This is a genomic window from Neolewinella persica DSM 23188 (assembly GCF_000373105.1).
In the GTDB taxonomy this organism is placed as follows: domain Bacteria; phylum Bacteroidota; class Bacteroidia; order Chitinophagales; family Saprospiraceae; genus Neolewinella; species Neolewinella persica.
Window position 1 is genome coordinate 1 of the sequence record NZ_KB890497.1, and the last position, 57,671, is coordinate 57,671.

At 51.6% G+C, this 57,671-nt stretch carries 45 protein-coding genes and 1 rRNA gene (1 of these 46 running past the window's edge); 25 read left to right on the forward strand and 21 right to left on the reverse strand.

Annotation, left to right across the window (positions count from 1 at the left end; genetic code table 11):
- Positions 1–189 precede the first annotated feature (189 nt).
- The 5 genes from rrf (at position 190) to B036_RS33350 (ending at position 3,767) form a co-directional block, all read left to right on the forward strand.
- Positions 190–302 (forward strand): 5S ribosomal RNA (rrf, locus tag B036_RS0126675).
- A 260-nt stretch (positions 303–562) separates the two neighbouring features.
- Complete coding sequence (locus tag B036_RS31320; RefSeq protein ID WP_020571783.1) at positions 563–2,086, forward strand: S8 family peptidase; 1,524 nt, start codon at positions 563–565, stop codon at positions 2,084–2,086.
- 73 nt (positions 2,087–2,159) lie between these two features.
- Complete coding sequence (locus B036_RS0126685; RefSeq protein WP_020571784.1) at positions 2,160–2,936, forward strand: SDR family oxidoreductase; 777 nt, start codon at positions 2,160–2,162, stop codon at positions 2,934–2,936.
- The gene (locus B036_RS0126690) at positions 2,936–3,265 is read left to right on the forward strand and encodes a cupin domain-containing protein (protein ID WP_020571785.1); all 330 of its coding nucleotides are present in this window, start codon (positions 2,936–2,938) and stop codon (positions 3,263–3,265) included. Before B036_RS0126685 ends, B036_RS0126690 begins: the two co-directional genes overlap by 1 nt.
- 1 nt (position 3,266) lies before the next feature.
- A complete protein-coding gene (locus B036_RS33350; RefSeq protein WP_020571786.1) occupies positions 3,267–3,767 on the forward strand; it encodes a hypothetical protein in 501 nt (166 codons plus the stop codon).
- A 16-nt stretch (positions 3,768–3,783) separates the two neighbouring features.
- Here the strand turns inward: B036_RS33350 and B036_RS0126700 are convergent, their stop codons facing one another.
- The 4 genes from B036_RS0126700 to B036_RS0126715 form a co-directional block, all read right to left on the reverse strand.
- Positions 3,784–5,814, reverse strand: a complete 2,031-nt coding sequence (locus B036_RS0126700) for a chitobiase/beta-hexosaminidase C-terminal domain-containing protein (RefSeq protein ID WP_026232378.1) — start codon at positions 5,812–5,814, stop codon at positions 3,784–3,786.
- Between the two features lie 213 nt (positions 5,815–6,027).
- Positions 6,028–7,509 (reverse strand): DUF1501 domain-containing protein, encoded by a 1,482-nt coding sequence (locus B036_RS0126705; protein WP_026232379.1) that lies wholly within the window; start codon positions 7,507–7,509, stop codon positions 6,028–6,030.
- A 1-nt stretch (position 7,510) separates the two neighbouring features.
- The gene (locus B036_RS0126710; RefSeq protein WP_020571789.1) at positions 7,511–9,853 is read right to left on the reverse strand and encodes a PSD1 and planctomycete cytochrome C domain-containing protein; all 2,343 of its coding nucleotides are present in this window, start codon (positions 9,851–9,853) and stop codon (positions 7,511–7,513) included.
- A gap of 294 nt (positions 9,854–10,147) precedes the next feature.
- Positions 10,148–11,599, reverse strand: coding sequence for a tetratricopeptide repeat protein (locus B036_RS0126715; RefSeq protein ID WP_020571790.1), 1,452 nt, complete (start codon positions 11,597–11,599; stop codon positions 10,148–10,150).
- Positions 11,600–11,706: 107 nt separating this feature from the next.
- Here B036_RS0126715 and serC point away from each other — a divergent pair, with 107 nt between their 5' ends.
- The 7 genes from serC (at position 11,707) to B036_RS0126750 (ending at position 18,626) form a co-directional block, all read left to right on the forward strand.
- On the forward strand, positions 11,707–12,765 hold the full coding sequence (gene serC / locus B036_RS0126720) for a 3-phosphoserine/phosphohydroxythreonine transaminase (protein WP_020571791.1): 1,059 nt from the start codon (positions 11,707–11,709) through the stop codon (positions 12,763–12,765).
- 501 nt (positions 12,766–13,266) lie between these two features.
- Positions 13,267–13,479, forward strand: coding sequence for a hypothetical protein (locus B036_RS0126725; protein ID WP_020571792.1), 213 nt, complete (start codon positions 13,267–13,269; stop codon positions 13,477–13,479).
- Between the two features lie 378 nt (positions 13,480–13,857).
- Complete coding sequence (locus B036_RS0126730; protein ID WP_020571793.1) at positions 13,858–14,499, forward strand: HAD family hydrolase; 642 nt, start codon at positions 13,858–13,860, stop codon at positions 14,497–14,499.
- A 156-nt stretch (positions 14,500–14,655) separates the two neighbouring features.
- Positions 14,656–15,132, forward strand: a complete 477-nt coding sequence (locus B036_RS0126735; protein WP_020571794.1) for a hypothetical protein — start codon at positions 14,656–14,658, stop codon at positions 15,130–15,132.
- Positions 15,133–15,261: 129 nt separating this feature from the next.
- Positions 15,262–16,395, forward strand: coding sequence for a DNA polymerase IV (gene dinB / locus B036_RS0126740; RefSeq protein ID WP_020571795.1), 1,134 nt, complete (start codon positions 15,262–15,264; stop codon positions 16,393–16,395).
- Between the two features lie 144 nt (positions 16,396–16,539).
- Entirely contained in the window at positions 16,540–17,319 is a 780-nt protein-coding gene (locus tag B036_RS0126745; RefSeq protein WP_020571796.1) for a LytTR family DNA-binding domain-containing protein, read from the forward strand.
- A 230-nt stretch (positions 17,320–17,549) separates the two neighbouring features.
- Entirely contained in the window at positions 17,550–18,626 is a 1,077-nt protein-coding gene (locus B036_RS0126750) for a serine hydrolase domain-containing protein (RefSeq protein WP_157472494.1), read from the forward strand.
- A 212-nt stretch (positions 18,627–18,838) separates the two neighbouring features.
- Here the strand turns inward: B036_RS0126750 and B036_RS0126755 are convergent, their stop codons facing one another.
- The gene (locus tag B036_RS0126755; protein ID WP_020571798.1) at positions 18,839–19,879 is read right to left on the reverse strand and encodes a zinc-dependent alcohol dehydrogenase family protein; all 1,041 of its coding nucleotides are present in this window, start codon (positions 19,877–19,879) and stop codon (positions 18,839–18,841) included.
- Between the two features lie 351 nt (positions 19,880–20,230).
- Between B036_RS0126755 and glgX the strand changes: the two genes are divergently transcribed.
- On the forward strand, positions 20,231–22,507 hold the full coding sequence (gene glgX, locus B036_RS0126760) for a glycogen debranching protein GlgX (RefSeq protein WP_020571799.1): 2,277 nt from the start codon (positions 20,231–20,233) through the stop codon (positions 22,505–22,507).
- A gap of 116 nt (positions 22,508–22,623) precedes the next feature.
- Positions 22,624–23,118, forward strand: a complete 495-nt coding sequence (locus B036_RS0126765) for a phosphoribosyltransferase family protein (RefSeq protein ID WP_020571800.1) — start codon at positions 22,624–22,626, stop codon at positions 23,116–23,118.
- A 178-nt stretch (positions 23,119–23,296) separates the two neighbouring features.
- On the opposite strand, the gene B036_RS0126770 is transcribed toward B036_RS0126765, so the two are convergent.
- The gene (locus B036_RS0126770) at positions 23,297–25,447 is read right to left on the reverse strand and encodes a S46 family peptidase (protein ID WP_020571801.1); all 2,151 of its coding nucleotides are present in this window, start codon (positions 25,445–25,447) and stop codon (positions 23,297–23,299) included.
- 259 nt (positions 25,448–25,706) lie between these two features.
- On the opposite strand from B036_RS0126770, the gene B036_RS0126775 reads away from it, so the two are divergent.
- Together B036_RS0126775 and B036_RS0126780 are read left to right on the forward strand one after the other, a co-directional pair.
- A complete protein-coding gene (locus B036_RS0126775) occupies positions 25,707–26,666 on the forward strand; it encodes a hypothetical protein (protein WP_020571802.1) in 960 nt (319 codons plus the stop codon).
- Positions 26,667–26,731: 65 nt separating this feature from the next.
- Positions 26,732–27,559 carry a methyltransferase domain-containing protein gene (locus B036_RS0126780; RefSeq protein WP_020571803.1) on the forward strand — a complete coding sequence of 276 codons (828 nt, stop codon included), beginning with the start codon at positions 26,732–26,734 and terminating at the stop codon, positions 27,557–27,559.
- A gap of 104 nt (positions 27,560–27,663) precedes the next feature.
- Here the strand turns inward: B036_RS0126780 and B036_RS0126785 are convergent, their stop codons facing one another.
- From B036_RS0126785 to B036_RS0126800, 5 genes are all read right to left on the reverse strand, one after another.
- The gene (locus B036_RS0126785; protein WP_020571804.1) at positions 27,664–28,314 is read right to left on the reverse strand and encodes a cytochrome c oxidase subunit 3; all 651 of its coding nucleotides are present in this window, start codon (positions 28,312–28,314) and stop codon (positions 27,664–27,666) included.
- 57 nt (positions 28,315–28,371) lie between these two features.
- Entirely contained in the window at positions 28,372–28,530 is a 159-nt protein-coding gene (locus B036_RS34500; RefSeq protein WP_071596815.1) for a DUF2256 domain-containing protein, read from the reverse strand.
- 67 nt (positions 28,531–28,597) lie between these two features.
- Complete coding sequence (locus B036_RS33830; RefSeq protein ID WP_020571805.1) at positions 28,598–28,768, reverse strand: DUF6435 family protein; 171 nt, start codon at positions 28,766–28,768, stop codon at positions 28,598–28,600.
- Between the two features lie 139 nt (positions 28,769–28,907).
- Positions 28,908–30,587, reverse strand: a complete 1,680-nt coding sequence (locus B036_RS0126795; protein WP_020571806.1) for a T9SS type B sorting domain-containing protein — start codon at positions 30,585–30,587, stop codon at positions 28,908–28,910.
- Between the two features lie 71 nt (positions 30,588–30,658).
- Entirely contained in the window at positions 30,659–31,087 is a 429-nt protein-coding gene (locus B036_RS0126800; protein WP_020571807.1) for a VOC family protein, read from the reverse strand.
- Between the two features lie 301 nt (positions 31,088–31,388).
- Between B036_RS0126800 and B036_RS0126805 the strand changes: the two genes are divergently transcribed.
- The 3 genes from B036_RS0126805 to B036_RS0126815 all read left to right on the forward strand — a co-directional run bounded on the left by B036_RS0126805 (position 31,389) and on the right by B036_RS0126815 (position 34,667).
- A complete protein-coding gene (locus B036_RS0126805) occupies positions 31,389–31,904 on the forward strand; it encodes a PepSY domain-containing protein (RefSeq protein ID WP_026232380.1) in 516 nt (171 codons plus the stop codon).
- A 43-nt stretch (positions 31,905–31,947) separates the two neighbouring features.
- Positions 31,948–32,661: a protein phosphatase 2C domain-containing protein gene (locus tag B036_RS0126810; RefSeq protein WP_264758383.1), complete on the forward strand. Its 714-nt coding sequence runs from the start codon at positions 31,948–31,950 to the stop codon at positions 32,659–32,661.
- Between the two features lie 278 nt (positions 32,662–32,939).
- Positions 32,940–34,667, forward strand: a complete 1,728-nt coding sequence (locus B036_RS0126815; protein WP_157472497.1) for a tetratricopeptide repeat protein — start codon at positions 32,940–32,942, stop codon at positions 34,665–34,667.
- 19 nt (positions 34,668–34,686) lie between these two features.
- Here B036_RS0126815 and B036_RS0126820 read toward each other — a convergent pair whose 3' ends face one another.
- On the reverse strand, positions 34,687–35,226 hold the full coding sequence (locus B036_RS0126820; protein ID WP_020571811.1) for an RNA methyltransferase: 540 nt from the start codon (positions 35,224–35,226) through the stop codon (positions 34,687–34,689).
- Between the two features lie 509 nt (positions 35,227–35,735).
- Between B036_RS0126820 and B036_RS0126825 the strand changes: the two genes are divergently transcribed.
- Together B036_RS0126825 and B036_RS0126830 are read left to right on the forward strand one after the other, a co-directional pair.
- Positions 35,736–36,314 (forward strand): hypothetical protein, encoded by a 579-nt coding sequence (locus B036_RS0126825; protein WP_020571813.1) that lies wholly within the window; start codon positions 35,736–35,738, stop codon positions 36,312–36,314.
- Between the two features lie 122 nt (positions 36,315–36,436).
- Positions 36,437–37,135: a hypothetical protein gene (locus B036_RS0126830; RefSeq protein WP_020571814.1), complete on the forward strand. Its 699-nt coding sequence runs from the start codon at positions 36,437–36,439 to the stop codon at positions 37,133–37,135.
- Between the two features lie 108 nt (positions 37,136–37,243).
- Here the strand turns inward: B036_RS0126830 and B036_RS0126835 are convergent, their stop codons facing one another.
- A complete protein-coding gene (locus B036_RS0126835; protein ID WP_026232381.1) occupies positions 37,244–38,113 on the reverse strand; it encodes a sigma-70 family RNA polymerase sigma factor in 870 nt (289 codons plus the stop codon).
- Between the two features lie 195 nt (positions 38,114–38,308).
- On the opposite strand from B036_RS0126835, the gene B036_RS0126840 reads away from it, so the two are divergent.
- Together B036_RS0126840 and B036_RS0126845 are read left to right on the forward strand one after the other, a co-directional pair.
- Complete coding sequence (locus B036_RS0126840; RefSeq protein ID WP_020571816.1) at positions 38,309–38,689, forward strand: START-like domain-containing protein; 381 nt, start codon at positions 38,309–38,311, stop codon at positions 38,687–38,689.
- 273 nt (positions 38,690–38,962) lie between these two features.
- The gene (locus tag B036_RS0126845; RefSeq protein WP_026232382.1) at positions 38,963–41,860 is read left to right on the forward strand and encodes a PD-(D/E)XK nuclease family protein; all 2,898 of its coding nucleotides are present in this window, start codon (positions 38,963–38,965) and stop codon (positions 41,858–41,860) included.
- Positions 41,861–41,979: 119 nt separating this feature from the next.
- Here the strand turns inward: B036_RS0126845 and B036_RS0126850 are convergent, their stop codons facing one another.
- The 5 genes from B036_RS0126850 to B036_RS0126870 form a co-directional block, all read right to left on the reverse strand.
- Positions 41,980–42,693 carry a hypothetical protein gene (locus B036_RS0126850; protein WP_020571818.1) on the reverse strand — a complete coding sequence of 238 codons (714 nt, stop codon included), beginning with the start codon at positions 42,691–42,693 and terminating at the stop codon, positions 41,980–41,982.
- Between the two features lie 60 nt (positions 42,694–42,753).
- The gene (gene dnaA, locus B036_RS0126855; RefSeq protein WP_020571819.1) at positions 42,754–44,172 is read right to left on the reverse strand and encodes a chromosomal replication initiator protein DnaA; all 1,419 of its coding nucleotides are present in this window, start codon (positions 44,170–44,172) and stop codon (positions 42,754–42,756) included.
- A gap of 335 nt (positions 44,173–44,507) precedes the next feature.
- Positions 44,508–45,434: a bifunctional metallophosphatase/5'-nucleotidase gene (locus B036_RS0126860; protein ID WP_020571820.1), complete on the reverse strand. Its 927-nt coding sequence runs from the start codon at positions 45,432–45,434 to the stop codon at positions 44,508–44,510.
- 93 nt (positions 45,435–45,527) lie between these two features.
- Positions 45,528–46,274: a 5'-nucleotidase C-terminal domain-containing protein gene (locus B036_RS0126865; RefSeq protein ID WP_020571821.1), complete on the reverse strand. Its 747-nt coding sequence runs from the start codon at positions 46,272–46,274 to the stop codon at positions 45,528–45,530.
- The gene (locus B036_RS0126870) at positions 46,267–46,668 is read right to left on the reverse strand and encodes a DUF423 domain-containing protein (protein ID WP_020571822.1); all 402 of its coding nucleotides are present in this window, start codon (positions 46,666–46,668) and stop codon (positions 46,267–46,269) included. The genes B036_RS0126865 and B036_RS0126870 overlap by 8 nt, the downstream gene beginning before the upstream one ends.
- 355 nt (positions 46,669–47,023) lie before the next feature.
- Here B036_RS0126870 and B036_RS0126875 point away from each other — a divergent pair, with 355 nt between their 5' ends.
- Complete coding sequence (locus B036_RS0126875) at positions 47,024–49,831, forward strand: hypothetical protein (protein WP_020571823.1); 2,808 nt, start codon at positions 47,024–47,026, stop codon at positions 49,829–49,831.
- Positions 49,832–49,912: 81 nt separating this feature from the next.
- On the opposite strand, the gene B036_RS0126880 is transcribed toward B036_RS0126875, so the two are convergent.
- Both B036_RS0126880 and B036_RS0126885 read right to left on the reverse strand, forming a co-directional pair.
- A complete protein-coding gene (locus tag B036_RS0126880; protein ID WP_020571824.1) occupies positions 49,913–51,214 on the reverse strand; it encodes a serine hydrolase in 1,302 nt (433 codons plus the stop codon).
- A 159-nt stretch (positions 51,215–51,373) separates the two neighbouring features.
- Positions 51,374–54,286: a PEP/pyruvate-binding domain-containing protein gene (locus B036_RS0126885; RefSeq protein WP_020571825.1), complete on the reverse strand. Its 2,913-nt coding sequence runs from the start codon at positions 54,284–54,286 to the stop codon at positions 51,374–51,376.
- 125 nt (positions 54,287–54,411) lie between these two features.
- Between B036_RS0126885 and B036_RS31330 the strand changes: the two genes are divergently transcribed.
- Positions 54,412–56,634, forward strand: a complete 2,223-nt coding sequence (locus B036_RS31330) for a DUF6851 domain-containing protein (protein ID WP_020571826.1) — start codon at positions 54,412–54,414, stop codon at positions 56,632–56,634.
- A gap of 575 nt (positions 56,635–57,209) precedes the next feature.
- Here the strand turns inward: B036_RS31330 and B036_RS0126895 are convergent.
- Positions 57,210–57,671, reverse strand: partial view of a S8 family serine peptidase gene (locus tag B036_RS0126895; protein WP_020571827.1) — the 3' end only. Its footprint extends 936 nt past the window's final position; only the last 462 of its 1,398 coding nucleotides appear in the window; the start codon falls outside the window, past its right edge — the gene reads right to left on this strand; it ends in the stop codon at positions 57,210–57,212.

Sequence of the window (57,671 nt, forward strand, 5' to 3'; positions counted from 1 at the left end):
AGAAAACGAATGATCTACGGATCATTCAAACTTTATTTAATCAGCAAACTAGGTCTTTGTATCTATACGAATGACGTTATCGGTTTAGCTGTCTCTCTTACCCAACTTGTTGATCGTTCACTAAAGAAACGAATCACGCATTAGCAGGGACATCCTTTACGGTTGTCCGCCAGCGTCGATTACAAACTCTTTGGTGGTTATTGCGGGCAGGATCACCTCTTACCATTCCGAACAGAGAAGTTAAGCTGCCCAGCGCCGATGGTACTTGGACTTGATCCCGGGAGAGTAGGTCACCGCCAATTTTTTGAAAGCCTCATCGCAACCTTGCGATGGGGCTTTCTCCATTTGGGGCAAGTTGTCCAGTTGTCCAGTTATCATGACAACCGTCAACTTGACAACCCGACAACCAAGATTAACCCACCAAAACCAGCCCCCAACACATCTAAATGGCAGATTATCACGTTTTAAGAACAGTCCCCTCGTCTAATCTCCGCCTACATCCATCGAATGATGGTTGAGATAAAAGCGAGGAAACCTTACCTTAAGACCAAATTATCATCCTATGCTGATCATTGTTGCCCTCTTACTTTCTCTTTGGTTTTGGCGCCGTAACCTCAAAGACGCCGGAATCTGGATGATCGCTACTTACGCTGGTATGGCCTTCATCGCTTGGTCGGATTACAGCAGTGTTTCCGCCGCCGGTGGTGTCCTGAATGAGGCACTGCCCAGGATTGTTCGCGACTTCTTGCTGCTTGGTATGGTCGGTTTTGTTCAAAGTCTGGCCGTTAACAAGCGGATGCCGATCTGGATGGCAATCGCACTTACGTTGGTCATTTTCGCGCTTGCACATTTTCTGGAATTCGAAAAGCCTCAGTACCCGTCTTCTGCTAACGGAGCGAACGACGCTACCTCTAGCATCAAATATGATCCGAATGGGGAATTTCTGGTGGAAGTAAACGACGCGCACCAGAGCATCACCTTCGCGGACGAGGCTCGTCAACGAGGTTGGTCTATTTCTCCTGCCTTTTACCCGGCCGCAGCCGATCGTACCCAACTTGACAATTACTACGTAGTGGATGTATCTGATGTGGCTGACGCTGCATCGGAGCTCTCCAGGATGTCTACAGTAGAATATTTTGAGCCCAACGAAATCATTGAAGTGGAACCCTTCATCAGCGGCGAAGCCGGAAGCCTGAAACGCAACCCATCTCTCAGCATCAACGACCCTAACACGGACCAGCAATGGGCCATGGAGGTGATGCAAATGGAAGCCTACTACCGCTTACTTGCCAGTCAGACGCCAGTGAAGAAGGCCAGGATTGCCATTCTCGATACGGGCGTTGATGGAAACCATGAGGACATTCAGGGTAATTACTTCTCTGTCGACAAGAAATACGACAACGACCCCATGGGCCATGGTACCCACTGTGCCGGTATCGCTGCCGGAGTAACCAACAACAACATCGGTATTGGTAGTCTCGCCGGAACAGGGAAAAAACCGTTTGTGGAGGTAACCAGTATCAAAGTACTCAGTGCCGGTGGTATGGGGACACAAAAGACCATCATTGCCGGAATCATTGAAGCCGCTGATGAAGGAGCAGATGTTATTTCCCTATCTCTGGGTGGTCCTAGCAATTCCAGTCGACAGAAGGCCTACAGCCAGGCAGTAAAGTACGCGCACGACCAGGGCGCCATTGTCGTTTCGGCCGCTGGCAACAGTAACCGTGATGCTAAAGATTACGCTCCTGCTAATGCTACGGGGATGATTACCGTCTCTGCCGTAGACCAGGACCTGAAGCGTGCGGTATTCACCAACACCGTGAACAACGTTAAGCAAGGCATCGCCGCTCCCGGTGTAGGCATCTTCAGTACTACTCCCGACAACAACTACAAGATCTTTAGCGGAACAAGCATGGCTTGTCCGTTCGTTGCCGGACTAATCGGTGTCATGCGCTCCGTAAATCCAGACCTGTCAGCAAAGGAAGCTTATAAGATCCTTAATCAAACTGGAATGGATGTGGCCGATACTAAGACGATCGGTCGGGTGGTGCAGCCGGAGGCTGCCCTGCGGGCTGCCCTGAAGTAGGTTCCTAAAAGTCAAAACGGTGACAGCAAACCAGTAGCGCCGGGGTATAGAGAGTTTTGTACCTTGTCGGCTTATGGATTTACAACTAAAGAAACGAACCTTCTGCGTTGGTGGTGCCACCAGCGGACTGGGCCGTGCCGTAGCCGAACGCCTGTTGGCTGAAGGCGCGCAGGTGATCGGAGTAGCTCGAGGCCGGGATGAACTTGATGCGATGGCCGTCGAATTCGGTAAAGCTTTTACGCCTTACGCCGCCGACCTCACCGACGGTACCGCCATCAGGATACTCAGTGAATACCTGCTTGAAAAAAAGATTGACGGCTGTGTCCTCAACGCCGGTGGCCCGCGGACGGGTAGGGTAGAGGAACTGGACATGGAAGACTGGGACCAGGCTTACCACGGTACCCTACGCTGGAAAATCCAATTAACCAATGCGCTTTTGCCAATGCTGAGAGCTAACGGCGCCGGTCGGTTACTATTCCTCGAGAGCGTATCCATCAAGCAGCCTATCGATAATCTGGTACTGAGTAATGCTATGCGCGCTGCGGTAGCGGGCTTCGTCAAAACGCTGAGCCGCGAGATCGGAGCTGATGGCCTGACCGTGAATATCCTCGCGCCGGGCTATCACGCTACCCCACGCATCACCACGGTACTGGAGAAATCTTCGGAAATACAGGGCATTAGCCTGGAGGAAACCGAAGCTGGTTTTACGGCGGAAACAGCGGTGAAAAAACTGGGTGATCCTGCAGATTTTGCGGGCATGGCGGCATTCCTGATGTCTCCGATGGCACGTTACATCACTGGGCAGACGGTCACCGTTGACGGCGGCCTGGTCAGACACATTACTGGATAATGAGCTATTTCGTAAACAAAGAACAAGACCTTCCCCTCCAGGAAGTTTTTCCCGGAATCCAGGGGAGGTTGATTCACACCAAACTGACCACCGTTGCTGATTTCAGCATCGCCGCCGGCACCGTATTACCGACGCACCACCATCCGCACGAACAGACCTCCACCATTCTTTCCGGACAGTTCCTGTTCGTGGTCGGAGCGGAAGAACGCCTGCTGCAGGCCGGAGAAGTGGCCGTTATCCCGGGCAACGTACCGCACAGCGGCACAGCCCTGACCGACTGCCGGATCATTGATGTTTTTTCACCCGTACGGGAAGATTACCGAATTTGATATGACCATTCAGGCACTGGGGGAAATACCCGAAACACTGTATTTGGCGAGGGATATGAGAATTATTCTTTGGCCCGAAGATCAAATGGGGCATCTTTCCGGTATTGATGCGGCTTTGTTTTTTTCGGGCGCGGACGCAGGTGCCAGGGAATTGTTGATTCGCAGTGGCCGACCTGCCATCGACTTTACCACCGAACCTTTTGATCCCGACCTGCTGTACACGGATTACCTGACGCGCCTGCGGGCGGCACCCCGGACCAATTACCAACCCATCGACTGCAATTTCTACGATAACTTCGAAGCTGCCATCGTGACCCGACGGGCAGTCAAACTGGTGTATCTGGACCCTTTCGGGAAAGAGATTACTGCAGCTACCAGGCTAAAGGACCTGAAAACGAAACAAACGGAAGAATACGTCCAACTGGAATCCGGCGAATGGCTGCGGTTGGACCGTATTGTTCGTGTGGATGGGGAGGCGGCGGGGGCATCCTGTCGGTTTTAGCTGTTGAGATTATCTCTCACTCCACCAGTATTTCATCCACAAACAGCCAACACGGTTCACCCGGTGCGGGGTGCCAGGCTGGGTTTACGTTTTGGCTCTTGATGTCGATTCGAATATAGCGTGCCAGGGTTGGCTCAGATCGAAGCAAGTGGTTGTGTACCCTAACGTCGGTAGGGCCATCGGCAACAGGTATCTGCTTATCCTGAAACGGCACGTAACGTCTGCCATCTTTAGAAACGGAAATTTTGATGGACCTGGGAAGGTGGATGTAGGCGTTATGATCTGCAAGCGTGCCGAGCGTTACAACACTTATCTCTTCCTCTTGCCCGAGGTCTGCGGTAAGGGTTAAATCATCACCCAGGTAGCCTAGCCAGCGACCGTCGCCAAAGCTGCTGCCGCCTTTCCTGAGGTCCTTTAAGGTAACAACGCCCTGAGCGGTATAATTTTCGTGAGGTTCGACGCTGGCGCGTAAGCGGTCGATGGAGAAGCGTGACTTGATGAAAGTACTTGAGATGGGCTCGCTGTCTTTCCATCCGGGCATTGACAAGATCGCCTTTACCTCAGTGGTGGCAAATAGGTAGAAGGGCTCAGTATATTCGGGAGAGTTTTCGTTCGGTATGATTCCATCTGTGGTGTACTTGATCGTTGCTTTACTGGCTTTAGTGTCGAGCTCAACCAGTAAGGAGTCGGTAAAGAGATCTTGCTCAGCCACGATGACTGGAGGCACTAACCGGGACTCCCCAAATTGAGCAAAGTCAACCCCGCCAATTATCTCAAATTGAGGGTAGTCAGCTCGCCATTTCTCAAGCCCGGCATTTGCCAGCGGTGTCTCCCACAGGTAGACTTTTTTCAGACCTTCCAGCTTATTTAATAGTTGTAGTACGGTGCTGTCAACCCGTGTGCCGTAAAGGTTAAGGCTTCTTAAGGAAGGTAATTCTTTCAGTCGGGCAATACCTTCACTGCTGATATGACAATTACTCAGATTTATGGTGTTTACATGCTCAAAACGACTGAAGACTTCAAGGTCCTTATCCGCTATGGAGGAATTCGAAACATCAATAGACTTGATGGTCGGAGCAATCTTGCGTAAATTTTTCAGGTGCTCAGGATTAAAACTTGCGGCATTTCGCAGACGCACCGTTACCCATGAATCGTCCAGAGATTGTAAGGAAGCGATTATTCCATATTGTTCCAGGTTCACCAATTGTTGGGCAGCAGGCCTCTCTGGTTGGGGATGCTGTGCTGCTTGCAAGGCTTCCAGATAGTCGTCTATCTCGGCAGTGGTTTTCAGGTCTTTTACCTGGTGGTCATAGTCCCTCATGTTTTCAATCCACCAGGCCAGGAAATTACGCTCTTCGTTGGTCAGCTGTAGCTTTCCACTTGGCGGCATGTGCAACTCGTCCTCTTTTGGCAAGAATACCCGGTTAATGAGCGGACTTTCGGTAAGCGAACCAGGGAGTAAGATTGCTCCGTTTTCGCCGCCTGCCTGCCAGCCTGCCAGGGTGTGCAACAGTAATTCTCCCTTCAGCTTTTGTGGGTTATGGCAACTCACGCACTTACGATCAACAATGGGTTTGACCAAATCATTAAAAAGGTGTGCTTCTTCTATGTTCTCGGGAAGTACTACGGTTTTTACCGCAGAGGGTACAGTTAGAAACCCCTCTCCGTGAGTAAGTGATCCGCCATAATGACCCGTAAGGGTGAGCAATAGAATAAACGCAGTGAAAAGTCCGCCAAATAGCTTTTGATCGGAGCCGGTACGATAGGCCCAGAGTAGAAGTACCGCGCCTACTGCGGAGCCAATGCCCAAATACTTGTGCCAATTCAGCAAGCTTTCGTCGTAACCACCATCACTGGCTAGTATCCATCCCGAAACAGCGGATGCGATGGCACTTAGTGCACCAATACTTAATGCGAAGGTGAAATCTGTCTTATCCGTTCTTTTGCTAAAAAAGTATTCGAAGCTCCAATGTGTAAAAGCATAGACTAGCACCCCAATCGGGAGGTGTAATAGCAAAGGATGGAAACGGCCTATCAACTCTATCATTATACGCTGCTGTAGTTTTATTGGTCAACTATATATACAGATCTCTATCTCATGAGGTGGTTTTGCGTTCGCGAAGCGAATGTGGCTTTCTCCCATCGCCGCCAGTAAGGGCGAACCCTTGCGGTCGCCCGTACTCCGTACTGCACGCCCTGCACACCCGTACTCCACGCCCTGCACGCCCGTATTATCTCCAGGAACCAGGTCTACCATAGCTTATGATAAAATATCATGGATTACATCTCCGCTAACGTCCGTCAGCCGGAAACGCCGGCCCTGGTATTTGTAGGTAAATTTCTCATGGTTAATACCCAGTTGGTGCAGCAGCGTTGCCTGAAAGTCATGAACATGGACGGGGTTTTCTACGATGTTGTACCCGAACTCGTCAGTTTTTCCGTAGGTAATCCCCGGCTTCACGCCTCCGCCGGCCATCCAGATGGAAAAGCAGCGCGGGTGGTGGTCACGACCATAATTGGTATCCGTCAAAAGGCCTTGGGAGTAATTGGTACGGCCAAATTCACCGCCCCAAACAACCAGCGTCTCCTCCAGCATACCTCGTTGCTTCAGGTCCATGATCAAGGCCGCTGATGCCTGATCAACGTCTTTCGCCTGATTAGCGATGGCGCCAGGCAAGTTGTCGTGCTGGTCCCACCCCATGTGATAAAGCTGGATGAAACGAACCCCTTTTTCGGCAAGTCTTCTGGCGAGTAGTGCGTTGGCCGAAAAAGTGCCGGGCTGCATCGATTCTGCTCCGTACATCCGGTAAATATGATCTGGTTCTCCGGAGGTATCCATTATTTCCGGGACGGACGACTGCATCCTGTACGCCATCTCGTATTGTGAAATACGGCTGGAGATTTCGGGGTCGCCAAACTCCTCCATGTGCTTTTGATTCAGGTCGGCGACCAAGTCAATCATCTTCCTGCGCGACTGACGGTTCATGCCCTTCGGGTCCTGCAAAAACAGAACGGGGTCTTTGGCCGAACGAAACTGAACCCCCTGATGCAGGGAGTGCAAAAAGCCATTACCCCACAACCTGCTGTACAACGGTTGGCCAAATTTTCGCCCGGTTCCTCTGGAAAGCAATACCGTAAAAGTGGGCAGGTTCTCATTCATACTGCCTAATCCGTAACTAAGCCAGGATCCAATGCAGGGCCGACCTGGTTGCTGCGACCCGGTTTGGAAAAAGGTAATGGCCGGATCGTGGTTTATCGCATCGGTGTGCATGGATTTAATGATGCAAATATCGTCTGCTACTTTTGAGGTATAGGGCAATAGTTCGCTCAATTCGGAACCACTCTGCCCGTGCTTTTTAAAGGCAAATTGAGAACCTACTAATGGGAAGGCATCCTGGCCGGAAGTCATCCCCGTAAGGCGCTGTCCTCTTCGTATGCTTTCAGGTAAGTCCTCTCCACGCAGCTTATTGAGCAAAGGCTTGTGATCAAATAGCTCAAATTGTGAAGGTCCTCCACTCTGGAATAAATAGATGACACGCTTTGCTTTGGGCGCGAAGTGTAATTTCCCTTCCGAAAGAATACCGTTCAGACTATTGGCAATTTGCTCCTCAGGCATACCACCTCCTCCAAGGCCACATCCAAGTAGACTCGTTAGTGCTGCCCCTCCAATTCCGAGGGCTGATTTGGAGAGGAATGCCCTCCGGTTCATATTGTACTGCCGGTCTTTTATCTCCTTATGCATCCTATGATCTGCTTATTGATTCATCTAAATTATAAATAGCGGTAGCCAGCATCGCATAAGCGGCTAGTTCCGGAGCTGGCAAGAGGTCCTTTTGTGCTGAGTCGCCGATCGCTAAAAAGGTGTTGGCGTTTTCCGGGAGTAATTCAAATTCCTGCTTCTCTTCTTCAAAGTAAGCCGCCAACGCTGCAATTTGCTCCGCCCCCGGCTGCCTGCTGGTCGCCGCTTTATACATGAAGTTGATCCTGTTTTCCAGACCATCCTGAGCCTCAATGGCCCGGTAGGCCAAGTTGCGGGCACCTTCGATTACCTGTGGGCTATTCATCATCACCAAAGCCTGCAACGGGGTCGAAGTCGTCTCCCGGCTTACCATGCAGAAGTCACGGGTAACTGCGTCAAAAGTCATCATGTCCGGCGGGGGCACCGTTCTTTTCCAAAAAGTGTAGAGGCTTCTGCGGTATTGTTTTTCGCCTTTGTCTATTTCATACCCAAAGGAGCTTCCACCACCACCGCCAACGACTTCTTGCCACAGCCCTGCTGGCTGATATGGCTTTACACTGGGGCCGCCAATCGTCGGCACCAGTAATCCGCTGGACGCAAGAATATGGTCCCGGATCTTTTCGGCTGATAGCCTGCTTCTGGTCCCGCGTGCGTACAGATTATTTTCCGGGTCGCTTTCAATCTGCGCTTTAGTGGAGATCGAACTTTGTTGATAGGTGGAGGATAACAGGATGTACTTCAGGATACTTTTCATATCCCAGCCATTCTCCATAAACTTATAAGCCAGGTGGTCCAACAACTCAGGGTGAGAGGGTAGGGCACCTTGGGCACCAAAGTCATCGGGTGTGCGCACCAGGCCCCTGTTAAAGCACATCATCCAGAGCCGGTTGACCATGACCCTGGAGGTCATGGGGTTGTCCTTATTAAACAACCATTCAGCCAACCCCTTACGGTTTTTCTCGTAACCATCAAAGCTGAGTACGGCCACTGGTGTGGAAGGGAATACTTCTTGTTTGGGATTATCGTAAGCTCCTCTCCCCAGTACGAAAGTTTGCCTCGGGGTTTTCATCTCCTCCATCACCATCAGCTCAATCTGCTCTACGGTATCCAGGTTCTGAATAAAGGTGGCTTTTGCTTCAATATTTTCAGTTGTCAGTGTGATGAACGGGCTAGGGGTTTCACTGTACCCTATCAATCCTTTTTCAGGAACATTATTAAAAAAGGAATACAGGCTGTAGTAGTCCTCTTGCGAAATGGGATCATATTTATGGTCATGGCATTTGGCACATTCTACGGACAGGCCTAAAAAAGCTTTGCCGAAGGTCATGGTCCGATCCGACACATATTCTACCCGGTATTCTTCGGGAATTACGCCACCCTCCTGGGTTATTTTGTGGTTGCGGTTAAAGCCCGTCGCAATTACCTGCTCCAGACTGGCATCCGGCAATAAGTCTCCGGCCAACTGCCAAATGACGAATTGGTCGTAAGGCATATTGTTTTTAAAAGCGTGAAGCACCCAATCGCGCCAGGGCCACATCACCCGTTCCAGATCATCCTGATAGCCGTGGGTATCTGCGTAGCGGGCAACGTCCATCCAGAAGGCCGTCATGTTTTCGGCGTAGGCCGGGCTATTCAAATATTGGTCAACTATCTTTTCGTAAGCGTCCTTATCGGTGTCGTTGATGAATGCATCAATCTCCTCGGGTGTTGGTGGCAAGCCCCGTACATCAAAAGAAAGCCTCCGAATCAAGAGCTCTTTTTGGGCGCTTTCCGAAGGTTGTTTTCCGGCAGCTTCAATTTTGGCTAATATGAATTTGTCGATGCCATTGCTGACAAACGCTTCCTGCTCCACCGTCGGTAACTCCGGGTTGCTAATGGGCTGAAAAGACCAATGGTCTTCATACTCAGCGCCCTGTTCTATCCATTTTTTCAGTACCGCCCGCTCATAGTCATTGAGCGTCAGGTTCGATTCCGGAGGTGGCATCATAGTTGCCTCGTCCTTTGAAGTTATTCGCTCTACCAGTGTGCTTGCTTCCGGATTACCCGGAACTATAGCATGGTGATCCAGCTTGTCTCCCAGTGCTACTAAAGCGGCAGCGGCATTACTGAGCGATAACCCTGCTTCAATTTTAGTCTTGTCCGGACCGTGACAGGCATAGCAGCGGTCGGAAAGTATGGGCTTTACGTGGTAGTTGAAGGAAATCTGATCCGGTAGCGACTTATTCGTACCGGTGCTTTGATTTGAAAAGTCTACAACGGTATTTTCTTCGGTGTTACAGCTTGTTAGTAAACCGGCTAACCAAATGGTGGCAACACAGGAGCAGAGAACTAGTATTTTTTTGGTCATGGATGGGCTTCCGTAAATATCTCATCAATATAAATCAGTACGGCTAATATACGGCAGCCTTTTGCTTTGGTTATGGTGTTAATTAACGGTTGGTCTTTTTGGGGATAGATTTTTGGGCGGGGCCGCAGGTGCGCGGGAAGGACGAAGGAGCAAAGAGGGGAAGTGGTGAATTATCGGATGCTTCATTGCTTTCCAAACCCTTTTCCTGCACCTGCGTCCGCGCCTGATTTGGTTTATTGGTATTATTAGTCTGCTGGTCCTATTGGCCCGCACTAACAGACCAATAACACCAACCTACGGCGTCCTAACCCGTGTAGTCTCCTGAATCCAACACTCCACCTTAAACGAATCGCCTTCCTTGATTCCCCGCTGGAAGATGTCGGACTTAGAGGGCATGTACTGCGTGTACCGGTTAATCAGAGTATTTGCCTTGCCGGTCAAATCCGGCTGAATCCGCTTGGCCTGCTGCCACTTATCAATGGCTGGCCAGGTGACGATCTGTGAATCAAAGCCGGTGCCTGGTCCGCAAAGCGGACCCGAGCTCGCGTAGAGCGTGCCAATAAGCATATAAGGCTCACCGGTGTTAGGATCTGCATCGGCAGCCTTGCGGGCGTAGCTGCGGGCCTGACCGAAATTACGCTTGTGACTGTAGTAGACCTTGGCGGCGTAGAGGTAGTAGCGTCCCTTTTTCTCCGCATCATCCGTTTCGTTGGCGGCGGCTTCGAATTTTTCTATGGCACAGTTGTAGTCGCTGCTTTCGAGGCAGTTGAAGGCCTCTTTGAGGGTAGAAGGACCGCTGTTGACGACTACCCGACAATTTGTTTCGTAGGCGGCCTTGAGTTCGTCAAACTCCGGTGTGCCTTCAGCACACTTGCCGTAGCGCAGTCGGCTGTAGGCGGTGCGGATGGCATCGCAGTCCGTCGGGTTCTCTTTATAATCACCGTAGTACTGGTCAATATAGTACTGGCAGTCGTAAAAGTCCTCCACCGTTTCAAAGTACCGGAGGGTTTCGGGGGCGTAGGCATTGATGGTGTTCCAGGCGGTACATTCGGAGGCTTTGCACTCCGCCAACCCTTTGGCGAGACGGGCCTTCAGCGCGTCAACGACCATTTTGGCTTCCTCAACGTCGATCTTCCCGTCCCGGTGTTGCTCTACCACCAGTTTGGACATCGGATTAATGATGAAATAATTGAGTTTTTCGGCACCGTCGATCTCGATACTTTCCTTGAAAAGGGCGTAGATCTCGTCGTCGGTAGCGGAGCCGGGGTAGGTGTAGTAACTGTCAAAACCCTGGATGGCAGCCATGTAGCCGTTGCCGGGGTAACACCGGCGAGCTTCCTGATAGAGCATTAAGATGGTATCGCCATAAGCTTCCTTTCTTTCCGGGAAATCCTTAGCTAACTGCGTGTAGAATACGACCCCGTCGGAATAGACGGTCGGTCGCTTACCATCGGCGGCCGGGCTGACGGCATAAACTTTTCGCCAGTATTTCATGGCCCCCTTCATGTCCTTACCCTTCAGCCGCTGGCGGTAGATTACGTAGCTGTCGGTCACATCGTCCGGATTAGGGGCGTCGGAGAATTTTTTACAAGGGCTCAGGTTGTCGTCAGCGGTCGGTTTGGGTGTCGTAGTCGTTGGCGGGGGAGTTGCCGTAGTCGCCGGCCCGGCAGCCTTGGGCGTACAGGCGAAAAAACAGAGGAGAATCAGGTATCCAAGTAGGTGGAAAGGGGAGATGCGTAGGTTCATATCAGTCGTAAAGTTGGTTATCGGTAGTATAAAGATGCTAAAGCCTTTTGATGTAGGCGTACCAGTGGAGCAAAATCGTATTATTTTTGCGACTCAATAGCCCCAAAATGAAAAAACATAACTTTTTCGCCGGTCCGGCGATCCTCCCCGCTTCCGTTTTGAAAGAAGCTGCTGCGGCAGTTACTGACTTCGCCGGTATGGGCTTGTCCATCCTGGAAATCAGCCACCGGTCTCCTGAATTCGTCGCAGTACTGGACGAAGCAGAAGCCCTCGTCCGTGAGTTACTGGAAGTTTCTGATGACTACGGCGTCCTCTTCCTTCCCGGTGGTGCCAGCAGCGAGTTTTACCTCACCGCCATGAACCTGCTTAACGAAGACGAAACGGCTGGTTACATCGATACCGGAGCTTGGTCGGCCAAGGCCATCAAGGAAGCCAAGAACTTCGGCCACGTCAACGTTCTGGCTAGTAGCAAAGAGGCCAACTACAACTACATACCTTCTGGGTACGATATTCCCGCTGGCCTGCGCTACGTTCACTTAACGAGTAACAATACCATTTTCGGTACACAGTTCCAGGAATTTCCGGAAACAGATGCTCCGCTGGTTGCTGACATGTCTTCTGATATCTTCAGCCGCCCGCTGCCCCTGGAACGCTTTGGCGTCATTTACGCTGGTGCGCAGAAGAATATGGGCCCGGCCGGTGTTGCCCTGGTGATCGTCCGCAAAGATCTGCTCGGCCATGTGAAGCGCGCACTTCCTTCTATGCTGGATTATCGCGTGCACATCAAAGGCCAGTCCAGCTTTAATACGCCGCCAGTTTATCCCATTTACGTCAGCATGCTGACCCTGCGTTGGGTTAAGGAGCACGGTGGGGTTGCCGCCATGCAAAAGAAAAACGAAGACAAGGCGAAGCTGCTCTACGACGAGATCGACCGTAACCCTAAGTTCCGTACCACCGTTGAAGATCCGGCCAGCCGCAGCCTGATGAACGTTTGTTTCGTGCCGACCGATGAGGCAGACACGAAGCCTTTCCTGGAGGCTGCCGAAGCCGCAGGCTGCGTCGGCATCAAAGGTCACCGCTCAGTGGGCGGTTTCCGGGCCAGTATCTACAATTCTATGCCGAAGGAAAGTGTGCAGGTATTGGTGGATGTTATGAAGGCGTTTTAATTCGCTTCGCGAATGTTGCAGGTTCGCTTCGCTCATGTTGCAGTTGTTGCAGGGGGGGCAGGTGCGCAGGTCGCAATAGGAAAGAGCCTTTTTCTCTCTCACGGTAGTTCTCTGTGCTCCCTTATTGACCGTTCTGTGCAGCTCTCTGTGGAAACCGAATTACAGTGTAGCAGTTCCGACATAAATACTGTGGGGCCGGCCTGCCCTTCTTTGCTTGCTCCTTTTAGCCCATCCTTGTACCTGCGTCCCCGCCGTCAAGACTGCCGAACATGAACTACTTGACTACCGACTATTTGACTAATAAGGCGGGATCGCAGGTGCAAAAAAAGGTAACGTGCAACCTTTTGCCCAGTTGCCTCGTCTATAATATAGAACCTGACACCACCGTCTTCGTCGATGAAATAAAGACGTTAGTCTACAATCACCCGATTGGGGTATTAAAGGTTTCTTAAATACCTGCGTAAACCTTAACTTGTTAACAAATTGAAAACCCAACATAAAATGTCTTTCCGTAAAGCAAAATGGTCTTCCTTAATCTTCGTATTCCTACTCACGCTAAGTGGCTTGAGTTTCGGGTTTTTGGTAGGTCGTAGCCAGCAGGCACGCGCTGACCAGGCAACGGAGCAATTTCAGCTAATGGGCGAGCAGGTTAAAGCCGGCGGAGCCGTATTGACTAAAAGTGCGGATGTGTTCCGTCGCATGCTCGTTCGGTAAGCTGACTTAAACAAAAGCTTTTCACCATCAAGCATATAGGGCTTGTCAGGAATCAGATTTCCTGACAAGCCCTTATTTTTTTATGCCGGCTGTTGTAGTCCATCAGCGGTTCCTCATGTGGTTTTTTTAGGGGCGACCCTCGCGGCTACGGACTGCACACATCTTTACATGGCTTCCCGGCAGGGCGGATGTCGCTTCTGTTAATACTATATTAGCTTAGTCTTTAGAGAGGGCACTCAGGTTCCATATGGGGAATAGCTGGTAGTCCATTGTTTTTCGGTCGTACTCTCTATGAACGATGAACTACGAATGATTTTGTATCATCGCAGCAGCATACAGCCATTGCCGGATTTGATGCATTTGCCCTTAAAAACTACTATGACGAATTTTCTCGGCCTTCTTTGTGACCTCGATGGCACCCTCGCGGATACCGAACCCCAGCATTGTGCCGCCTGGCTGGAGATGTTGGCGGAAACACACCAGCTAAATTACGACGTTCACTGGTTCGAGCAGTGGATCGGTACCAGCGACCGTACCGTCGCTGCCTGGTTGATCGATAGGCATCAACTGTCCGTTTCTGTGGATACGTTGATCGAAGCCAAACAAATACGGTTTCATGCGCTGGTCCGTACTGCCGGCAAAGGATTCTCAGGCGTACCGGAACAACTGGCTACCATCAGCCAGCAGTTTCCCTTAGCAATTGCGACGAACAGCGGCCGTAAGGATGCCGACGTAGTCGTGCCCGCCCTTGGGCTCGACCGATTCACCAAAACCATTGTAACCGCTACTGACGTAGACCACCTCAAACCCGCGCCCGACATTTACCTCCTCGCAGCCCGGCAACTGGGCCTGCCGGCGGACCAGTGCATCGCCATCGAAGACAGTGCGCCTGGAGGGATTGCAGCTAAAGCCGCAGGTTGTTACCTGATCGGACTGAACGACGGGGTGACGGGGGCAGATGAAGTGGTGGCTGATAATGCGGAGGCGCTGGGGCGGGCACTGGCGTTGTTGCTAAAGTAACCACTAAGGCATTAAGGGCACTAAGGTCTACACTAAGGGTAAGGGTGGGGCGTTGGAGTAATCATAGGGGCATTTAGGAGAGGGTGTCCTCAATCAAGCGCCTATTGGTCACCAATACATTTTAAATATTACCAAATTTATAAACGAACCAGCGAAATGAAGAAAATTAGAATCTCCGTACTTGCGGTAGTCATAGCTTTTTTGACACTATCATTTAGCTCATTACAGGCACAAGAATTTGAGGAATTGAACAGAGATTCTATCACTTGCCTGGTTAAGCGCTATTATGATTTGAATAAGAAGATTTTTGCGAGGAATTCAACGGTGGATGATATTGACAATGTGTTCAATCTTTTCACGGATGATTTTACCTATGTCCATCCTAAATATGGTGGTACCTATACAAGAGAAACATTATACAGCGGGTACGTAAGGAACCAGGAAAATGGAGGATACGACGGCAAGGTGGTAGATGTTAAAATAATCAATATGATTGTTGGTTTAAACGCTATTGCCGTTGAAAAGAAATTTGTGGAGAAAACAAAAAATGGCCTGTTAGAAGAGGGACAACCTGAGATGACGCTGTTTGAGTTTAGAAGCAATAAGATTGCTAGAATATTTGAGTACTGGTAGCATTCAGTCTTACGACCGTTTCCTTCTCCTAATCGACCGTTTCCTTTTTAAATTAACACTTTTTGTTTGTTTTTCGTGCATGCGTAGCCGTTATTTGCAACTAATTGCATTAACAACTCCGCAAAACACATGTTCCAAAAAGCCATCCTCCATTTGGATATGGACGCCTTCTTCGCGTCTGTGGAAATCATGAAAAACAGCCAATTGATTGGTTTGCCGGTAATTGTGGGTGGGACGGGCGGCAGGGGAGTGGTCAGTTCCTGCAGTTATGAGGCCCGTCATTTCGGGATTCATGCGGGGATGCCAATGGCGGTGGCGCTCCGCCGGTGCCCGGCGGCGAAGGTGATCCGGGGGGACTACGAGGACTATGAGAGGCACTCCGCCATCGTTACGGAAATCATTGCCGAGGAAGGGCCGCTGTTTGAGAAGGCTTCGATCGATGAGTTTTACGTTGATATCTCGGGCATGGACCAATATATCGGTTGCGTCCAGTGGAGCAAGGATTTAAGGGCGCGGATTAGCCGGGAGACGGGCCTGCCGCTGTCGGCCGGGCTGGCAATCAACAAACTGGTGTCGAAAGTCCGTGCCGGAGAGGCGAAGCCAAACGGCTCGGGCTGGGTGGCTGAGGGAGCGGAGCGGGCCTTTCTTTCTCCGTTGCCGGTCCGTAAAATTCCTTCGGTTGGCCGGGAAACGGCCCGTAAACTTAGCCTCCTCGGTATCCGTAAGACGGGGACGTTGAGCCAGGTGCCCGTCAATCTGCTGGAGCGGGAGTTCGGTAAACCCGGCCGGGAGCTGCACCGGCGGGCCAACGGCATCGATCACCGACCGGTAATACCCTTTACTGATCGCAAATCGTTCTCCGCCGAGCATACCTTTCAAACGGACACCATTGATGTGGAAGCCCTCCGTCGTTGCCTCCGGGACCTGACGATGCGCCTTGGCTATGACCTCCGCCAGGCGGGAAAGCTTACGGCAGGCGTAACGGTGAAGATTCGCTACACCGATTTTAATACGTACACCAAAAGCCGGCGCATCAGGTACACTGCCCATGACCAGCAACTACTGCCCGTGGTGGACAGGTTGTTTACTGACCTGTTCTCCCGCCGGCAGTGCATCCGTCTGGTGGGTGTCCGTTTTGATCGCCTGGCGGCGGGCCACACCCAGCTGGACCTGTTTACGGATACGGAGGAAGACAGTGCCTTGTTGGGGGCCTTGGATCGGGTACGCAAGCGGTTTGGTCGAGGAAGTATCGGGCGAGGGTAGAGGAGAATTCGCTCGTCCGCGAGGGGAATCTTTGTGATACTTTCTGATCTATCGGCGGATAAGTCAGATCCTACGTCGCGCCTTGGCCGACGAGGAATCTTCCCCAGTGTGTTATATCGCTCAGGTTAGTCATCTTTGCTCTACATGAAAATTCCTGCTCTAACCATCAACCTCAGTTTCTGGGCGCACTTCCGTTTGGGGCTGGTGATTGCGGTGTGGTTGGTCGCTTTTCTGGTTTTGATCGGGCCATTTGACGGGGCAGAGCTCTCGTTAGCTATCCGTGCAAGGTTGATGCCGCCCTACGGTATGATCTTTCTCCTGGCCTATATGCCGATGGTTTGGTTACAGAATTTCCTGCACCGCCAACTGGGCTACTGGAACCTGCTAACCGAGACAATCATCGTTTTGGGAGCTTACCTGATTTGTTTGTTGCTGACCTACGCCTATTACAAATCACCGGTAATGAACGGCACCATGGACTTTGGAACATTTACTGCTTCCGTTTTTATCCCAACGGTATTGATCCTTAGCTTTATCCTACTGTTTGGCCGGTGGTTCATCAGCAGGAAGGAGTTGGCGGCCGTACCAGAGGCCTTTCCGAAATTACTCGCCTTGCGTGGGGACAATCGACATGATGTGCTCCGGCTTTTGCCGGAGCAGCTGGTTTGTGTGCTCAGCGCCCAAAACTACGCGGAGGTTTACTACTTGCTCGATGGTGAATTGAAAAAGCAGTTACTTCGTACGACGCTCACTAAACTGGACCGGGAGGTGCCTGACCTACTTCGCGTACATCGGTCTGCTCTGGTCAATCCCGCACATTTTGTGCGGTGGGAAGGTGCTACCGAAGCCGTGTTTTATACCGTGGAAGTTCCGGTCTCAAAGCAATATCGGAAGCAGTTGATGACGGCTTTGGCGAAGGAGTGATGCCGGAGGGCCGGAGGGCCGTCTCTCGTAGCGAGGGGTCAGTGAAGGACCATAGGTCCGAGCGCAGCCCCTCGTTTTCGTTAGCGCAATAAGGGCACTCCCTCCTTTTGGTTAACAAGGAAAGCTTTCCCCATCCCTCAAAACCCCATTTTCATCCCAAAGCCAATGAAATAGCGGGTACAGAGGGCTACCTGCCCTTAGTTTTGTTGGGTAATCAAAAATACCGAACGATGCAGCGTACCCTTATTGTCCTCCTTTTTATCGCCTTTGCGAACCTACTAAACGCCCAACAAAACTTCCTTGACGATGCCGTTAACAACGGTTATTGCGCTGGCATCGCCGCCGGTATCATGGCGGATGGAGAAATCAGTTGGCAAGGTAATGCGGGCTTTGCTGATCGAGAGGCTGAAACTGCCTTCTTTGGGGAAACCATCAACCGCACAGCCTCCATCGCAAAACCGATGACGGCCGTTGCGGTCATGCAATTGGCGGAGCAGGGTAAGCTTGATCTTGATGCCCCGGTAGGTAATTATCTACCGGCCTTCGCTGCTGGAGATAAGGCGGAGGTAACCGTGCGACACTTAATGCAACATGCTTCGGGTATTCGTGGATACGAGAAGAATAAGGAAAGACAGAATTACGTGAATTACCCGACGCTGACCGACGCCATGAAGGTTTTCATGGACAGTAAACTGGCTTTTACGCCAGGCACCGACTATTCTTACACCACCTACGGTTACGTAGTCCTGGGCGTACTGATCGAAGTGGTTTCCGGAAAGACTTACGAAGCGTATCTGCAGGAAAACGTTTGGACACCGGCAGGGATGACCCGGACTGGCTTGGAAAAGGCAGGTGTCGACTATCCGGGAAAGGCTGCCCTGTACCACCAGCTAAAACCAGGAAAGATCAAACCTGCTAAGGCGACCGATCTGAGTGACCGGGTGCCGGGAGGCGGTATCCAGTCGACGGTAGATGATTTGTTGCGGTTCGGTGCCGCCGTCCTTGATGGCACCTTGGTCACGCCCGAGAGCCTGGCGGCAATGACCGCAGACAGTGGCCTGAAAAAGGAAGATAATGGCTACGGTATGGGCTGGTACCTCTACGGCGAGAACGAGATTGTGGGAGCGCTCTTTGGGCACAACGGTGAGCAGCTGGGGTGTTCTTCATTCTTATTCCTGATACCTGAGACGAATTCTGTTGTGGCGATCGTCTCTAATACATCCGGCGCCAAAAGAGAAGTCGGGGATATATTGAACCATCTGTTTTCGGTCGTTGTAGCGCAACAAAGAGCTAAGGGTGGAGAGTAGGAGTTTGGTTTAGCTGTTTACTGTGTAGTGGGGCGGGGGCGCAGGTGCAGGGGGAGTTGTTGGGCGGTGCCCGTTGCGGCGCTGCGCGCCGCTAGCGTGGCCTCACCTCCGGAGCCTTAACGTGTATGGGGCTCACCCCGGATTGCGGCCGCTACCGCTAGCCTACATCCGGGGATATTCAGGGTCGACCCCTACGGGGTCATCTGAACCGCCTAAAACGAATCAACCACCAACACCCCCCGGTGCTCAAATGCATTCATCTTCGGTAGGGCTACCGCTGCTTCGGCAAGGCTGATGGTTCGTTCAATGAGTTTTTCCGGATGCAGCTTTCCGTTACTGATCATCTCCAGCATTTCAGGATACTTGTGGGCCTGCATACCATGGCTGCCGAAGATCTCCAGTTCGTGTGCCAGCACTTTGTCCATCGGTATGTTCGGGTGCTGGTGGTCGCCGGTCATGAGGCCGATCTGGATATGGCGGCCGCGTTTTCTGAGGTTGGCAATGGAGTTGAAGCACGTCTCCTGGCTACCCAGGGCATCCAGGGAAACGTGTGCACCGCCTTTTGTCAGGTCCTTGATCTCTTCCACCACGTCGGCGCTATTTGCTCCGTTTACGGTGGCAAAGGCGCCGAGGCTTTGGGCAAAACGAAGTGTCTCTTCACTAATGTCTACTCCAATCACCTGTGCCCCCAGGGCACTGGCGATCATGATCGCCGAAAGCCCCACACCACCGCAGCCATGTACCACTACGTACTGCCCGCCAGTAACCCGACCCTGCTGAACGATGGCACGGTAAGAAGTGATGAATCGACACCCAAGCGTTGCCGCAGCAACGGAGCTGATCTCCGGAGGGATCTTTACGAGGTTGGTATCCGCAAAGTCGATGGCCACGTACTCAGCAAAGGAGCCCCAATGGGTAAAACCCGGCTGAGATTGATGGTCACAAACCTGATGATTACCGGAATTACATTCTCCGCAAGTACCACAACCACAGACGAAAGGTACCGTGACGCGGTCGCCTACTTTGAAGTTTCGTACTTGCTTACCAACTGCGGCTATCGTACCGGCCAGCTCGTGCCCCGGTACGTGGGGGAGAGTAATGTCGGTGTCGTGTCCTACCCAGCCGTGCCAGTCGCTACGGCAAAGACCGGTGGCTTCTACTGCAATGACCACGCCCTTATCCTTTGGGCTTGGATCGGGGAGAATTTCGATGGTGATGGCCCCTTGAAAATTACGGTAAAGTGCTGCTTTCATAGTTTGATATTGGTAGGTGATGACGGTTGACAGGGACCAAATGTAATGGTGATTTGACGAATGCGCTTCGAATTATTCTATGCGTATGTATCAGAAATTGAACAAGCAGATTAAAAGAAGATAAGGCCTTAACCGCTTTAATCGCAGGTCTAAACAGTCTTCTTTTTCCGTGCTCCTTTAATACTTTTCCCTGCACCTGCGACCGCGCCCTGCATATAAGCATACTTGTATGTAATGCATGTGCCTACACCCTTTACATATAAGTACGTTTATATGTTTTCAACACAAAGTCTTACCAAATTCTCAGGAACCTCCCTAAACCTTCCCCCGTTCAAGCGGTTACTACATCCTATGATCGAGACCATCAAAATCTGTGATGAGCAGGAAATACGTGCCTACGGAAAATTTGGAGATATAGAGGTTTGGCCCGGAAAGCCTTACCCATTGGGTGCTACCTGGTCACCTGCAGGCGTGAATTTTGCGGTGTTCAGCGAACATGCCACCAGAATCGATCTATGTCTGTTTCCCGAAAAAGGGACAAAGCATAAGCGTTACCGTATTCAGCTGATGGAGCAAACGGACCTGGTCTGGCACTGCTTCATCCCTAAACTGGAGACGGGTTGGCGTTATGGTTTCCGTGCCTTTGGCGAGTGGAACCCGGGGGAAGGGAAAATTTTCAACCCGAACAAGCTGTTAATCGATCCTTACACCAAGGCCATCGACGGTACCATTGACTGGCACGATGCGGTATACCCTTACCCCATTCATGACGAGGATACTGACCGTTACCTGAAAATGGATGAACAGGACTCCGCGCCTTATCTGACCAAAGGAGTGGTCATTGATACCAGCTATGATTGGGAGGGAGTAAAACGGCCGGAGCTGCCGATGCACCAAACGATCATCTACGAAGCTCACGTTAAAGGTTTTACGGAGCTAAACGACCAAGTGCCTGAAAAACTGAGGGGGACTTACGCTGGATTAGCACACCCCTCGGTCATCGAATACCTGAAAAACCTGGGGGTGACGGCGATCGAGTTAATGCCCGTCCACCACTTCGTGCAGGACGATCGCCTGGTCAAAATGGGCTTACGGAATTACTGGGGATACAACAGCCAGAGTTTCTTCGCTCCGCATGCCGATTATGCGTCCAGTGGTCACGCCGGCCAGCAAGTGCGGGAGTTCAAGGATATGGTCAAAAAATACCATAAGGCCGGGTTGGAGGTTATTCTCGATGTGGTGTACAACCATACCGCAGAGGGCAATCACTATGGCCCGATGATTGGGATGAAAGGCCTCGACAACTGGAGTTATTACCGGCTGAAGCAGGACGATAAGCGGTACTACATGGATTATACGGGAACGGGTAACACCGTGAACATGATGCACCCGCGTACTCTGCAACTGGTGATGGACAGCCTCCGGTACTGGGTAACGGAAATGAAGGTCGACGGTTTCCGCTTTGACCTGGCCAGTGCGCTGGCCCGCGGCCTGTTTGAAGTAGGGAAACTGAGTACTTTCCTGGATACCATCCACCAGGATCCGGTCATCAGCCAGGTAAAATTGATCGCGGAGCCTTGGGACGTAGGCCCAGGTGGCTACCAGGTAGGTAACTTCCCCGTACTGTGGTCGGAGTGGAACGGTAAGTACCGTGACAACATCCGCTCCTTCTGGCGTGGCGATGAAGTAGGCGTAGGAGAGTTGGCCTACCGCCTCAGCGGCTCGTCGGACCTGTACGAGATCGGAGGGCGCCGACCATCAGCCAGTATTAACTTCATCACTGCCCACGATGGCTTTACCTTACGGGACCTCTACAGCTACAACGAAAAACACAACCTGGCCAACGGTGAAGACAACCGGGATGGCGAAAGCCATAACATCAGCTGGAACTGTGGTACGGAAGGCCCGACGGAAAACCCCCAGATAAACGCCCTGCGCAGTAAGATGCAGCGTAATATGCTGGCAACACTTTTCTTGAGTCAGGGCGTTCCGATGCTGACGATGGGCGACGAATACGGACGAACTCAGGGCGGAAACAATAACGCTTACTGCCAGGACAATGAGATCAGCTGGTTTAACTGGGACTGGACTGAAGAACAGCAGAAGCTGCATGATTTCACTAAGGCATTGATCAAAATCCGTAAGGAAAATCCCATTTTCCATCGTCGACGGTTCTTCAACGGCCGGAAGATGGAAGACAACACGCTGGGAGATATCCTCTGGATCAACGCCACGGGGACGGAAATGACCCAACAAGACTGGTCGGACTCCCGTACCGGCAGCCTGGGGATGATCCTGAACGGCGGGGCTATGGTTGAATTCGATGAACAGGGGACCCCGGTCAAAGACGACATCTTCCTGTTGATCCTCAATGCCTGGCGGGAGGGCGTCAATTTCACCCTGCCTGGGGTCAAGGACCTCACACACTGGAAATGCGTTATCAATACGGAAAAAGACAGCATTTCTACTGAGGAGGAAACACCAGCAAATACTGAGATCATTCTTGCACCCCGTTCCCTTTCACTCTACAGACTTAAAACGATGGAAGCCAACCGTACGCCGGAAGGTAAGTTGATGGTTAATATAGTGGACCAGGTTCGGAAGTTGTGGGAGATGATCCAAGAATAGTCTTATTGGGCCGTTGGTGCTATTGGGACTATTGGTATCTTGTGGCTGGGTCAATGCCCTAGCGGACTAACAGACCAATAAAACCAACAGACCAATAAGACCAACAGACCAATTGTATGCAGCTGCTCAACGAAAAACAGATCGCTCAGAAAGTCAACCGTATGGCCGTGGAAATCCTTGAGCGGAATACCGAGGAAGACGAACTGTACCTGATTGGCATCAACAACCGGGGTATGGAGTTTGCCCGCCGATTATTGGCGGTGTTACATGAGCTTTCTTCTGCGCCGATAGGCTTGCGGCAACTGACGATCAGCCCAGCCAGCCCGCTGGTACCCGGACCATTGTTGGAAGGGAATCTGGCGGAGCTCGAAGGTAAGGCTGTTCTGCTGGTGGATGATGTTGCCAATACCGGCCGTACGTTATTCTATGCCCTCAAACCATTGCAGAATATTCTACCCAGCAAGATTGAAGTTGCGGTGCTTGTGGACCGCCGGCATAAGTCATGGCCCGTATACGTGACCTACCGCGGTATGGACCTCTCAACAACCATCGGGGACAACGTCCTGGTCAACTTCGGAGGAGGTGAGGGGGATGTGGCGGTGTTGGAATAGAATAGTCAGAGAGTCAAGGAGTGGAGCTCCTCACGAAATTCTTCAGTTACATCGTCATCTTCTGAACTGTAGCTTTTTCTAATGCATGACCTAGACGCTATGCGTTGAGCACTACACTCGAAGCATAGCGTCTAGACCTGACTACGTGACTACTTGACTCCCTGACTGTTTGACTCTTTTACTTAACCAAAGTCATCTCCTCCACCAGATGCGGAGCTCCTCCCAGCTTATCGATCAGGAAAAGTACGTAGCGAATATCAACCATGATGTTCCGGCAAATTGACGGGTCGTAATTCACGTCACTCATGGTGCTTTGCCAGGTGCGGTCGAAGTTGAGTCCGACGAGCTGCCCTTCACCGTTGAGGGCCGGGCTGCCACTATTACCACCGGTAGTATGGTTGGAGCCAAGGAAGCAGACGGGGAGTTTACCGTTTGTCATGGCATATTTGCCGTAGTCTTTGGCCTTATGGAGGTCGACTAACTTTAACGGCAGGTCAAACTCATAGTCGCCGGGCTTGTACTTGGCGATAACGCCGTCGAGGTCGGTGACGAAATCGAATTTTTTGCCGTCGAGCCCTTTAAAACCCTCTACTTTACCGTAGCTGACGCGCATGGTGGAATTGGCATCAGGGTACAGTCGTTTCTCGGGGAAGAAAAGGAGCAGGCCCTTCATATACTTTCGCTGCAGCGGCGCTGCGCGCTGCTGGTACTCGTTATAAATGTCAACGACCCTTTTCTCATTGTGCATGTTCAACTGTGCGGCGTACTGGTAGCCAATGTCACCACGAATCAGGTTCAGAGCGTTTTCAGGATCATCCTGCAACAGTTTCACCAGGCGATCACCTTTCGTGAGGTAGCTGCGTTCAAAGAGATCGGTAATCATCCGGTTCATGGAACCGGCGAATTCGACTTGATCTTTTACGTAGAAACTCAGGTGTTCATCTGGTACCATTTCGTAATAAACCGGCAGTAAAGCTTTAGCTACTTGTTGGTCTACCTTTGGATTATATCCGCTGTAGAAGCCCTCTAAGTAATTGATGATACCGGGGAGACGCTGCCTGAAGGCTTCGATGCCACTCGCATCGGCAATCTTGACTTGCCGACGGAGGATGTTGGCGATCCGAAAGAGGTCGATGTTGTAGTTCAGTTCGGCGGCATAAGCATTGGTTTTAGCCACGTCCTCTTGCCTGCTGATGAGATCGTTGAGTTCACCAATGAGCGGTTTGTAGGTGGCCTGCTCTCCCGGTTTAGCTCGCAGGCGGGTCAGGAACTCACGCTCCATGGCCAAACGGTTTTTGATGCCGTCAACGGCCGCAACGCCCTCGCTTTCTCCGCGCCATTTCTTCCAGGAATTGGCGATGCGTGCCTGTTTACTGGCGTAGTCGATCTTAATTTGTTTGTCGGCGCGCATGGCCGAATCGATCACGGCGAGGCTACGGTCGCGCATGCCGATGCGGATGGGGTTAATGACCTCCGTACGCTGTTTCATGGCTTCTGCTGTCAGGTATTGGTCGGTGCGGCCGGGGAACCCGAAGATCATGGAGAAGTCGCCTGGCTTCACGCCTTTGAGGCTAACTTCCAGATGTTTTTTAGGCTTCATTGGCACGTTGTCGGCCGAATAATCTGCCGGGCTGCCGTCTGGGGCAGTGTAGATGCGGAAGAGGCTGAAATCACCAGTGTGACGGGGCCATTCCCAATTGTCGGTGTCGGCACCGTATTTGCCAATGGAAGAGGGTGGGGCACCCACCAGGCGTACGTCGGTGTATTTTTTAGTAATGAAGGCGAAGTACTGATTACCATCGTAGAACGGTTTTACGATCAGCTCTTCATGGTCTTTCAACTTGAATTTTTCCCGGAGTTCTTTCAGATTTTCTGCGACTTTGGCGGAGCGATCTGCTTCCGACATATCGTCTTCAACGTTGTCCAGGACGCGCTTGGTGACGTCTTCAATTCGTTCGATGAAGGTGACGAAAAGGCCAGCGTTGGGCTTTTCGTCGGCCTTGGTTTGGGCGTAAAAACCATCTTGTAGCAAGTTATCTTCCAGGCTGGAGTGGCTCTGGATGGCGCTGAAGCCACAGTGGTGGTTCGTGAGAACGAGGCCCTGATCACTGATGACCTCGCCGGTACAGAAACCGCCGAAGTGGACGATGGCATCTTTAAGACTGCCCTGGTTGATGCTGTAAACATCGTCGGCAGTGATCTTCATTCCCATGCCTTTCATTTCTTCCTCATTGAGGTTTTCGAGCAGTAAAGGAAGCCACATTCCGCCGCCGGCAGCAAGCAGGAGAGGAAAGCAAAAGGTGAAAAGTAGGAGGAATAATTTATGCATGTTCGAGTAGATGATTTGATGAATCCGGAAAAGTAACGTCGTGAGGGCGGCTTGCGTTGTGTTGGGGAGAGCAGAGGGTGTGGCAGGGCCGGAGGTCCGCCTCTTGTAGCGAGGGGCAAGCGCCGATCCGAAGGATCAGTGTGGCCCTCGTTTTCGTTGGTTAGGCGGGGCCGCAGGTGCAAAGTAAGGATAAAGGCAAGCCGAACACGACGCCACCAGCAGCGGTTGGAGCTAGAAATCAATAACGCTACGCAGAACAATGCTGAAACAAACCCTGCTTCTTTTACTCTTTTTATGCACCTGCGCTTCGACGCCGCTCAGCGTAAAAGCCAACTCCATTGGCTCCGGCCAACTCTTCGCGAACGATACTGAACCAGATGAGCCTAGTATCCGGAAAATCAGCGTAGTGAACCACCTGGGCCGGGAGCACTTCCGAATTAAGACCGCTAAGGCCACCTATTTCTACGATCCGGTCGCCGGAGGCTTTAGTTCTATTTTTGACAAACTCGGCAATGATTGGGTGAGCTACAACGACGACGAAGCCCCCGAATACCCAGCTGCCGCTGCCACCAAATACCGCGGTTTACCTAACCTGGTGTACGGAGGGGATGACGATGGCGTTGGCCACCCCGGCCACCAGAAATGTGAAAGCCGCGTCGTAGGCCGAAATCGAATTCATACCGTTTCTCTCTCGGGGGAGTGGGCCTGGACCTGGACGTTCTACTCCAATGCCGCAAAACTCGAAGTAGAGAAAGCACCCGACGACCAGCCTTATTGGTTCCTCTACGAAGGTCCCGCCGGCGGTAAATATCAACCCCGGTCAACTTTCTGGGCTACCGACCTGACCGACCCCAGCTACGTGATTCATGACCATTTCGCCAACAAAATCTATCGTGCCCAGCACCGATACATGTATTTCGGAGAGGACCACGTCCCCTATGTTTTTTTCATGATGCAAACGACCCCGGACACCAAGCCGGATCACATCAGCTACCTCGGAAATGAAGAAATAGGTGCCCGTGACAGCCCCGATGGTATGATCGTAGCTGGGTTTGGCCGTGCTGAAAATGCTACTCCTTTACTGACCGGGCCCAATACTTTTATCATTGGCCTGACCCGGTACAACGCAAAAGATCCCCTCTCCATAGGACGAACCCGCCAACGGTTAGAAAAACTAGCCCGGAAAAGAAGTCGATCGTCGAAGCTATTAATTCCTTGATTTTGGGTAAGACATCGCACAAAATGCTACTACGAGTGTTGTATTAGTATAAATTACCCCAATAGATGTCAGAAGCTATCACGCCGCCAACTAGTTTTAACGAAGCCAAGAAATCACAAACCATCTACCGTAACATTTGGGGCGGTGATGATTTGCACGTCGGGCTGTACGACGAAGCCGACCTTACCCCTTTTGAGGCCGCCCGGGCCACTACGGACCGGATGTTGCGCCTTTTTCCCAAAATTAACCGCAGTACCCGGATCCTAATCCTGATGTCCGGCTTCGGTACTGCTGCCCGCTACATCGCTGAAACCCACAACTGTAAAGTCGATTGTCTCAACGATGACAATGAGCAGAACGCCTTTAACCAGGCTGAAATCGACAAGCTGGAACTCACCAAAAAGGTAATCGTTACCTACGGTTCTGTGGAGTATATGCCCTATGCGCCGGATACTTTCGACTACGTAATCGCTCAGGACAGTTTCAGTATTACGGACCAAAAGGAGCCTATGTTCCGCGCCATTCACCGGGTCATGAAACCTGAAGGCCGCCTGGTTTTCAGTGCCATCCTGGCTAATGAAGACCTCCCTGAAAGCGTTAATGCCCGAATCGCTGAACTGCCGGTAGAGGAGTTAACTACCCTCAGTCAGTATGAAATGGACGCTAAACGCGGCTTTTTTCAGCAAATCTTTACCATCGAAAGACCACAGCATCTGGCCACTCACTTCACGAAACTTGCCGCAATCCTGCGGGAAAATGAAGCCAAACTGGTAAAGCAAAGTAGCCGGGCCTTCGTGGATGCACGACTTAAGGCCTGCGAAGACTTTACCGCCCTGGGGCAGGAAGGACACCTTGGGTGGGGCATCCTGTTGTTTCAGAAGTTGAACGGGTAAAGCAGCCAAAGGCTGCATCAAGTTGTGGGGCTGTCAAGGTTTTAGGTGTCGGGGTATCTGGCAACTAGAAAACTTGACAACCAGAGAACCTGACAACCTGACCATTATCCTCCCAGTTGCCAGATCAACTGATTAATAAAGAAGAACAGCACGAGGTAGATCCACAACCCGTCCAGAAAATGCCAATACATGGTAAGGAGGCGGAGGTTGAGCCGTTTGTCGGGGTCAGAGAAGTAGACCAGGACAGATACGGGTTCTTTCATGTATTTCCTTGCCTTGTAAAGGAAAACACCAAGAAATGGGATACCACCAATGACGTGGGCGAAATGTAATCCGCTAATGACGTAGAGGTAGCCAGCGGAATTGTCGGACGTAATGTACACCTGTTGATCGAAAAGCTGGTACCAGGCGATGCATTGCATCACCAGGAAAAAAATGGATAGCCCCATGGTATACCACAACATATTGGTGTACTGTCTGGTATCATCAGCGAGGTAGGCTCGCTTGGCCCGAATCATGGTGTAACTTCCAGCAAGTAGAATTGCTGTGTTGAAGACAAACAGAATGGGCAGTTTGATGGGGGGGAGGTTGCTCTGGATCCTGGTGTAAACAAATGCGGCGGTCAGGGCCAGGAACAGCATGGTCAGGCTGAAGAGCAACAGCGTCAGAAAGACATTCTTGGGGTGAAAGGCGAAGCCGTCATTTTGTTGATCCGCTTCGTCAACTTGGGGCAGTTCGTAGGGCCGGTTTTCCATAATCAGATAGTCAGGGAGTCAAGAAATCAGGTAGTTGTGGCCATTCTGTTTGACTACTTAACGATCTGACGGATTGACGGTATTCTTATTTCGTATGCATTTTTCGGAGCAATACTTCACGTCATCCCAGTTCTTCTCCCATTTCTTGCGCCAGGAGAAGGAAAGACCACAAACGGGGCAAACTTTGGTGGGGAGGTGGGGCTTTTTGTGCGCCATTGCTTTAGTCAGAGAGTCGGGGGAGTCAAACAGTCATTGCAGTACTGTTTAACTCCTGAGGACTTCCCTATTTCTTAGATAGCTTAACAATCTCATCCATTACCGCCTCTGCTTCGGTGAGCTTGGCAGCGTAGCCTTTTAGGTCGCCGTTACGTTGAAGCTGCATGGCTTCTTCAAGCAGACGTTCGTGCTTTTTATCTAATTCTTTGGTGGGATTTTTCTTGAATAGTCCAAACATAGTCGATTGATTTTTAGGTGTAACGGGGTAAGGTAATGATGGTTGCAAGATCAGTGCTTTTTCGGCGCGGGCGCAGGTGTGAAAAGAACATTGCCCTTAAAAGTCTTTTCATTGCACCTGCGGCCGCGCCCAGAAATATTTAGCGGATCAGTAAGATATTGCCATCGATCCGCTCCTCATGCCCGTCGATGAAGCGGACCAATAATTGAAAAACGTAGTAACCTGCCGGACGCTCCTGCCCTTCCCAGGCTTCCGCCGTGGGGGAATTAAATACCAAATTTCCCCATCGGTCAAATACCCGGAGACCCCGTAAATTTTCCACGCCCGGGCCGGGGTACGCACGCCAAACGTCGTTGAGCCCATCGGCATTGGGACTAAAGACATCGGGCAAATACAACGACCGATCGGGTAACACGGAAACTCTGATGGAATCACTCGCGGTACAACCACTTTCTGGGTCGAGCACCGTAGCGGTGAACACGCCCGAAACCATGGGCAGCAGGCTGGGGGAGGGGCAATCATTACAACTCAGTCCTTCCGCCGGTGACCAACTTATGAGGGCCGATGGTACAATAGTGGTGAGCTGCAAATCAGTGCGCTCTCCAAACGCAACGACGGCTGGCGAAGCGCTGATGCGAAGGTCGAAATCAATCGCCTGGCAGTCGCAGTCCGGGTCAAGTTCATCGATTAGTCCGTCGCCGTCATCATCAAACCCGTTGGTACAGTTTTCTGGCTGTGGTCCGCAGTCAAGCGTGATGGGTAGGGTGCGGCTGAGAATCTGGCAGTTGTCGGGACCGGTGATCCAGACGGAAAAATTTTGCCCCCGCGCTGCGTTATAGGCCAGAGGCAAACACTCTTCCGTTGCGCCAACGATGGCTGCGCTGTCCTGATACCATTGGTAAGACCAGACCCCGGGTGGGGAATTTGTGCATAGAAGCAGATCCTGATCGCAGCTCCGGGGGAAGAACGTTATGTCGGCCTCAATGGGGTCGAGGTCGGCGGCCTTCAGGCTTACGTTATCGATAGCCCAGTACGTCAGGTTTTCCGCCAAAGTATCTTCTCCGGCCTGGCAGCAGTCGGAGGCGATGGCCAGGTAGCGGTAATTAGCACCGGCAACGAAGCTTGTGACGTAGTTAGTGAAACTGGCCCGGCGACCCTTCACGATATTTATGGTAGCCAGTTGGTCCCACGCCGGAGCTTCGGAATAGCACCGTTCAGGAGAGACTTGCAACTGGGTGCCGCTTCGGCTGCCGAGGATGACGATGCGGTGAACGGCGGCCTCATTGATGCCGTCCAGCCCGGCTTCCGGAAGCGAGAAATTAGCTGCGAAGCGGTAGGCAAGGCCGCTTTCAAGCGCATCATCTAGCTGGGTAGCCAGGTATTCTTCCTGTTGGCGTTGGCTTTCGTTCGCTCGGCCGTAACCGCCAACGCCCTGATAATTGCCGGTTGCACCATCGACGTAGCCGATGTTGACGGCGGGGTTCGCGGCCGTGTAGCATGGGGTGTGGAGGTTGACGCTCTCCTGTTGCCAGCCGAGGGGGCAATTGTCGCTGCTGAAAAGAGACACACAGCCTGTACACTCCGCAATATCGGCCAGTTCCTCGAATCCGCCGTTGGTGATCAACTCCGGGCCAATGGGCAGGGGGCGGGGGTGGCAGCTGCAGTCCGGATCGCGGAGGTCGGTCATTCCGTCACCGTCGTCGTCTAAGCCGTTGCTGCAATCTTCCCGGGAGAGCGGCGTCGGGCGTATGTTACTTGTTTCGCCGGGATGCGCCGCCAACAAAAAACAGCTCGTCAGGCCGATTAAGAGTAAGCGCATAATGGTTGGGTTCTAAGGCGTAGTGAAGGAGCTTGTTCTTAGTGGCCGACAGCTCTTGTCGGTACAACCTTTTATCCGTTAAGCTGCTTGGCAAAAAGGCGGGATATGTCTTTAAACGCTTTGAATTCCAACGCATTGCCGGCGGGATCATAGAAAAACATCGTGTTTTGCTCACCGGGCAGGCCGGTGAAGCGCACGTAGGGCTCGATTTCGAATTTGACACCTTTACCACGCAGTCTCTCGGCAAAATCGTCGAATTGTTGCCATTCGAGTACGACGCCGAAATGAGGCACGGGGACGTGCTTTCCGTCTACTTCGTTGCGGTGGTCTGCTTCCTGCTTTTTCGGGGCCAGGTGAGCGACAAGCTGATGACCGAACAGGTCAAAATCAATCCATTCCGTATCGGTGCGGCCTTCAGGACAGCCGAGTACGGTACCGTAGAAATGGCGGGCAGCTTCAAGGTCGTCTACCGGTACGGCGAGGTGGAAAGGTTGGATCATGGCTTCATGGATTAAATGGTGAGGGAGTATTTTGCGGGGCTAAAGTACGGTGCTGGAACATATTTTAGGGGCGCGGCCGCAGGTGCAAAGGGCGGATAATGGAAAAAGGCTGAAGGGCCATGAGCTGGTCGCGTTTCTTGCAGATGGGTGGTAAAAAAAACCGCCACCAACTCCGGCCACCACTGTGCGAGCCGAACTAAGCTTTTCTTTCCGCTAAAACGTTAAATTACTCTTTGGACCTGATCTAAATAGCTTACTTTTGCTGCCCGAAATTAATAATTACCCCAAAATCGAGTTTTTCATGGCTAACAAAGAACCTCTTTCGATCAAAATGCGCGTCATCCACCGTTACCTCGGCTTTTTCCTGGCCGGCGTGATGGCCATGTACGCCATTAGCGGTATCGTACTGATCTTCCGGAATAACGACACCTTCAAGCAGGAAATAAAGATTGAACAAACGGTAGCGGCTGAACTGAGCGGACCAGCGCTCGGGCAGGCCATCAAGTTTAAGAACCTGAAGTTCACGCGCACCGAAGGCGATATGGATTACTTCGACGACGGCAGCTATAACCGGGCTACCGGAGAAGTGACCTATTCTAAAAAGGAGTTGCCCTTCGTATTGGACAAGCTCACGCACCTGCACAAGGCAACCACTAAGGATCCACTCTACTTTCTCAACATCTTCTTTGGGTTGAGCCTGTTGTTTTTTGTAATTTCTGCTTTCTGGATGTACATGCCAGGGGGAAAGATCTTGCGTAAGGGTTTACTTTTCACCGCAGGGGGAATTATCCTCATCCTGATTATGCTATTTGTGTAATTAGGCCCAACTTTGCGCTATCGAAATTCTGACCTACTCCCAGATCGGGACACATCATACCGATCATAACGAAGATGCTTTTATTTCCGAAGAAATAACCGATCGTCACCAGCTGCTCGCGGTGATGGACGGCTGCTCTATGGGAGAGGACCCTCATTTCGCTGCTGGCCTTATCCGTAAAATACTGCGTCGAATTGCGCGACAGACGAACCTTAGGACGTTTGCCGAACGTACCAACCCCACTAGCGTTGAACTTCTGAAAGCGACACTGGGCGCCCTCTTTGCCGACCTCCGTCGGCTCAAGGCTGACCTGGATCTCTCCGACACGGAAATACTCAGTACCCTAATGCTGGCCATAGTGAATACCCGCGATTGTTCTGCCGAAATTGTGGTTATCGGGGACGGCGTTATTGCCTGTGACGAGGAAATTTTAGAGTTTAATCAGGAGAATAAACCTGATTACCTCGGTTATCATCTGGCGGAGGATTTTGAAGATTACTGGAACAGCCTGACGCAACGTGTTTCTGCCAGCGACTTTCTGGACCTGGCGATGGCTTCCGATGGTGTTTTTTCTTTTAAAGCCTTCAGTCATGATTCCTACCGACCGGTCACGGAAGACGAGCTGCTCACTTATCTCCTCCTTGACCGGGAAGAAGGGCCTGCCGAAAATACTTACCGCAGAAAACTAATGTACATCAGTAATACTTTTGGCCTAAAGGCTTCGGATGATTTGACGGTAGTGAGGCTATCCTACTAGCGGATTTCTCTGCGCAGCTGACCATTCAGGTCGAACACTTCGTATTGGTCCACGTTGTTTACTATGACTTCAACTACTGTTTTATAAAGAAGCCAGGTGAAGACATAAGCTTTGTCAGCAGGGCGGAGTATTTTACCAACAAAACCATAAAACGACTACTTCTGGATTTCTTGCAGGTTGGATTTATGAGAGAAAAAAACCGATAAAACTAAAGATTTAAGGAGGGGAAATTGGCAAATAAACCAGGTTCGGATAGGAGTTAAATAAAAATATTTTATTTGTATCGAGTACATTTTTTGAGAAAACACATAACAGTTATCAATCGTCTAACACAACTAAGTTTATCCCGGCCTGCCTTAAGCAGGCCCTGGATGGAATATTGCTCTTGCACGGGTAATAAAAGCGTATTTTTCACCTGCTTAATTCTTATCTTTTTCTTAGTTGGGGGAGGTAATGAAATATGCGGCCAGGTTAATTATAGCACCAGTTATAAAATAAACGATCCTGCTCCCGCTACTTTGGGCTTATCTCCTGAGGAGAGGTATCGGCGGCACGAGGAATTTCTTCAAAAGGCTGAGGCAGAAGGCGATACCTTGTTAATGATACACGGATACAATTACATGTTCAGGGAGGAGGTGCGCCGTGAGGATTTTCCCGCAGCGACAACGTACCTGGTGCAGGCGGAATATCTGGCCGAACGAAGTAATAAACCCGTATACCTGGGAGCGGTGGCCTTCCTGAGGGGGCAGTTGCACGCCTTACTCAAGCAAACGGATGAAGGTATTGCCGCTTATTTCAATGCCCGGGATAAGTGTCGGCTGGCCGGAGATAGCCTCTGTGTTGGCAGAAGTCTGGAACAGTTAAGCGCGATGTATTTGTTCAAGCGTAAGGCGGATACCATTGAGCTATTTTATGAGCAAGCTATAGTTTTGCTGGAAAAGTACGGAGGTGAGAGCGACGTAGCAATAGCTAAAACTAATTTCGCCCGTTACTTAAATATGCGGTTTCGATCTGACGAAGCAATTCCATTGTTAAAAGAAGTGATTGAGATCCGGGAAAGAGGGACCAATGGACGTTCTATCACCCTTGCTAATAATAGCCTTGCCGAGGCCTACTGGCGCACCGGTCAGTATGATAAAGCGATAGCCCAATATAATAAAAGTTTGCAAATTTCCCGGAATTATGGCCTTGTAGAAGGCAGGATTGGCATTTATGCGGGGCTGGAGCAGGTGTACATTAAGCTAGGAAATTATCAGAAGGCATACCTGTATAAAGATTCTTCCCTGGCCATACGGGATACGCTTATCGGTAAAAGAACTGTTCAGCAGATTTCGGAAATTGAAAGTAAGTTCAATACTGCCAAAAAGGAATTGGAACTGGCTACTGCAGAAAAGAATTTAGTCCTTTCAAATGCACGATCAGAGCGCTTTTTATGGATCGTGTGCGGACTGGGAATTTTACTCTTTTTCACAGTTTTTATTTGGAGATTACAGGTGCGAATCGCTAAAAAAAGAATTGAAGAAGGAAGTAAAAACCTGAGAAGACTAACCCGGCAACTGCTGGAAAAGAATACGGCCATATTGGTGGGAGAGAAAAAGCTTAGCGAGGTAGAAGATACCGAGGTTGAGACTGATGAGGAGTCACCTGATGGTGAGCTGGATCCGCTGGCGGAGCCAGAGCTTGAGCACTACAATATTTTGGATCGTACCATCCTTACTGAAGAAGATTGGGCGGATTTCAAGGTGTACTTTGAAGAAACCCACCCCGGGTTTCTCAAAAAGCTTCGTACTTCTTTCAATGATATGACCACCGCTGAACAGCGGCTTTTCTTGCTATTGAAACTGAAATTGACTTCCAGGGAAATTGCCACTATTCTAGGTATTTCCTCGGGGGGCGTGAAGAAGACCCGAAACAGATTGCGCAAACGATTAGCATTGGCAACCGAAGATTCTCTGGAGGAGCACGTTGACAACTTTGGTAAAGGAAGTTACCGCCAGGTTGCTTAAGGCTTGCGTTAAAAATGGATTACACTTGCCGGTAAAGCACGGATAATTGATGAACCGTAATACCCGTAGCCACTGCAACGTTCAGGCTGTGCTTAGTTCCGAATTGCTCAATCTCAATGGTGCCGTCGGCCGCATCGATAAGGGACTGGGAGACACCGTTCACTTCATTTCCGACCACCAGGACCAGATGCTGGTTGGCTGGCGCGACGAAGTCGCGCAACCGCACACTTTGCTCTGTTTGTTCCAAACATTGCACCTGCGCACCGTCGCCCCTTAACGCTTGCACCAGGCTAACGGAATCCTCATGGTGGCTCCAGGAAACCGTCTCTGTGGCCCCCAATGCTGTTTTCAGAATATCCCGATGGGGTGGGGTTGCGGTGATGCCACAGAGGTAGACATGCTTCAGCGCAAAGCAATCCGCCGTGCGAAAAATACTGCCTACGTTGTTGGCAGACCGGATATCATCGAGCAAAATGGATACCGTTATTTTTTCGGTGCCCGCATATTCCGTCGGTGTGAGGCGCTGTAACTCAGCCATGGATTTTTTACGATGCGTCATTCAGAAGAATTTTCTATTTTAGCGAGGAGATTTTTTCAGGAAAGACCTGAGCTGATGAAAACATTAATGTTGTTAACCTTCCTAATAACTGCCACAAATTTCGTGGTGGCTCAACCTGCTGCCAGGTCGTCGGCAACGGCTATCCGGTTTATATCAAGCAAAGGTTTGGTAACTAAAGCAGACCCGTCTTCTTCTCATGCGGGCCCAAAAGTAAAGAATCCCCAGGCCGCGGGCCGTGCCGGGCACGCAGAAGTTATAATCCTGCCGCAGAATCGGCAGCAACTCAAAGGCCCCAGGTACAAAAACCTTAAACGTTCCCGTTGGTCTGGAAAAAGGAAAGCAAAAAAGGTTACTGTCTTGCGTAAGCGGTTAAGCGGACCGCGTTTTAAGAACCGGTCGGTGCGCACGGTCCCACGGCAGTATTGAGAAAGCGTTGTAACGAATGCGGTACCAGAAGGTATAAAGGTTTGTAGCTCCGGCAATGATGTCGGGGTAAAAAACACCATACCATGACTAACCGAACAAACACTTTTCTTGGCCTTCTGGCAGCTTTCCTGGTCTTCTTTAGCTGTGCCTGTGATCCTTGTGGGGGAGAGCAAGGAGCTATAGAAATAGACTTTTCTGACCGTACCGCACCAGATCTTTATTGGCAGATCGTAACCCGAACTACTACGCCTTCGGGGCCCATCAGCGCAATCAGTATCGTCAATGATTCAGATTATTCCCTTTCTATGACCCAAAATGACGTCGTTGAAATAACGCTGCTGGGGGAAGACAACGAAAGTGGTATCGAATGGCTAAATCTTCAGGGGGGCTTTGGTTACACTTGTTCCAGGCCCGATGCTGCCATTGCTTTAAGTGGCATTGTTCCGGGTAACCGGGTCTTCTTCAATTTCGCGGAAGGCGAGTGCGCCCTGGCCGAGGCGGAGTATCCCGTTTATATCATCGATGGCTCTAACCTTTGTGTCAACGATTACCCGAACCTGACCAGCGGCGGCTACGTACTGACGGGCTCCGGAGCTAACTCAAATATTATTATTCGCCAGGATTACCGGATCACGATCAATATCCTGAACGCAGCGATTTAGGAAGACTCTAGCTCCTTTCGGGGAAGCCTGCAACACAAGTTGGCGCGGTCGCAGGTGCAAAGAAAGTTTAAGGGCAAACCGTGCCAACTTCCTGAAGGCCACGGTGTTTCACTGGAAAACCCATGCACCCAACTTATACCGTCCAGCTGCTTTCGAGCAAGAAAATCCGGGAAATACCCGGAGATTGGACAACGAAAGATTATCTCCAAATTCTCGAGTTGACCGAATACGGCGATACCGCCGAATTGTCTCCCGCTGACGCTGAAGAGATGGCCAAAATGTCATTGGCAGATATGCCCAAAGACGAAGCAGCTCTGTTGCTACTCAACTATATTTTCCCGGAGGGTACCCTCACCAAGGGACAGCTAGAGAACTGCGCTCAGGAAATGGATACGGAATCCCTGTGGGAAGAATATCCAGAGCCTGACAAACACCGTCAGTTTTTTCGGGCCGCCAGTTTGCTCTATGATGCCTTTAACGGAGGATTCCCTAAACCTGAGGCCTGCCGGCTTGAATTGCGTATTACTTCGGTTAAAACGGCAGGACGGACATTTCTAAATGATCCCGAAGCAGCTTTCTTACTTAGGCTCCTGGCAGCAGGAATGGACGGCCACGCTTTACTCCACCGGCTTTTCGAGAAGGAGCTGACCGGATCATCTTTTCCCAGCGCTCCATTCATTATTTGGGAGACAAGTGTCGTCATTGATGGTGATGATCACCTGATTACGGTGACCAGCTCAGATTACTGGCTGGAAGCCTACAACCCAGTAGCTGTGTACGAAACTAAGGCCTGGGAGGATGAAGTCCCGGAAGAGGATTAGTACAACTCTGGTAATAATAACGAAAACAGCCACCGCTACAACGTAACGGTGGCTGTTTTATAGTATAGAAATCTAAAGGCCGATGGCCATCTAAAAGCAAAGTACTAATTAATTACCAAGGTAATTCTTCAGCAGCTTAGAACGGTTGGCTCCGCGCAGTTTGTTGATGGCCTTGTCCTTAATCTGGCGTACCCGCTCACGGGTCAGGCCAAACTTTTCGCCAATATCTTCGAGGCTCATGGGGTGCTCAACGCCAATACCGTAGTACAGCTTGATCACGTCACACTGGCGTTCCGTAAGGGTGCCGAGGCTACGGTCGATTTCGCGACGGAGGGATTCTTTGTATTCCAACGCAGAGTCCGTGCCTGGAGTGGCAGTGTTGGCCAGTACGTCGAGGAGGCTGTTGTCTTCGCCTTCTACGAACGGAGCGTCCATAGAAACGTGACGGGCAGCAACGCCAAGGGTAGTTTCTACTTCCTCGGGAGCGATTTCCAGTTGGGTAGCAAGTTCTTCGCTGCTGGGCTCACGCTCAAACTGCTGCTCCAACATGGAGAAAGCCTTGTTGATCTTGTTAAGGCTGCCTACTTTGTTGAGAGGAAGACGGACAATCCGGCTTTGCTCAGCAAGCGCCTGTAGGATCGACTGGCGAATCCACCAAACGGCGTAGGAGATGAATTTGAAGCCACGGGTTTCATCAAAGCGCTGTGCGGCCTTGATGAGTCCGAGATTACCTTCGTTAATCAGGTCACTCAGGGAAAGACCCTGGTTCTGGTATTGTTTGGCTACGGAGACCACAAAACGAAGGTTGGCCTTCGTAAGTTTTTCAAGCGCGATCTGGTCTCCCTGCTTGATCCGCTTTGCCAGGTCAACTTCCTCCTCGGGGGGCAGTAGATCTACTTTACCGATTTCTTGCAGGTATTTTTCGAGCGACTGACTCTCGCGATTCGTGATCGACTTAGTTATTTTTAGCTGTCTCATACAGGATTGACGTTTTTTAAAAGCGCGCGCAAAATTACGGGTTTTTTCCCTAAAAATCAATAGCTTATAGCTAAAATCTGCCGCACACATAACCCAAACAACAAATAGGCATAATAGGTTGGCTTGAAAAAGAATTTTGGTAGTCTCGTTTTATTTACCTTAATTGCCCCACTTCATCCCTCCCAAATAACTGATATGGAACGCGTTAAGTTTACTTACGAATTTATCTGCCGGGCTTCCCCGGCAATTGTCTATCAATTTCTCACTGACCCCGCCTGTATTACCAGATGGTTTTGCGACGAAGTAGATGTCAATGACCAGACCTATACCTTCGTATGGGAAGGTTCTGCTGAAATTGCAGAATTGATCGAAGACAAAGAAGCGGACATGGTTCGTTTCTCCTGGGAAGATTCCGATGATGATGACGAATACCTGGAATTTAACATTACCAGAAGTCCGGTAACGGGCGAAACCATTGTCTACGTCACCGACTTTGCTGATGACGATGAAGTCGAAGATCAGCGTGCATTATGGGAGTCGCAGCTCACCCGCATGAAGGCCAAGATGGGCGGATAAGTTTAGTCTGACGGCCTTGTCGCCTTGTGGCGCAAGAAAAAACGGAAAGCCTGCTTCGTCAAATTGATTGGTACAGTTCTTATTTTACTTTCTTACGGTAATGCTTACGAGCGGAGCAAGTCCCTTTGTGCGGTAGTCATTAGCTTCGCTACTGCCTGCGGCGGTCGGTTATTCTCTCCTTCAATTATTCACCATTTGATGGCTGGCACGACTGTTTCAACGGGTAAGTACTTATTTTAGCTCTTGATTCGCGTTACAAGACTACCTCAATACATGACCATACTCTTAGGCCTGACCCTTTCCGATCCTAAAACCCTTCCCGCGCTGTCAGCTAATACGTCTCGTATAGCAGCTATGTCTCCTGCCGGACTACTGCGTTACCTCGAAGGGTTCTATGCTTTGGGCGCGCCGGCGATTAACCGAGAGGCACTTCGTACGGAACAGTACCGGCAGTTGATCAATGCCCACCAGGAAACCAGCGATCGCGTTCCTTTTTATCAGGCTTCCTTTAAGGCGGATCAAGGTGCTACTGCCGCGGAACTCCTCTCACGTCGCGACGAATTACTGGCGGCAGGATACCGCTTATCTGCAGCGTCGGCAAAGGAAACGCCAGAACGTATCACCGTTCTGCATGAGCTCGAAGCATTATTGTATGACGATCGGTACGATTTTCAACTCCTGCCCGGGACGACAGACCGCCTGATCCTACTACTGGCGGCTCTCGCCGAGAAACGTCATCCCCGGCTTACCATTCTGGTCAATGAACCCCGGCATTTACTGCCCCCTGGCTTCCGCCGTTTGCTGACCTCCCTGGAGGAGGCCGGGGATACGGTCAGCCAACTACCGGAGCCAGAAGCTCCGGTGATCAATAATGACCTGGGCCGTTGGCAACGAAAACTTAGCGGGCTGAAAACGCCCACTACCGGCCAACCGTCTCTCTTTGATGCGATCTCTACGGATAACGCACCAGTTGAGCTGGTTGGAGATGGCTCCCTTATCCTGTTGAGGGCAGAGCGGGAGACCCATCTCGCGGCTTACCTGGCACGCTTACTTCGGGACAACAAAGAATGGCGGCCCGGGATTTTGCTTTCCCTACGAACGCAGACGCTCGATAATGCCCTGATAGCTGAAGGGCTGCCCAGTTTGGGGATACCTTCAGCGAGTCTGGCCCGGCCCAGCCTCCAGGTACTTAAACTCATTACCACTTTTCTATGGGATCCTATTGAGATCGAACGGGTAATGGAATTCGTCAGCCTGGTAACTAAACCGCTACACTGGCGGCTGGGGCAACGCATCGCTGAGTTCCTGGCGGATACGCCGGGCCTTTTTGGCCCACGTTGGTACGGCATGCTGAACGGCTATTTTACGGAGATGGAGGAAAAACGCGGCTGGTCAAAGACCCGGATCGATTCCACCAGAGCGCAATATGACAGTTGGTTTGATCGCCGCCGCTATCCCCGCGATCAGAAAGTTCCTAAGTTTGACCTGCGTGACCTGCTCAACTCCCTGAGAGAATGGGCACTTGAAGCCTATTCAGACAGTAAGAAAAAAGACAAGGATCAAACGTCCGGACAGGAGAACACCGGCTTACTGGTGCTGGCCGCCCAGGCGCAGCGCGCCATGGAGTTGCTCGACGTACAACCGGAGACGGAACTCAATTACCTCGATGTAGAACGCCTTATTCGTACGGTATATGAGCCGGCGCCCACCCAGTTTCAGTATAAAGAAGATGGCGCGCCGGATACCGTATTTGCCCCGGCCTCCGTCCTGAAATTGCCAGATGGCGATGCCCCGGAGCGGGTGGTCTGGTGGGATTTCATCGAACATGAACCCGACTATTTCTTCAGTCGGTATTACCCCGATGAGCTGGCTTGGCTGAAAGATAAAAAGGTAGAACTGAATGGTCCGGACCAACAGAATGAGCTCTCCACCTGGCGGCAGCTTCGGCCGGTGCTCCATGCCCGCCAACAATTAATTCTTTGTTTGCCGGAGCGGGTCGACGGTAGTGTAGTCGAAGCACATCCGTTGCTGGGTGACCTCGAAGCTGCTTTTTCCGACGGGGCGCTGGACCGCATCACCGTGGCGGTAGATGCTGCGGGCGAACGCCCCGCAGTGTTGGCGGGCTACAAGACTCCGGGCTTTGCTCCGGTACCGGTCCAACCATTAGCCGGGCCAGTGGCCCAGTTGCATATTGATCGGCCGCAGGCCATCAGAGAACGTGATCCGGAAACACCAACGGCGTTGGAGGATTTGCTGTACTACCCGTACAAGTGGGTCTTCCGCCATCAACTTAAGTTGAAAGGCAGGCCTATCCTTTCCGTTGCCGGAGAAAACCGACTGCGCGGAAATCTCAGTCATCTATTCATCGAACAATTGCTGAACACAATCAGGGAGGAAGACCGGGAATACAAACGGGAAGATGTCCGAAAATGGATTGACAATAACTGGCTTCGACTTCTGAGAAATGAGGGCGCTATCTTGTTGGAGTATGGTCAGGAGCCGGAACGGGTACAGTTTGTCCGCACGATGCAGTACGCGGCCTGGTCGCTGGTGCATTATATCCAGGCGAATGGCTGGAAGATACTTGGGTCGGAAGAAGTACTTGCTGGTGAACTGGAACGAATGGGTGGGCAACCCGTCAAAGGCCGGGCAGATCTGGTGCTTGAACGTGCGCATAACGGTACCAGCGAAGTGGCCATTGTTGACCTGAAGTGGCGGGGAAAAACGGTTTTCAAGAACCTGTTGCGTAATGCCAAGGACGTACAATTGTGTCTTTACGCGGAGTTCGTTCACCAACACATGGAGATGAATAAGGAGGGGAAGCTTAGCCGCAAAGGAGGGACGCCGCCGCAAACGGTTCATACCGCCTATTACGTGCTGCGGGATGCCTTGATGGTGGCCCGTAATGAACTGGCATTTGCCAATATCGAGACCGTAGCGGGTTCGGAAGAGGCCGGTGCCGTACAGGTGGAAACGCTGAAGAAGATTCGGGCGACGGCCAACTGGCGTTGGGATCAATTCCGGGAAGGAGTGGTGGAGGTCCGGTGCCAGGAAACCCTTGGCGATCTCGAAGACCTATATCTAGACCTTAACCATGATGACCTGTTGGAAATGGAAGAAGGGGATGCCCGTTTTGATGATTACCGGAGCTTGATTGGGCTGGTGCGATAGAGCCTCAGTTTTTTGGGGCGGGGCCGCAGGTGTAGCGCAAAGGATAAAGGGAGCAAAGGATAAAAGGAAGGTCTGCTTCAATTAACATTTCCCAGCACCTGCGGCCGCGCCTTCTTATGCTACGAAAGTACCAGCGGACCGAATATCTCCATCCAAAGCCAGTAACCAACTAATCCACCAATGGCCCCTCCGGCAATAAAGGCGTTTCGCTCCTTTCTTGGAATTAAGCTGAAGAGTACGTAGGAAACAATCATTGTACCCAAAAGGCCAAATAGTACAGGGAATTCCCATCCTTTCAGTTGCAACATTTGAGAAAGGTGATGTTCATCACCAGAGAATCGAAAAGAAATTTTAGTCCCTTTATAAAGCCACCCAATAATGGAAGCAAGAGGATTGAAGATTTCCCGTAGCCAGAATAAGGCCAAGAAAACAGCTAACCAGTCGATCCATTTAAAAGAGAATGTTCGTCGTTCAATGGAGCGGAAGCGTAAAACTAAAAGTCCAACCAAGCCGGTAGCCATGGTTTGAATGGGACCACCTGCCGTCATCCAAAACACATGCTGCAGCCTGGCAGCTTCCAGCTGGTAGTATTCGGCTCTTGAGGGGAAGTCGATATCTTCTTCTATTTCACCACCGTATCGGATTAAGATGGCATTGAGGCGATCATCTAGCGGGCCCGAGTGCCAGGTCATACTGCCGTAATGTAACGTTGTTTGGTACCCAAGCCATCTGGCCACCGCAATATGACCCAGCTCATGGGTTAGGGTGCCAACAATGGTAAATACCACAAACAGCCCGGCAAACAGTAAACTGCGCCGGAAAGTGAATGACATTAGTCCGCGATTTAATTTTTTTCTGTGGAATGGTCCAATAGCACCAACAGACCACTACGCCTAAAGCACCATATCTCCCTCTCCCTGGCCAATCCGGATCTTCCGTTCCAATTCACCGAGTGATTTGCGGATATCGTCATTGGTTTCCATCAGGTCCTTAACTGTCTTGATGGAGTAGAGAACGGTGGAGTGGTCGCGGCCACCAAACATGCGGCCGATGGATTTGAGGCTCTGGTCGGTGTATTGCTTGACCAGGAACATGCTGATCTGGCGGGCAAGTACCACCTGTCGCCTGCGCGTGGCGCTGGCCAGGTTCTCGACTTCGAGGTTGTAATATTCGGCGACGGTGCGCTGGATTACCTCAGGAGTTACTTCTTTATTGATCTCGGTAACGAAGTTCTTGAGTACATCCTTTGCGAGCTTCAGGTCGATCTCGTCACTCCCCATTACCCCCTGGTGGAGCACCAGGTTGTTCAGTACGCCTTCGAGCTGGCGGATGTTGTGCTGGATGTGGAAGCAAATGAATTCAGCAACGTTGGCTGGAATATCGACTTCGGTATTGTCAGCCTTTGATTTCAGGATGGCCATGCGGGTTTCCAGCGCAGGCATGCTCAGGTCGGCACTCAGGCCCCACTGGAAGCGGCTGCGCAGGCGCTCTTCGATGTCTAGTTCGATGATCGGGCGGTCACAGGTCATGACCACAGCCTTGTTGTTTTGGCGCAAAACGTTGAATAGGTTGAAGAAGACGTCTTGAGTCTTCTTACGCTTCACGAGTTGCTGGATGTCATCTACTAATAGTACGTCGACGTTCTGGTACCAGTTGACCAGGTCGTTAGTCGTGTTGGAACCGATTGAGCTTACCAGCTGATTAGTGAAAGTGTCGGTACTGACGTACAGGACCGCTTTATTCGGAAACTTATTGCTGATGTAATTACCGATGGCCTGGAGCAGGTGGGTTTTACCGAGGCCTACGTTTCCGTGGACAACCAGGGGGTTGAAGGCGGTATTGGCCGGATTGTCGGCCACCGCCTTAGCAGCGTTGCGTGCCAGGCTGTTACAATCGCCTTCGATAAAGTTGTCGAAGGTGTAACGGGGGTCGAGGTTACTTGGAATACGCGGGCGGGTGACGCCGGGAATGACGAAGGGGTTGCCCGGTGCAGGCTTGGGGCCGGGAGCTCCCGTCGCAGTGTTCCCATTTTTACCGTTTACGGCATTGTTCTTGTTGTCCTGGCGGTTGGGGTTGATCCGGTATTGCAGGCGGCCAGAAGTCCCTAAGGCTTTGTTCAGGCTACTCTTCAATACATCAATGTAGTGCTCTTCCAGCCATTCGTAGAATAACCGGTGAGGGACCTGAATGGTTAGTTCATTACTTTTTAGTGCAATCGGTCGTATCGGAGCAAACCAAGTATTGAAGCTCTGCGGGTCAACGCTTTGCTGAATGGTTTGCAGACAATTGTTCCAAATTACGTTATGATCCATTATATTTCCCAGTTGCACAGGTGTAGTGTTCCAAGCCGGCACAGGTGATGCCGATCAGTTAAAAAAAAGTGTATTAGATCAGTAAGTTAAACAGTAAAAAAGGGAGACCGTGGGGTCATTACAGGATTCCGAAAGGCCTCGATAGGGTGGCTGGAAACCGGCATAGGTCGGTGTACTTCTCCATCGCCGTTGCTCTTTCGGCGGAGGGCAAATATGGGGACAAACAGGTCACCTACGCAAGTAATCCGCTGCTTATTTAGGCAGAATTATCTTTGGCGGGGATTATCGCCCAAATCGGCAATTTTGTCATAAGCAGGACGCGCTTAAACCACTTTTTATACCCGCAAATTATTGCAAGCCACACAACGTCGCTTACTGTTGCCGGGAAAAGTGATGTCCATTCTTCCAAGACGCAGTCCGCCGAAGCCTACCTGATTTACGATTACAGGGTCCCCTTGCTCGTTATTTACTACCGTTGGCTCATTGAGAAAGGTGTGGGTGTGGCCGCCAAGAATGATGTCGATGTCTTTTGAGGCTGCAGCTAATTTGACATCGTCCACTTTGTCCTCCCGATATTTGTATCCCAGATGGCTCAGGCAGATGATGAGGTCACACTTCTTTTCACGGCGGAGCATTGCTGCAACGGTATTGCCCCGATCGATGGGGTCCTGGTATTTGGTATTCCCGAAAAGGTCATCAGGAACCAGGCCGTCCAGTTCAATGCCGAGACCGAAGATGCCAATTTTCAGACCACCGCGTTCAAGGATTTGGTAGTCCATTGTTTTACCCGCAAGCGGGGTGCCCTTAAAGTCGTAGTTAGCCGTTAGCATTGGGAAGTCGGCGTGCTTAAGTTGGGTGACGAGGTTTTCCATCCCTCCGTCGAAGTCGTGGTTGCCGATGGTCGCAGCGTCATATCCCATCTGGGTCATCAACTTCATTTCCAGTTCTCCGGCGAAGAAGTTGAAGTAGGGGGTGCCCTGAAAAATGTCACCACTGTCCAACAGGATCACGTTGGGTTCGGCCGCCCGGATTTGTTCGATGAGCCGAAGGCGGCGTACCGCGCCACCCTGGTTGGCGTTTCGACCACCATCGTCCGGGAACGGCTCGATACGGCTGTGCCAATCGTTGGTATGCAGGATCGTGAGTCTGGGAGCGGCCGGATTCAGCAGGCCGGCAGCGCCGGCCAGGCCAGGGACGAGCAAAAGACCGCCGCCGATGGCGGCTTTGCGGAGGAAGAAGCGACGGGAGGTGGTGGTAGACATGATGGGGTGGGGTGAACCCCGGATTGTACTCGCGCTACGCACTCATTTCGTCCGGGGGGGATCATAAAGGGGGAGTTGCTCCGCGACCCGTAATTACAGCTTCATGCGTTTGCCTTCAACTTTGATGCTGATGGGGTCAGTGATCTTTTCGGCGTATTCGATCAGGAGATCGCGGATGAGTAGGCCACTTTTGATTTTGGGCAATTCTTTCAGCATACTAGTATTGCTGCCGCCGTTAGCCACATAGTCAGGAAGTGCGATGGTGTAGACCTGATTGGGATCAATGGCTTTACCTCCAATTTTGACGTCGAGTCCGCTGCCGGACGAGATGACGGAGAGGCCGGCACTTACTGGCCAGCCACCATCGTTGGCGATGTGGCTGATGAATTCTTTGAACACCTTACCGTTGAGTTCCATCAGTACGAGTTCATTGTCGAAGGGCATCAACTCATAAATTTCGGAAACAAGCAGTGGGCCCGTACCGATCTCGCCAACCCGGATACCTCCCTGATTAAGGGTAGCAAAGACAATGTTGCGATCGGGGAAACTGCCAGCTGCGGCCTGAGCAAAAAGATCTGCTACCCAGTTGCCAAGGGTGCTTTCTGGTTGCCCTTTTTTGAGCGGTGTTTTTACCGTCGCCAACTGCCGATTCATTTTGTCGTCGAGTTGGGCTTTGTAGGGGGCGATGGTTGAAACCATTCTTTGCACCTGCGGCCCCGCCTGATCAGCCTCGAGCTTGTCGGAAACCGAATAGAAACGAGGTTGTACTGTGGGCGAAGAAAGCGGTGCCCGACAGCCGAAACCGAGCAAAAGGAGGAATATGTACAGGAGGTTACGCATTGGCGCTCAAATTACGGCGGGTTGCCAGAAAGAGCAGTACCCAACCGGCAATAAAAAAGAGTCCGCCGATCGGGGTGACTGGGCCCAGAAAGGCTACCGGAAGCCCGATGACGGTCTTGAGGGAAAGTAAATACAGGGAGCCGGAGAATAACAAGATGCCCAGGGCCCAGACGAGTACGGCCTGCCGTAAACGCTTTTGATCAATGCCGGGTAGGACCGACAGGGCGACTGCCAGCCCAATGGCAAAAACGTGGTAAAAATGGTAGCGCACGCCAGTGCCAAAAGTTTCCAGTTGTTCGGGGGCAACGAGTTCCTTGAGTCCGTGAGCACCAAAGGCCCCAATGCCGACGGCCAGGGCGCCGAGAAGTGCGCAGAGACGAAGTTGATTGGTCATGCGGGCGAAGGTAGGGTAGTAGCGGGTGTTTTGTGTCTGGATTTTGTTAGATAATCTTAACCACTAAGGCATTAAGAGAGCAAGGGCAACACTAAGGGAAAGAAGAAATTGAGAGCAGGGAGCCAGACTCGATTTCTTTGCCAAGTGCTATTCCTATTCTAAGTGAAGATATTAGTGTCTTAATGGTTGTTCTATTTGAGGAGGTAACTTCGCAGGTCGAGGAACTTTTCTCCGTTCCGATCATTCCCGGCCCGGATGCTGTTGTTACCTTAGCCGCAGCCCACTTTGGCAGTCACAACTTTTCACTCCCAGTAACATCAAAACGCTCCAGCGATTTATCGGCAAGGTCCTCCGCGTGCGCCCCGGCGAAGGGAAGCTGGTATTACTGTTACAGGTACAGATATTCCTGATCATCGCGGTATTGTTGCTGGCAAAACCTGCCGGAAATGCGATTTTTCTGTCCCGCTTTGGTTCTGCGGCCTTGCCTTATATGTTTATCCTGACGGCCGTTGTGGCCGCAATGATCTCAACGGCTTATTCCCAGGCACTGCGTTTTTTCTCTATCCTACGGGTTAATCTTTGGAGCCTGGGGCTTTGTCTGGTGATCTTATTGACCTTTTCCATACTGGTTCCCATACCGGGTTCGCGAGACATCGTCGCGGTTGGCTTATACCTATGGGTAGCCCTTTTTGGCGTGTTGGCTGCCTCACAGTTCTGGATGATGGCCAGCCTGGTCTTTGACGTCCGGCAAGCGAAGCGACTCTTCGGCCCCATCGGTGCCGGTGCCATCGCCGGCGGTATCGCCGGAGGGTATTTGGCGTCCATCATTGTGGCAAATTTTGGTGTTCGCTACTTGCTTTACTTTGCGACACTCTGCCTCATTCCGATAATGCTGATCAGCATTTTTATCTGGAAGCGATACATTGCGAACAAAGAATCTCAGCTGGCGCGTAAGAAAAAGACGGCGCGTTTGCGGGAGTCTCCCCACCAACTGATCATGGGCTCCAAGCACCTGTTGTTGCTTTGTGGCATCATTGCCACCAGTGTGATTACGGCAAAGCTGGTGGACTATCAATTCTCAGCCCTGGCCTCAGAACGCTTTGCCGATGAAGATCGGCTGACGTCCTTCTTCGGCTTCTGGTTTTCAACCTTCAACGTCATTGGCCTGGTCATTCAACTTTTAATTACGCAACGGATTGTCCAGCGGATGGGGGTCAGCGGAGCGCTGGCTTTTCTGCCAGCAGGCCTGGGCCTTGGTGGCCTCGTCATGTTTCTGGTTCCCGGCCTTGGTACGGCCATTTTTAGCAGGCTGGTGGATGGTAGCCTTAAGCAAAGCCTGCATCGCGCCGGGGTGGAAATGTTGTTCCTGCCGGTAAGCTCTGCTGTAAAGGAACGAATCAAGACTTATATCGATGTACTGATTGATTCGGTGGCCGGAGGTTTGGGAGGGCTGCTTTTACTGCTTTTGGTGGACGGTCTCGGGATATCAATCGTAGGCATCAGCGTACCCGTAGTGATCTTCTCCGCGGCCTGGCTTTTTTGCGTGTTTTTAATCCGGGAAGAATACCTAGATGCCTTTCGGGATCAACTGCGGCATCACCGACCGCAGGAGCGACCAAATCGCAGCAAATCCCGACACAAGGAGGTACTGGAGGGCTTTTTGCGTGTGCTCGAGGATGCTAAAATGGACCAAAACAATAAGCAGCTGCTTTACGTCCTGGAACGAACGGAGAACATTACAGAAGAAAGATTTAAGAAGCCCATCCAGGATCTACTTACCCACGCCGTTCCACACGTTCGTGCCCGGGCATTGAGGAACCTGAGTTTGCGGGAGGGGAGTCCTGAAATTCTATCCAGCGTAATTCCGCTGTTGGTGGATGAAGATCTAGGCGTTAGAAACGCTGCTATGGAATACTGCATTTCCCACCACCTGGAAGAAACGGAGGAGTTGATCCGGGAACAGTTAAAGAGCCCCGAGAGCAGCATTGCCGGTACCGCCATCGTCCAGTTGATGGTAGAAACCAGGGCTAATCCCGAAATGCGGGAGTATTGGAACCTGGCCTACGAATTTAATCGCCGGGTAGCCGAGCTAAAGTGGCTTACCGGGACCGAAGCCTCTGCCTGGCGGAGTAAGCTGTTGAAAGCCGCTGGCAGATCCGGTTCTGATCTTGGTAAAGACTTCATTGAGGCACAGCTGGAGAGCAAGGACGCTGATGCCGCCCGGGAAGCAATTATCGCCGCTGGCGAACGCCTTGACGAGCGCTACCTGCTACGACTGATCGACTTCCTGTCGGAAGCTCCTTTCCGACCCCACGCCAAATCAGCCCTCGAACAATTCGGTCTTGGGTTGGTAATCATCTTGCCCAGTTACCTGAAAAGACGAATTATTGACCTCGAAGACATTCGTCGGCTCCCCGCAGTACTGGAACGCATCAACAGCCAGCAAACGGTTGATTTACTCTTTGCAATGATCGAAAGGTTTAATCCTTATGATTTGGAACTTAGGCTTGAGACACTCAAGGCATTGAATGCCATGAAGCGGGATTTTCCGTTGCTTAAAATGCCCACGAAGCGAATTTTTCGCCACATCCTTTCGGAGGTTAACACTTACCAGACCACCATCAATACCCTGGAAGCGCAGCTCCGCCTGCGCGGCTCTGAAAATGCGCAGGAACTGCAGGAAGCAAGGAATGGTCTTCTGAATTTACTGAACCAACGACAGGATGGTAACCTTGACCGGCTATTCCGCCTGCTCGGACTTCGGTATCAACCGGCCGACATCATCCCGATCTACCGTGGTCTCCAGGCCGCTGAACGCAAGGAAAAAATCAGCGCTCTGGAGTTTCTGGAAATCCTACTGGAAAATGATATTAAACGATTGGTGATTCCGGTGATCGAACGTGGCGTAAGGCTCTCCGATCCTGATCTGACCGGGCCTTCTCCCAGCCCGGAACAACTTTCAGAAGTGCAGTTCAAGAACTTTAAGCGCATTTTGCGGGGTAGGGATACCCGACTTAAACTGTCCGTCATTTATGTGATCGGCCAATTGAAGGAGCACCGGTACTTACCCCTGTTGCTCCGGCAGCTGGAGGCATCGGATAAGCGGGTGCGGGATATGGCTAAAAAATCTTTTGACTCGGTGTTTGCTACCGTGGAAATTTAGTAGGTAGTGGGTAGACGGGCTTCGCCCCTGGTAGCAACACCCACTACTTACTATCCACTACCGAGGTTGCGCAGCAACCGCCTACTCCCCCGTTCCCAAACTCTCCGAAGGATCCTCCACATTGGCCGTATTCCTGATCAACTTGTCGATTCGGGTAGCCAGCAGTTGGTGATCATAAGCAGAGTTCCGGCTGAGGACGTTGGTCATCAGCGCAACGAGGTAACGGGTGCCGTCAGGTTGTTCGACGATACAAACTGAGTTCATGTAGTTCATCCGGTTGCCTTTGTATTTGCCGCAGCTGGTGCCGGGAATACAGCCATAAAGTGAGCCGGACTTGAAGTAGACCGCCGCACTATCGAGAACTGGTGCGTGGGCGTACCGGATGCGCCGGTCAGTCATGTACATTAATCGCTTGATTTCCAGGCTCGAGGGTGCATCTACTATTCGCCCTGATTCAAGTGCAGTAAGCCATTTCATCAGGCCACGGGGGGAGCTGGCGCTGCCGCCCTGCGGCGGAACGATACCACTTGCTCCCCGGGTAAACATGGTGCCGACCCTGAACTCATCTGGTCCGATACCCATGTGTCGGAGAGGTTCGCTTATGACGCTCTTGGAAAGGTCGCGGAGTTCTCCCCGCGGTGTTTTTTTGAAGTAGTCCTCGGCTTCCTGCCGGGTCAATTCGGGGTACTTCGGACCAAATACGCGCATCAGGATGGCCTCGCGCCAAACCACGCTTGCTGCGCCATTATTGCTGACCGAAAGCATGTGATCGATCCACTCGTAGAGGGTGAATTCGTGTTGTTGGTTGACCTGCGGACGGCTGTACCGTTCGGTCTCCGGATCGTATTCCGGGATGGTATGGTGGTCGTATACGGCGAAAGGCCCGCCTTTTACCACCCGGCTTTTCAATAGGTTCCAACGGGATTGAACGCTGTCGACAAACACGTTTTCCAGCTCGCACATCAGAGCGGTGACCACGGCTAGTTTCCCAACGCTCCCGGGTTGGTAGCTCAGGTTGGCGTTTCGCTCCAGGTACCGTGGTTCACGACCATCGGTAATGTCCATGATCGCCAAAGAGTAAGCGCGGCCACCGTTAGGAATCATCTTCTCCAGTTCACTTTCCAGGTCTGCATCTCTTGAGACCAGGTTTGAGTCGATTTCCCTGCCCATAAGGTTTAACTTCACGTAAGGAAGCGAATATCGGGCGCCGTAGGGTAGTGTTTTGGTGAACTGGGCCGAATCCATCCTCTCTAGTCGAACTAACCGGCGAATAGCTGTTTTTTCCACACCACCAATTACGGGGTAGCTTTCGATTCTTTGCCATGGGAAGAGGGCAATAAATAATATGGCGAGGGAAGCCAGGTAGGGAAGAAATTTTTTCAAGGAAGGAGGATTTAATCGAAGAATTTAAGATGCCTTAAGAGGCATTCAATCGGTAGTTAAAAGGGGCGCGGCCGCAGGTGCAAGGGAAAGTTATAACCTGCAACCTGCAACTTGCAACCTGCAACCTGCAACCTGCAACCTGCAACTTGCAACCTCGACCTACAGCGCTACTTCAAGGTCATAGTACACATCATCCCGTTTTACCGGACTAATGCTTTCCAGGTAACCCGATGCCTGAGCGCGTTGGTTCTCTACGAATGGACGAATCTGGAACAGCCACATTTTATTGTTCTGAAAACCGAGTTCTACATCCCATGGGCCGTTCGTCTCCTCACCAGCGGATTCGGGCATGATCCGTTCCACGGTTGCTGCTAATTCATGCAGGTCCTTGAGGTTGTCAGGGCTAAGGATGCGTTGATTAAACGGAGCGGGGAGCATGATGGAGCCGCCAGTTACGGGTAAACGCCGGTGGAGGCGTTCCCGGGCGGGACTGAGCAAAGTCGTTCGCCCATACTTATCGAGTAAATAGGCTTCAGCGGCCTGTCCGTCTACGGCGCCGCCGGCGCCGCGGCTGAAGGCTACCGTCACGTCATCCTGTCGGCCGGAGGATACGCCCTTGGTGATCATTACGCCGGAGTAATCGACGTCAACCGTTGGGATGATCAGGATACTGGGGAATACGTTCTCTGGGTTAAGTAGCAGACGTTGCCGCCATTTATAGCTTCGCTCGGTGTAAGGGCTGGCCCAAACCTCTTTAATCCCTTCCATGATCTTAGCTTCTTCGACTACGTTGAAAACCGTTTTGTTCAGTCCCGCACCGGTGAAATCCGCCAGGTCTTCCATATTAGTATCGGACCGGAGGAAAACCGGTGCCTTGCCCAACGGCTCGTTGAAGACTGCCTGGAAGCTGTCTCGTAATGCCCGGACCAATTCAGGTTGAATGGTGATCTGACCAATGGCTTCCCGTAAAGTGGCTAGTTGAGCCAGGGAGTAAGCTTCTACGTCTTCATCCGCGTCGCCGTCAGCTTCCATCTGCCGGGCCGTGGCGAAGCGGCTGTTTAGAAATTCCCAGTAGGATTCTCCTCCCTGCCCCGGCATCGGCTGGTTCAGGTGATCGCGGAAAATGCCGAAAGGGATGACGAGGCCTTCCACCACATTGTCGGGGAAGAGCGCCTTGAGCTGGCCAAGGTTAGCAGCTTTGGGCCCGGCCAGTTTACCGGAGTCCTTACTGCGGATCTCCCGCATGTTCAAAACGCGATTTACGTCGAGCCGAAGTTGATCTGTAGGAACGGTTACCCGCTGGTTGCTCCGCTCCCGTACGGCAAAGAGTTCTTGCTCCTCTGACGACATTGATTTGGCGGGCTTCATGATCACGGTGCCACCATTGGATACGGCATAGAAGACCTCACCACCATCATACTTTTTGAGCGCGGCGAACTGTTCGTCGGTTAAGACGGCGTTAGGTATCCCGAGGTTGCGGGCCAGGAGCTGAACGTGGCTGACCATATTTCCCTCGTTTACCGTAGCAATGCCGCCAACGGGTTTGAGGTCTGCGGGTGGGGTGGCAAAGATGTATATGTCGGTAGGGTTAACTTCCATTTCGTCCGGGTTGCCTTCCACTACGTGCAGGATGCCTTTGGCGTAGCCGGGGTTAAGTCCACGAAGAGAGCCCTGGTTGGGGACGTCAAGGAAATCATTGCGGAGGTTTCCGGCTTCCGCAATCCAGTCGCCCAGTCGGCCAACTTCATTGCCAAGCGGCAACAAAACGGAACCGCGGATGCGATCGTCTAGGAAACCGTGAGCTTTGGGTTCGAATTTAGCGTAGCGGTCCACGACTTCTCCGAAGGTGCCACGGTTGGTGGACACACCCCATTCCACAAAACGGCGGGCGTTGTCGAGGTAATCGGTGGCCTGGTTGGGCCATACCAGTTGGTAATTGAGGTCACCAAGCAGCGGCTGCGCCGCTGCGAACTCCCACTCTTCGACAAATCCGGCACCTGCAGCCGCTTCAGACAGGTAACAGATCTTTTCCATTAACTCCCGGGCGTTGCCAGGTTTCCAGTTCCCTGCTTCGTTGAAAATCATGCGTTCGAGAGCGACACTGATGTCCATAACCTCCAGGCGATAATAGGGGCTTTCTTTCATTAAGCCCTGACGGATGGTCCACATCAGGTCCGCAGCGGCGCTCAGGCGGTCAATGGTGTTAGGGTTATCAGGGTCAAAAGCGTGCTGGACGGTAAAGGTTTTGATGCGGTCTTTAAGGCCGTTTTTTTCAGGGATAGTGGCGTTGATCGCAGCAATTTCAGCCACCATATCCTGATTAAGGTAAGCGGTACGGATATCGGCCGCAAGGGTTTTCATCAGACCCACGAGGTTGCGTTTTTCTAATTCAGCTTGATTCTCTGCCAGGAATTTCTCCACAGCCTTAGCATCTTTTCCCTCAGGTTGCCCGTGAATTTTGATTCGAAGCTCCATGAATTTGCCATACTTGTCGGCAATGGTTTTTGAATCAGTCCTGACCTTCTGCGTCAGGTCATTGTCTTTGCGGTGAGGAACATCTCTCACTGATTGGCGAACGAGGTAGAAGTTTTCTTTCAATGCCCCTTCCTTACTCATCATCCAGTTGAGGTACTCCCGGCCCCAGGCCATCTCATCTTCTATCTGGAACGCGCCGCGGTAATATTGGGCCTTGCGTAATACCCAACCGTCATCAATGGCCGCCAGGTAGTTGCCGAGCATGTATTGCTTAAGGCGGCTGTGGTCATTAGGTTCGTCCCAGAAAGCGTCTTTATTGGTGTTCGTAAGGATTTGGCCCAGGAAGATGTGCTCCTTTTTGCCCAGTGCGATGACCTCATCTTTGTAGCGGGCATGCTGGTGGTTGTCTTCACTAACGGTAGGACAACCTTCGGAGGGGGGGACGGTGAGCCCACTGGCACAAAACCACATAATGTCACGATACGGTCCACGGGGATCTTCCTGGTATTTGTCGATCAGGGCAGCTATATCGGTTTGCGCACCGAGGGGAATACTCGCAAAAAAAGAAAAAAAAAGAAGGTGGAGGAAAAGACGCATGAGCCGGAGGGGGTTAATAAATCTAAAAGGCGTTGACAAGGTACGAAGTTTGGTCACGCAAAATTAAGTCTCTACCCATTTTGTACCTTTGCTCTGCATAATCCTATAACTGAAACAACCTTAAAATGGCTACTTGGAAAAACCGCGTTGCTCTCCCTGCTCTTCTTTTGCTGTGTTTCTGCACCTGCGTCCGCGCCCAAAATCCGGACCATTCAGTGGCAAGGCTTTGGAACGAAGAAATGCTGGAAGGGATACGGAACGATTTTGCCCGCCCGGTTGTGCACGCCCGTAATCTTTACCACGTATCCGCAGCCATGTATGACTCGTGGAGTTTGGTCAATAAAAAAGGAACGACCTGCCTGATGGGGACCATACAGGCAGGACAGGAGCTGCCCGTTGAACATTGGAACATCGAAGCGTTTGATGACCCGGTTGCCGCGAGTAATGAAGCCGTCAGCTATGCCGCCTTCCGGATGCTTAACCATCGGTATTTCAGGTCACCAAATGCCGCCACAACCCTTCCCCGGTTCACGGCTTTGATGGAGGAGCTGGGTTATGATCCCGGCTACACCGGGGTAGACTACACCGGAGGAAACCCTGCTGATATTGGTAACTATGTGGCCCAAAAAATCATTGAATTTGGAATGCGCGACGGTAGTAATGAAGCCGGTGATTACCAAAACATCAACTATCCGGATCCGGTTAACCGTCCGCTGATTTTCAACAGCGTTTTCTCCATTTTCTCGGTAGTAGACCCTAATCACTGGCAGACCTTGCAGTTCCCCGGAACCATTATCGACCAATCCGGACAAGCGATCGGTGATTCCCTACTGGCTTTTCTGGGGGCAGAATGGGGTCATGTGACGCCCTTTGCCCTTGATGAAGAGGACCGGACGGACCCAACGGTGGCCAACCCCATCCGTGGCAACAACCCCGTTTACCATGATCCGGGCTCCCCACCGCTGTTTTCCAGTTCTGACCAGGAAAGTTTTGATATGTATCGCTGGGGTTTTGAAATGGTCATGAAATGGAGCAGCCACCTCGATCCCTCTGATGGGGTCATGTGGGACATCTCTCCGGGTGCCCGTGGAAATTTCCAGGGAGACTATCCAACTGATTTTGCCGATTACCCGGCCTTTTACCGGGAGCATGAAGGTGGCACCTTCGGGGCAAACGGCCACGCGCTAAACCCAGCTACCGGAGCGCCTTACCCGGAAAATATTGTACCCCGGGGAGATTACGCCCGGGTCCTGGCTGAATTCTGGGCCGACGGCCCCACCAGTGAAACGCCACCCGGACACTGGTTCACCATTTTGAACAAAGTGATGGATCACCCGCTTTTCGAGCGTCGTTTTGCCGGCGTCGGGGAAGTTATGGACAACCTGGAGTATGACGTAAAGGCCTATCTCACCCTTGGTGGTGCCATGCATGATTCTGCCATCTCAGCCTGGAGCATAAAGGGGAAGTACGATTATGCCCGGCCGATAACGGCCATCCGCTGGATGGCTAAGAACGGACAGGCTACCGATATTGACGGCCGGAATTACAACCGGAATGGTTTCAAGTTGGATGATGGATTCATAGAAGAACTTACGGACCCCTCGGAATTAGAGAACAATGCGACTCTGGCATTGACGAAGGTAAAATCGTGGATCGGCCCCCAGGCCATTGATGACCCAACTACCGACGTAGCCGGCGTAGGGTGGATCAACGCGGCAATGTGGATGCCTTACCAGCGACCTAACTTCGTGACCCCCAATTTCGCAGGGTACATCTCCGGCCATTCAACCTTTAGCAGCGCGGCCGCCACCGTGATGACCTCAATAACGGGATCGCCTTACTTCCCAGGTGGAGTTGGGGAGTTTGTGGCGAAGAAGGATTCTTTCCTCGTCTTTGAAAAAGGACCCAGCGTGGATGTTGTCCTGCAGTGGGCAACTTACCGGGACGCCTCCGACCAAACGAGCCTTAGCCGCATCTGGGGCGGAATTCACCCACCCGCAGATGACGTGCCAGGCCGGATCATCGGTATAGATATTGGTACAGAAACATTTGCTGCCGCCGAAGCCATCTTCAACGGTAACCTGAGCAGTAACCGATCGGAACCAGTTGTCGCCACCCAGCTAAAGACTTACCCGAACCCCGCAAAGCGTGGCGAAGTAATTTCACTGGAAATTCCCGTTGCGCCCCGCGGTGAAGGACTTGTTGTTTATGATGTAAACGGACGTAATGTGATGGACCTTAAAGTGACCACCAACAGGGTCCTGGTGCCGACAGTTGACCTCGCCAGGGGAATGTACTTCGTGCGGTCCGTCGACGGCCAGTGGGGAAGTGCTTTCCAGGTATGGTAGTTGAAAACAAAGAACCCCGCCAGTACATCCGGCGGGGCTCGTTCCAACTTACTGATACCAAATAAATCGTTGTAGGGGAACCTACTTATTTCTTTGTGGAGCGTGTTGATTGATGGTATACGTCCAAGCTTGGTTTGGTAAAATTAGGCAACAGCATGCGCCCTCACAAGCAAAACGAGCAAAAAGTCTATAATTTCTCTTAAGGCGTTTTATGTAATTTTTTTGCTGAAACGCAAGATATATAGCTCCTTAAGTATTGTATTTATATTTAATGTGTTGCTAGGGTTGATCTGAAGGCGCAGTAAGCAGCGCAAGATTTTTCATATACCTACTTATACGCAATTAGTGAGCAGATGGAATTCAGTTGTCTGGTTGCCAGGTTATCTTCACTACGCATGCCATGAGAAGTCCGGGGCGGACGCCTTGTTCTTGGTACCGACGGCCTTTCTTTCAAGGTGTCCCGTAGGTATTCTACGTCTTTCGAGATTGAATCAGTAATAATTATCAAAGCAGCCTGACAGACGGAAACGAAGTAACCGACAACCAGATAAGCCGACAACTCGAAAATCCGACAATTACTTCCGGGCATTCATCAGCATCCGATAGGCAGCGGCGAAGTTAGGTTGTCCGTATCCACGCTCATTGTCAGGCTTATCGGCCTGGTCGGCGGTTGCTCTTACGGCATCCATCAGTTCTTTGTTGGTGGCGTCGGGAACGGCTTGCCGGAGGCAGGCCATCAGCCCGGCCACCAGTGGCGAGGCGAGGCTGGTGCCGTTTGCCCCGGTCAGTCCTTGTCCGTTGGCGGAAACGGCTACAACGTTTACGCCAAGAGCGGAAACATCAGGTTTGGTCCTGCCATCTGCTGTAGGGCCAAAGCTGCTGAAATAGGCACGGCTACCGTCTGCATTCAGGGCACCGATGGAAAAGGCCTCTGGAGAATCTGCTGGCGTACCGACATATTTCCATTCGTCTGCACCGGAGTTGCCGGCACTGGTAACGATGATCATTCCCCGCTGAAAGGCGTGGGTGATGGCGAC

Excerpts from the sequence above, each read along its gene's own strand:
- B036_RS0126690 (WP_020571785.1), top strand. The coding sequence starts at position 2,936 with ATGAGCTATTTCGTAAACAAAGAACAAGACCTTCCCCTCCAGGAAGTT.
- B036_RS0126845 (WP_026232382.1), top strand. The coding sequence starts at position 38,963 with ATGACCATACTCTTAGGCCTGACCCTTTCCGATCCTAAAACCCTTCCC.
- B036_RS0126715 (WP_020571790.1), bottom strand. The coding sequence starts at position 11,599 with ATGAACCTACGCATCTCCCCTTTCCACCTACTTGGATACCTGATTCTC.
- B036_RS0126745 (WP_020571796.1), top strand. The coding sequence starts at position 16,540 with ATGAAAATTCCTGCTCTAACCATCAACCTCAGTTTCTGGGCGCACTTC.
- B036_RS31330 (WP_020571826.1), top strand. The coding sequence starts at position 54,412 with ATGGCTACTTGGAAAAACCGCGTTGCTCTCCCTGCTCTTCTTTTGCTG.
- B036_RS0126800 (WP_020571807.1), bottom strand. The coding sequence starts at position 31,087 with ATGATCCAACCTTTCCACCTCGCCGTACCGGTAGACGACCTTGAAGCT.
- B036_RS0126785 (WP_020571804.1), bottom strand. The coding sequence starts at position 28,314 with ATGGAAAACCGGCCCTACGAACTGCCCCAAGTTGACGAAGCGGATCAA.
- B036_RS31320 (WP_020571783.1), top strand. The coding sequence starts at position 563 with ATGCTGATCATTGTTGCCCTCTTACTTTCTCTTTGGTTTTGGCGCCGT.
- B036_RS0126770 (WP_020571801.1), bottom strand. The coding sequence starts at position 25,447 with ATGCATAAATTATTCCTCCTACTTTTCACCTTTTGCTTTCCTCTCCTG.
- B036_RS0126780 (WP_020571803.1), top strand. The coding sequence starts at position 26,732 with ATGTCAGAAGCTATCACGCCGCCAACTAGTTTTAACGAAGCCAAGAAA.
- B036_RS33830 (WP_020571805.1), bottom strand. The coding sequence starts at position 28,768 with ATGTTTGGACTATTCAAGAAAAATCCCACCAAAGAATTAGATAAAAAG.
- dinB (WP_020571795.1), top strand. The coding sequence starts at position 15,262 with ATGTTCCAAAAAGCCATCCTCCATTTGGATATGGACGCCTTCTTCGCG.
- B036_RS0126750 (WP_157472494.1), top strand. The coding sequence starts at position 17,550 with ATGCAGCGTACCCTTATTGTCCTCCTTTTTATCGCCTTTGCGAACCTA.
- B036_RS0126865 (WP_020571821.1), bottom strand. The coding sequence starts at position 46,274 with ATGCGTAACCTCCTGTACATATTCCTCCTTTTGCTCGGTTTCGGCTGT.
- B036_RS0126775 (WP_020571802.1), top strand. The coding sequence starts at position 25,707 with ATGCTGAAACAAACCCTGCTTCTTTTACTCTTTTTATGCACCTGCGCT.
- B036_RS0126795 (WP_020571806.1), bottom strand. The coding sequence starts at position 30,587 with ATGCGCTTACTCTTAATCGGCCTGACGAGCTGTTTTTTGTTGGCGGCG.
- B036_RS33350 (WP_020571786.1), top strand. The coding sequence starts at position 3,267 with ATGACCATTCAGGCACTGGGGGAAATACCCGAAACACTGTATTTGGCG.
- B036_RS0126820 (WP_020571811.1), bottom strand. The coding sequence starts at position 35,226 with ATGACGCATCGTAAAAAATCCATGGCTGAGTTACAGCGCCTCACACCG.
- serC (WP_020571791.1), top strand. The coding sequence starts at position 11,707 with ATGAAAAAACATAACTTTTTCGCCGGTCCGGCGATCCTCCCCGCTTCC.
- B036_RS0126730 (WP_020571793.1), top strand. The coding sequence starts at position 13,858 with ATGACGAATTTTCTCGGCCTTCTTTGTGACCTCGATGGCACCCTCGCG.
- glgX (WP_020571799.1), top strand. The coding sequence starts at position 20,231 with ATGATCGAGACCATCAAAATCTGTGATGAGCAGGAAATACGTGCCTAC.
- B036_RS0126765 (WP_020571800.1), top strand. The coding sequence starts at position 22,624 with ATGCAGCTGCTCAACGAAAAACAGATCGCTCAGAAAGTCAACCGTATG.
- B036_RS0126805 (WP_026232380.1), top strand. The coding sequence starts at position 31,389 with ATGGCTAACAAAGAACCTCTTTCGATCAAAATGCGCGTCATCCACCGT.
- B036_RS0126885 (WP_020571825.1), bottom strand. The coding sequence starts at position 54,286 with ATGCGTCTTTTCCTCCACCTTCTTTTTTTTTCTTTTTTTGCGAGTATT.
- B036_RS34500 (WP_071596815.1), bottom strand. The coding sequence starts at position 28,530 with ATGGCGCACAAAAAGCCCCACCTCCCCACCAAAGTTTGCCCCGTTTGT.
- B036_RS0126825 (WP_020571813.1), top strand. The coding sequence starts at position 35,736 with ATGACTAACCGAACAAACACTTTTCTTGGCCTTCTGGCAGCTTTCCTG.
- B036_RS0126835 (WP_026232381.1), bottom strand. The coding sequence starts at position 38,113 with ATGAGACAGCTAAAAATAACTAAGTCGATCACGAATCGCGAGAGTCAG.
- B036_RS0126870 (WP_020571822.1), bottom strand. The coding sequence starts at position 46,668 with ATGACCAATCAACTTCGTCTCTGCGCACTTCTCGGCGCCCTGGCCGTC.
- B036_RS0126755 (WP_020571798.1), bottom strand. The coding sequence starts at position 19,879 with ATGAAAGCAGCACTTTACCGTAATTTTCAAGGGGCCATCACCATCGAA.
- B036_RS0126700 (WP_026232378.1), bottom strand. The coding sequence starts at position 5,814 with ATGATAGAGTTGATAGGCCGTTTCCATCCTTTGCTATTACACCTCCCG.
- B036_RS0126710 (WP_020571789.1), bottom strand. The coding sequence starts at position 9,853 with ATGACCAAAAAAATACTAGTTCTCTGCTCCTGTGTTGCCACCATTTGG.
- B036_RS0126850 (WP_020571818.1), bottom strand. The coding sequence starts at position 42,693 with ATGTCATTCACTTTCCGGCGCAGTTTACTGTTTGCCGGGCTGTTTGTG.
- B036_RS0126830 (WP_020571814.1), top strand. The coding sequence starts at position 36,437 with ATGCACCCAACTTATACCGTCCAGCTGCTTTCGAGCAAGAAAATCCGG.
- B036_RS0126725 (WP_020571792.1), top strand. The coding sequence starts at position 13,267 with ATGTCTTTCCGTAAAGCAAAATGGTCTTCCTTAATCTTCGTATTCCTA.
- B036_RS0126860 (WP_020571820.1), bottom strand. The coding sequence starts at position 45,434 with ATGTCTACCACCACCTCCCGTCGCTTCTTCCTCCGCAAAGCCGCCATC.
- B036_RS0126735 (WP_020571794.1), top strand. The coding sequence starts at position 14,656 with ATGAAGAAAATTAGAATCTCCGTACTTGCGGTAGTCATAGCTTTTTTG.
- B036_RS0126705 (WP_026232379.1), bottom strand. The coding sequence starts at position 7,509 with ATGCATAAGGAGATAAAAGACCGGCAGTACAATATGAACCGGAGGGCA.
- B036_RS0126840 (WP_020571816.1), top strand. The coding sequence starts at position 38,309 with ATGGAACGCGTTAAGTTTACTTACGAATTTATCTGCCGGGCTTCCCCG.
- dnaA (WP_020571819.1), bottom strand. The coding sequence starts at position 44,172 with ATGGATCATAACGTAATTTGGAACAATTGTCTGCAAACCATTCAGCAA.
- B036_RS0126685 (WP_020571784.1), top strand. The coding sequence starts at position 2,160 with ATGGATTTACAACTAAAGAAACGAACCTTCTGCGTTGGTGGTGCCACC.